This is a genomic window from Streptomyces sp. SAS_270, assembly GCF_052543295.1.
Map to the genome: position 1 here is coordinate 1 of NZ_JBMNDS010000007.1, position 55,826 is coordinate 55,826.

At 70.9% G+C, this 55,826-nt stretch carries 49 protein-coding genes, 3 tRNA genes and 1 pseudogene (1 of these 53 running past the window's edge); 18 read left to right on the forward strand and 35 right to left on the reverse strand.

Annotated elements, in window-relative coordinates; translation table 11 throughout:
• Positions 1–50 precede the first annotated feature (50 nt).
• From ACN6LB_RS06765 to ehuB, 6 genes are all read right to left on the reverse strand, one after another.
• Positions 51–124, reverse strand: a tRNA-Lys gene (locus tag ACN6LB_RS06765).
• Between the two features lie 78 nt (positions 125–202).
• Entirely contained in the window at positions 203–961 is a 759-nt protein-coding gene (locus ACN6LB_RS06770) for an IclR family transcriptional regulator (RefSeq protein ID WP_356142014.1), read from the reverse strand.
• Positions 962–1,164: 203 nt separating this feature from the next.
• A complete protein-coding gene (ehuA, locus tag ACN6LB_RS06775; protein ID WP_356142018.1) occupies positions 1,165–1,956 on the reverse strand; it encodes an ectoine/hydroxyectoine ABC transporter ATP-binding protein EhuA in 792 nt (263 codons plus the stop codon).
• On the reverse strand, positions 1,946–2,596 hold the full coding sequence (gene ehuD / locus ACN6LB_RS06780; protein ID WP_356142020.1) for an ectoine/hydroxyectoine ABC transporter permease subunit EhuD: 651 nt from the start codon (positions 2,594–2,596) through the stop codon (positions 1,946–1,948). The genes ehuA and ehuD overlap by 11 nt, the downstream gene beginning before the upstream one ends.
• Positions 2,593–3,330, reverse strand: a complete 738-nt coding sequence (ehuC, locus tag ACN6LB_RS06785; RefSeq protein ID WP_356142022.1) for an ectoine/hydroxyectoine ABC transporter permease subunit EhuC — start codon at positions 3,328–3,330, stop codon at positions 2,593–2,595. The genes ehuD and ehuC overlap by 4 nt, the downstream gene beginning before the upstream one ends.
• Positions 3,327–4,232 (reverse strand): ectoine/hydroxyectoine ABC transporter substrate-binding protein EhuB, encoded by a 906-nt coding sequence (gene ehuB / locus ACN6LB_RS06790; protein ID WP_356142025.1) that lies wholly within the window; start codon positions 4,230–4,232, stop codon positions 3,327–3,329. The genes ehuC and ehuB overlap by 4 nt, the downstream gene beginning before the upstream one ends.
• A 97-nt stretch (positions 4,233–4,329) precedes the next feature.
• On the opposite strand from ehuB, the gene ACN6LB_RS06795 reads away from it, so the two are divergent.
• Positions 4,330–4,824 (forward strand): DUF3830 family protein, encoded by a 495-nt coding sequence (locus ACN6LB_RS06795; protein WP_445024980.1) that lies wholly within the window; start codon positions 4,330–4,332, stop codon positions 4,822–4,824.
• On the opposite strand, the gene ACN6LB_RS06800 is transcribed toward ACN6LB_RS06795, so the two are convergent.
• Positions 4,805–6,226, reverse strand: a complete 1,422-nt coding sequence (locus tag ACN6LB_RS06800; protein WP_445024981.1) for an amidase — start codon at positions 6,224–6,226, stop codon at positions 4,805–4,807. The genes ACN6LB_RS06795 and ACN6LB_RS06800 overlap by 20 nt on opposite strands.
• A 53-nt stretch (positions 6,227–6,279) precedes the next feature.
• A complete protein-coding gene (locus tag ACN6LB_RS06805) occupies positions 6,280–7,227 on the reverse strand; it encodes a D-2-hydroxyacid dehydrogenase (protein ID WP_445024982.1) in 948 nt (315 codons plus the stop codon).
• A 229-nt stretch (positions 7,228–7,456) separates the two neighbouring features.
• Here ACN6LB_RS06805 and ACN6LB_RS06810 point away from each other — a divergent pair, with 229 nt between their 5' ends.
• The 3 genes from ACN6LB_RS06810 to ACN6LB_RS06820 all read left to right on the forward strand — a co-directional run bounded on the left by ACN6LB_RS06810 (position 7,457) and on the right by ACN6LB_RS06820 (position 10,267).
• The gene (locus ACN6LB_RS06810; RefSeq protein WP_356142033.1) at positions 7,457–8,245 is read left to right on the forward strand and encodes a maleate cis-trans isomerase family protein; all 789 of its coding nucleotides are present in this window, start codon (positions 7,457–7,459) and stop codon (positions 8,243–8,245) included.
• Entirely contained in the window at positions 8,242–8,973 is a 732-nt protein-coding gene (locus ACN6LB_RS06815; RefSeq protein ID WP_445024983.1) for a maleate cis-trans isomerase family protein, read from the forward strand. The genes ACN6LB_RS06810 and ACN6LB_RS06815 overlap by 4 nt, the downstream gene beginning before the upstream one ends.
• Before the next feature lie 190 nt (positions 8,974–9,163).
• Complete coding sequence (locus tag ACN6LB_RS06820) at positions 9,164–10,267, forward strand: LLM class flavin-dependent oxidoreductase (RefSeq protein WP_445024984.1); 1,104 nt, start codon at positions 9,164–9,166, stop codon at positions 10,265–10,267.
• On the opposite strand, the gene ACN6LB_RS06825 is transcribed toward ACN6LB_RS06820, so the two are convergent.
• Positions 10,258–12,258, reverse strand: coding sequence for an EAL domain-containing protein (locus ACN6LB_RS06825; RefSeq protein WP_445024985.1), 2,001 nt, complete (start codon positions 12,256–12,258; stop codon positions 10,258–10,260). The genes ACN6LB_RS06820 and ACN6LB_RS06825 overlap by 10 nt on opposite strands.
• Positions 12,259–12,613: 355 nt before the next feature.
• Here ACN6LB_RS06825 and ACN6LB_RS06830 point away from each other — a divergent pair, with 355 nt between their 5' ends.
• Positions 12,614–13,963: a M6 family metalloprotease domain-containing protein gene (locus ACN6LB_RS06830; protein WP_445024986.1), complete on the forward strand. Its 1,350-nt coding sequence runs from the start codon at positions 12,614–12,616 to the stop codon at positions 13,961–13,963.
• An 80-nt stretch (positions 13,964–14,043) separates the two neighbouring features.
• On the opposite strand, the gene ACN6LB_RS06835 is transcribed toward ACN6LB_RS06830, so the two are convergent.
• From ACN6LB_RS06835 to ACN6LB_RS06865, 7 genes are all read right to left on the reverse strand, one after another.
• Positions 14,044–14,117: transfer RNA gene (locus tag ACN6LB_RS06835), tRNA-Lys, on the reverse strand.
• Positions 14,108–14,782, reverse strand: a complete 675-nt coding sequence (locus ACN6LB_RS06840) for a bifunctional DNA primase/polymerase (RefSeq protein WP_445024987.1) — start codon at positions 14,780–14,782, stop codon at positions 14,108–14,110. Before ACN6LB_RS06840 ends, ACN6LB_RS06835 begins: the two co-directional genes overlap by 10 nt.
• Before the next feature lie 780 nt (positions 14,783–15,562).
• The gene (locus tag ACN6LB_RS06845; RefSeq protein ID WP_445024988.1) at positions 15,563–15,952 is read right to left on the reverse strand and encodes a hypothetical protein; all 390 of its coding nucleotides are present in this window, start codon (positions 15,950–15,952) and stop codon (positions 15,563–15,565) included.
• A gap of 108 nt (positions 15,953–16,060) precedes the next feature.
• Positions 16,061–17,398, reverse strand: a complete 1,338-nt coding sequence (locus tag ACN6LB_RS06850; protein ID WP_445025100.1) for an AAA domain-containing protein — start codon at positions 17,396–17,398, stop codon at positions 16,061–16,063.
• An 11-nt stretch (positions 17,399–17,409) separates the two neighbouring features.
• Positions 17,410–19,032, reverse strand: a complete 1,623-nt coding sequence (locus tag ACN6LB_RS06855; RefSeq protein ID WP_445024989.1) for a hypothetical protein — start codon at positions 19,030–19,032, stop codon at positions 17,410–17,412.
• Positions 19,023–20,273 (reverse strand): hypothetical protein, encoded by a 1,251-nt coding sequence (locus tag ACN6LB_RS06860; protein ID WP_445024990.1) that lies wholly within the window; start codon positions 20,271–20,273, stop codon positions 19,023–19,025. The genes ACN6LB_RS06855 and ACN6LB_RS06860 overlap by 10 nt, the downstream gene beginning before the upstream one ends.
• A complete protein-coding gene (locus ACN6LB_RS06865; RefSeq protein WP_356142051.1) occupies positions 20,224–21,177 on the reverse strand; it encodes a phosphatase PAP2 family protein in 954 nt (317 codons plus the stop codon). Before ACN6LB_RS06865 ends, ACN6LB_RS06860 begins: the two co-directional genes overlap by 50 nt.
• A 192-nt stretch (positions 21,178–21,369) precedes the next feature.
• Between ACN6LB_RS06865 and ACN6LB_RS06870 the strand changes: the two genes are divergently transcribed.
• The gene (locus ACN6LB_RS06870; protein ID WP_445024991.1) at positions 21,370–21,966 is read left to right on the forward strand and encodes a histidine phosphatase family protein; all 597 of its coding nucleotides are present in this window, start codon (positions 21,370–21,372) and stop codon (positions 21,964–21,966) included.
• A gap of 22 nt (positions 21,967–21,988) precedes the next feature.
• Here the strand turns inward: ACN6LB_RS06870 and ACN6LB_RS06875 are convergent, their stop codons facing one another.
• Positions 21,989–23,437 (reverse strand): hypothetical protein, encoded by a 1,449-nt coding sequence (locus tag ACN6LB_RS06875; RefSeq protein ID WP_445024992.1) that lies wholly within the window; start codon positions 23,435–23,437, stop codon positions 21,989–21,991.
• A 307-nt stretch (positions 23,438–23,744) separates the two neighbouring features.
• Here ACN6LB_RS06875 and ACN6LB_RS06880 point away from each other — a divergent pair, with 307 nt between their 5' ends.
• Together ACN6LB_RS06880 and ACN6LB_RS06885 are read left to right on the forward strand one after the other, a co-directional pair.
• Positions 23,745–24,230: a hypothetical protein gene (locus ACN6LB_RS06880; protein WP_445024993.1), complete on the forward strand. Its 486-nt coding sequence runs from the start codon at positions 23,745–23,747 to the stop codon at positions 24,228–24,230.
• Between the two features lie 87 nt (positions 24,231–24,317).
• Complete coding sequence (locus ACN6LB_RS06885; RefSeq protein ID WP_356142057.1) at positions 24,318–25,184, forward strand: spermidine synthase; 867 nt, start codon at positions 24,318–24,320, stop codon at positions 25,182–25,184.
• Between the two features lie 46 nt (positions 25,185–25,230).
• On the opposite strand, the gene ACN6LB_RS06890 is transcribed toward ACN6LB_RS06885, so the two are convergent.
• The gene (locus tag ACN6LB_RS06890) at positions 25,231–25,767 is read right to left on the reverse strand and encodes a hypothetical protein (RefSeq protein ID WP_445024994.1); all 537 of its coding nucleotides are present in this window, start codon (positions 25,765–25,767) and stop codon (positions 25,231–25,233) included.
• A gap of 143 nt (positions 25,768–25,910) precedes the next feature.
• Here ACN6LB_RS06890 and ACN6LB_RS06895 point away from each other — a divergent pair, with 143 nt between their 5' ends.
• The 4 genes from ACN6LB_RS06895 to ACN6LB_RS06910 all read left to right on the forward strand — a co-directional run bounded on the left by ACN6LB_RS06895 (position 25,911) and on the right by ACN6LB_RS06910 (position 30,657).
• Entirely contained in the window at positions 25,911–26,615 is a 705-nt protein-coding gene (locus ACN6LB_RS06895) for a response regulator transcription factor (RefSeq protein ID WP_445024995.1), read from the forward strand.
• Positions 26,612–27,991, forward strand: coding sequence for a sensor histidine kinase (locus tag ACN6LB_RS06900; RefSeq protein WP_356142063.1), 1,380 nt, complete (start codon positions 26,612–26,614; stop codon positions 27,989–27,991). Before ACN6LB_RS06895 ends, ACN6LB_RS06900 begins: the two co-directional genes overlap by 4 nt.
• 258 nt (positions 27,992–28,249) lie before the next feature.
• A complete protein-coding gene (locus tag ACN6LB_RS06905; RefSeq protein ID WP_445024996.1) occupies positions 28,250–29,707 on the forward strand; it encodes a glycoside hydrolase family 18 protein in 1,458 nt (485 codons plus the stop codon).
• 158 nt (positions 29,708–29,865) lie between these two features.
• Positions 29,866–30,657 carry a dienelactone hydrolase family protein gene (locus tag ACN6LB_RS06910; RefSeq protein ID WP_445024997.1) on the forward strand — a complete coding sequence of 264 codons (792 nt, stop codon included), beginning with the start codon at positions 29,866–29,868 and terminating at the stop codon, positions 30,655–30,657.
• A gap of 135 nt (positions 30,658–30,792) precedes the next feature.
• On the opposite strand, the gene ACN6LB_RS06915 is transcribed toward ACN6LB_RS06910, so the two are convergent.
• From ACN6LB_RS06915 to ACN6LB_RS06930, 4 genes and pseudogenes are all read right to left on the reverse strand, one after another.
• Positions 30,793–32,232 carry a GH1 family beta-glucosidase gene (locus ACN6LB_RS06915; protein WP_445024998.1) on the reverse strand — a complete coding sequence of 480 codons (1,440 nt, stop codon included), beginning with the start codon at positions 32,230–32,232 and terminating at the stop codon, positions 30,793–30,795.
• 111 nt (positions 32,233–32,343) lie between these two features.
• The gene (locus ACN6LB_RS06920; RefSeq protein ID WP_445024999.1) at positions 32,344–33,261 is read right to left on the reverse strand and encodes a carbohydrate ABC transporter permease; all 918 of its coding nucleotides are present in this window, start codon (positions 33,259–33,261) and stop codon (positions 32,344–32,346) included.
• Positions 33,258–34,249, reverse strand: a pseudogene (locus tag ACN6LB_RS06925) (carbohydrate ABC transporter permease). The gene ACN6LB_RS06920 and the pseudogene ACN6LB_RS06925 overlap by 4 nt, the downstream one beginning before the upstream one ends.
• Positions 34,246–35,577 carry an ABC transporter substrate-binding protein gene (locus ACN6LB_RS06930; RefSeq protein ID WP_445025000.1) on the reverse strand — a complete coding sequence of 444 codons (1,332 nt, stop codon included), beginning with the start codon at positions 35,575–35,577 and terminating at the stop codon, positions 34,246–34,248. The pseudogene ACN6LB_RS06925 and the gene ACN6LB_RS06930 overlap by 4 nt, the downstream one beginning before the upstream one ends.
• Before the next feature lie 324 nt (positions 35,578–35,901).
• Here ACN6LB_RS06930 and ACN6LB_RS06935 point away from each other — a divergent pair, with 324 nt between their 5' ends.
• Positions 35,902–36,957 (forward strand): LacI family DNA-binding transcriptional regulator, encoded by a 1,056-nt coding sequence (locus ACN6LB_RS06935; RefSeq protein WP_356149368.1) that lies wholly within the window; start codon positions 35,902–35,904, stop codon positions 36,955–36,957.
• 192 nt (positions 36,958–37,149) lie between these two features.
• Entirely contained in the window at positions 37,150–37,989 is an 840-nt protein-coding gene (locus tag ACN6LB_RS06940) for a serine/threonine protein kinase (protein WP_445025001.1), read from the forward strand.
• Positions 37,990–38,247: 258 nt separating this feature from the next.
• Here ACN6LB_RS06940 and ACN6LB_RS06945 read toward each other — a convergent pair whose 3' ends face one another.
• From ACN6LB_RS06945 to ACN6LB_RS06965, 5 genes are all read right to left on the reverse strand, one after another.
• Positions 38,248–38,754 (reverse strand): GNAT family N-acetyltransferase, encoded by a 507-nt coding sequence (locus ACN6LB_RS06945; RefSeq protein WP_445025002.1) that lies wholly within the window; start codon positions 38,752–38,754, stop codon positions 38,248–38,250.
• Between the two features lie 79 nt (positions 38,755–38,833).
• Positions 38,834–38,906, reverse strand: a tRNA-His gene (locus ACN6LB_RS06950).
• Positions 38,907–39,015: 109 nt separating this feature from the next.
• Entirely contained in the window at positions 39,016–39,618 is a 603-nt protein-coding gene (gene orn / locus ACN6LB_RS06955; RefSeq protein ID WP_356141213.1) for an oligoribonuclease, read from the reverse strand.
• A gap of 142 nt (positions 39,619–39,760) precedes the next feature.
• A complete protein-coding gene (locus ACN6LB_RS06960) occupies positions 39,761–41,032 on the reverse strand; it encodes a helix-turn-helix domain-containing protein (protein ID WP_445025003.1) in 1,272 nt (423 codons plus the stop codon).
• A gap of 377 nt (positions 41,033–41,409) precedes the next feature.
• Positions 41,410–41,820, reverse strand: a complete 411-nt coding sequence (locus tag ACN6LB_RS06965) for a hypothetical protein (RefSeq protein WP_445025004.1) — start codon at positions 41,818–41,820, stop codon at positions 41,410–41,412.
• A gap of 318 nt (positions 41,821–42,138) precedes the next feature.
• Here ACN6LB_RS06965 and ACN6LB_RS06970 point away from each other — a divergent pair, with 318 nt between their 5' ends.
• Together ACN6LB_RS06970 and ACN6LB_RS06975 are read left to right on the forward strand one after the other, a co-directional pair.
• Positions 42,139–42,666, forward strand: a complete 528-nt coding sequence (locus ACN6LB_RS06970) for a universal stress protein (RefSeq protein WP_356141207.1) — start codon at positions 42,139–42,141, stop codon at positions 42,664–42,666.
• A gap of 202 nt (positions 42,667–42,868) precedes the next feature.
• On the forward strand, positions 42,869–43,432 hold the full coding sequence (locus ACN6LB_RS06975) for a GPR1/FUN34/YaaH family transporter (RefSeq protein ID WP_356141205.1): 564 nt from the start codon (positions 42,869–42,871) through the stop codon (positions 43,430–43,432).
• A 125-nt stretch (positions 43,433–43,557) separates the two neighbouring features.
• Here the strand turns inward: ACN6LB_RS06975 and glmS are convergent, their stop codons facing one another.
• Positions 43,558–45,375: a glutamine--fructose-6-phosphate transaminase (isomerizing) gene (gene glmS, locus ACN6LB_RS06980; protein ID WP_445025005.1), complete on the reverse strand. Its 1,818-nt coding sequence runs from the start codon at positions 45,373–45,375 to the stop codon at positions 43,558–43,560.
• A gap of 13 nt (positions 45,376–45,388) precedes the next feature.
• Positions 45,389–45,646 carry a hypothetical protein gene (locus tag ACN6LB_RS06985; RefSeq protein ID WP_356141201.1) on the reverse strand — a complete coding sequence of 86 codons (258 nt, stop codon included), beginning with the start codon at positions 45,644–45,646 and terminating at the stop codon, positions 45,389–45,391.
• A gap of 164 nt (positions 45,647–45,810) precedes the next feature.
• Here ACN6LB_RS06985 and ACN6LB_RS06990 point away from each other — a divergent pair, with 164 nt between their 5' ends.
• Positions 45,811–47,379, forward strand: coding sequence for a fibronectin type III domain-containing protein (locus tag ACN6LB_RS06990; RefSeq protein ID WP_445025101.1), 1,569 nt, complete (start codon positions 45,811–45,813; stop codon positions 47,377–47,379).
• 55 nt (positions 47,380–47,434) lie between these two features.
• On the opposite strand, the gene ACN6LB_RS06995 is transcribed toward ACN6LB_RS06990, so the two are convergent.
• On the reverse strand, positions 47,435–48,343 hold the full coding sequence (locus tag ACN6LB_RS06995; RefSeq protein ID WP_445025006.1) for a DUF4429 domain-containing protein: 909 nt from the start codon (positions 48,341–48,343) through the stop codon (positions 47,435–47,437).
• Between the two features lie 94 nt (positions 48,344–48,437).
• On the opposite strand from ACN6LB_RS06995, the gene ACN6LB_RS07000 reads away from it, so the two are divergent.
• Positions 48,438–50,027 (forward strand): family 20 glycosylhydrolase, encoded by a 1,590-nt coding sequence (locus ACN6LB_RS07000; protein ID WP_445025007.1) that lies wholly within the window; start codon positions 48,438–48,440, stop codon positions 50,025–50,027.
• 65 nt (positions 50,028–50,092) lie between these two features.
• On the opposite strand, the gene ACN6LB_RS07005 is transcribed toward ACN6LB_RS07000, so the two are convergent.
• The 5 genes from ACN6LB_RS07005 to ACN6LB_RS07025 form a co-directional block, all read right to left on the reverse strand.
• Positions 50,093–51,865 carry an IucA/IucC family protein gene (locus ACN6LB_RS07005; RefSeq protein WP_445025008.1) on the reverse strand — a complete coding sequence of 591 codons (1,773 nt, stop codon included), beginning with the start codon at positions 51,863–51,865 and terminating at the stop codon, positions 50,093–50,095.
• Positions 51,862–52,410: a GNAT family N-acetyltransferase gene (locus ACN6LB_RS07010; RefSeq protein WP_445025009.1), complete on the reverse strand. Its 549-nt coding sequence runs from the start codon at positions 52,408–52,410 to the stop codon at positions 51,862–51,864. Before ACN6LB_RS07010 ends, ACN6LB_RS07005 begins: the two co-directional genes overlap by 4 nt.
• A complete protein-coding gene (locus ACN6LB_RS07015) occupies positions 52,407–53,681 on the reverse strand; it encodes a lysine N(6)-hydroxylase/L-ornithine N(5)-oxygenase family protein (RefSeq protein WP_445025010.1) in 1,275 nt (424 codons plus the stop codon). The genes ACN6LB_RS07010 and ACN6LB_RS07015 overlap by 4 nt, the downstream gene beginning before the upstream one ends.
• Complete coding sequence (gene desA / locus ACN6LB_RS07020; protein WP_445025011.1) at positions 53,665–55,107, reverse strand: lysine decarboxylase DesA; 1,443 nt, start codon at positions 55,105–55,107, stop codon at positions 53,665–53,667. Before desA ends, ACN6LB_RS07015 begins: the two co-directional genes overlap by 17 nt.
• Before the next feature lie 139 nt (positions 55,108–55,246).
• Positions 55,247–55,826, reverse strand: the 3' portion of a protein-coding gene (locus ACN6LB_RS07025; RefSeq protein WP_445025012.1) for a siderophore-interacting protein. It continues 287 nt past the right edge of the window; 580 of the gene's 867 nt are visible here — the last part of the coding sequence; its start codon lies beyond the right edge, outside the window — the gene reads right to left on this strand; the stop codon is at positions 55,247–55,249.

Consider the following 55,826-nt stretch of genomic DNA (forward strand, 5'->3'; position numbering starts at 1 on the left):
ATCTGAGGCATGTTCGCGCTTTCTGCGAACATGCCTCGCTATCGCTAGCGTGCGCCGCCAGGGACTCGAACCCCGGACCCGCTGATTAAGAGTCAGCTGCTCTAACCAACTGAGCTAGCGGCGCATGACTCTCGCCTTCCGCTTTCGCGGTCGGCGACAAAGAAAATACTACCTGGTCCGGAGGGGTGCTCCGGACCAGGTTCTAGATCGCCAGCGACAGCAGTACCGGCGCGGCCTCCCGGTTCAGGGTGTCCGCCGCTCGGCGGAGGCGGTGGGCGTGTTCCACCGGCAGGGACAGGGCGAGGCAGCCGACGGCGGAGCCGGCTGTGATCGGGACGGCCGCGCAGACCGTGCCGATCGCGTACTCCTGGAGATCGAGCACCGGCACCGTGGGCGGCTGGGCGTCGAGCCGGGACAGGAGCTGGCGCTCGTTGGTGATGGTGCGCGAGGTGAGGCGGGCCATCTTGTGCCGGGAGAGGTGATCGCGGCGGGCGTTGAGGTCGAGCTGGCCGAGCAGGCTCTTGCCGAGCGCGCTGGCGTGGGCGGCGGAGCGGAAGTCGACCCATTCGTGGACGGCCGGCGTCGCGGGTCCGGTGGCGCACTGGGTGATGTGCACCTCGCCGTCGATGTAGCGGCTGAGGTAGATGGCGGCGCCGACCGAGTCGCGCAGCCGGTCGATGGTCTGCTGGAGTTTGTCGCGCAGGGCCTGGTCGCGGCCGTGCGTCGAGGTCAGTCGCTTGAGTGCGGTGCCGCTGACGTACGCACCGTCGGTGATCTGCTCGACGTAACCCTCTCGCCGCAGCATCCGCAGGAGCGTGGTCAGCCGCTCCGTGCCGAGGCCGGTGTGGCGGGCGAGCTCGATGTCGGTGATGCCGGTTGAGTGCCGCGCCACCGTTTCCAGGACGCGCAGGGCATCCTGGGCCGAGTGGTAGGGCGCGGTCGGCTCGTGCTTGAGCGCCACGGTTCCCCCTGCGCTATGTGGCCGGGCTTTACAGATACATGCAGCCGGACAGCTGGGCTTCGTCCACGATAACCGCCAAGACGGTTGCTGTGAGGGGTTGTTGGCGAGAAAGATGGCGCGTTCCGGCTCTCTCAGCAGGAACGCGCCACCATGGCATATGCCAGCGTCATGACCCAGTGCTTCGGGCCGTCATCGCGCTGTCGTCAGGTCAGCACCGCGCTCAGGAACTCACGGGTCCGGTCGTGCTCCGGTTCGCCGAAGATCTTCTCCGGCGGACCGGATTCGATGACATGGCCGGCGTCGAACATCAGGACCTGGTCCGAGATGTCCCGGGCGAAGCCCATCTCGTGCGTCACGCAGAGCATGGTGATGTCGGTGGTGCGGGCGATGTCACGGAGTACGTCGAGGACGCCCGCGACCAGCTCCGGGTCGAGTGCCGACGTCACCTCGTCCAGGAGCAGCACCTGCGGCCGCATCGCCAGCGCCCGCGCTATCGCGACTCGCTGCTGCTGCCCGCCGGACAGCTGGGTCGGATAGGCATCGCACTTGTCCGCGAGCCCCACGAGGTCGAGCAGCTCGCGGGCCCGCTGCTCGGCCTCGTCCTTGGACAGGCCGAGGACGGTGACCGGCGCCTCGGTGATGTTGCGCAGCACCTTCATGTTCGGGAACAGGTTGAACTGCTGGAAGACCATCCCGATCTTCTTGCGGACCTCCCGGATCTGCTTCTCCGGGGCGGGGAAGAGCTGGTCCCCGGCGACCGTGATCGTTCCCTCCTCGGGCTTGGCCAGCGTCATCAGCAGCCGCAGGATCGTCGTCTTCCCGGAGCCGGAGGGGCCGATCAGGGTGACGTGCTTACCGGACTCGACGGAGAAGTCGAGCCCGTCGAGGACGGTGTTGCCCCCGAAGCGCTTGGTGACCTTGTCGAAGCGGATCAGCTCGCTGCCGTCCACCTTCGGGTTGGCAAGGTCCTTCACGGGATTGGTGTCAGCGGACAAGACGTCGCTCCAGGGCTCGCATGAGGAGGGAAGCCGGATAGGCGATGAGGATGAAGGCCACGCCGATGACGGTGAGCGGTTCCGTGAACTGGAAGTGCTGCTGCGAGTACAGCCGTGCCTCGCCGAGCATGTCCAGGACGGTGATCACCATGAGCAGGGGCGTGTCCTTGAGCATCGAGATGACGTAGTTGCCGAGTGCGGGCACCACCCGGCGGATCGCCTGCGGGAGGATCACCGCCGTCCAGGTGCGCCGCAGCGGCAGGTTGAGCGCCGTGGCCGCTTCCCACTGGCCGGCGGGCACGCCCTCGATACCGGCCCGGTAGACCTGCATCGTGTACGTCGAGTAGTGCAGTCCGATCGCGACGACCCCGGTGGTCAGCGCGGAGAACGTGAAGTTCCACTCGGGCAGCACGTAGAAGAGGAAGAACAACTGCACCAGCAGGGGCGTGTTCCGGATGAACTCCGTGACCACCCCGACCGGCCAGCGCACCCAGCGCGTGGGCACCCGCATCAGCAGCGCCCACACCAGCCCGAGGGCGAAGGAGATCACCGAGCCGAGGGCCAGCGCCTGCAGGGTGACCAGCAGTCCGTCCCAGAAGTGCGGCATGAAATCGCCGACCGCGCTCCAGTCCCACTTCATCGGACACCTCCTACTCCGGTGCCGCCGCCGGCGGAGGCGTCCGCCATCTCACGGCGCAGCGCGAGCTTGGACCGGTCGCCCTCCGGCTGCTTGCCGACCCCGGCCTTCAGCCGTTTCTCCAGACCGCGCATGACCCGGGTGAGCAGGAAGGCGATCACGAAGTAGATCAGCAGGACGTACGTGTAGATCTCCGCGCTCTGCTGCAACGCGAGCCGCACCAGGTTGGCGCTGAACGCCAGATCGCCCATGCCCATGACGGAGACCAGGGCGGTGCCCTTGAGCAGCTCGATCAGCAGGTTCGAGAAGGAGGGGATCATCTCCGGCACCGCCTGCGGCAGCAGGACCAGCCGCATCCGCTGCCAGGGCGTGAAGCTGAGCGCGATACCGCCCTCGCGCTGGGCGGGGTCGACGGCGTTCAGCGCGCCGCGCACCACTTCGGAGCCGTACGCCCCGTAGGTGAGGCCGAGTGCGAGGGTGCCCGCCCACATCGGGACGAGCTGCCAGCCGAAGGCCGGGGGCAGCACGAAGTACACCCAGAAGATCATGATCAGCGCGGAGGTGCCGCGGAACACCTCGGTGTAGAAGCCCGCGAGGAAGCGGACGATCCACAGTCGCGAGGTGCGCGCGATCCCCACCGCGAAGGAGACGGCACCGGCCAGCAGCGCGCTGAAGATCAGCAGCTGGACGGTGACCCAGATCCCCTTCAGTACGAGTTCCCAGAGTCCCGAGGTCATCCGCCGCACAGCTCCTTCGCGGTCAGATCGGTCATCTCCGCCTTGGTGAAGCCGAAGGGCCGGAGGATGCGGAACAGCTCGCCGCTCTTCTTCAGCTTCCGCAACTCCACGTTGAAGGCGTCCCGCAGCGTCGTCTCGGTCGGCCGGAACGCGAACGCGCCCCCGTCGACATGCTTCTTCCCGTCGACGAGCGGCGCGAAGGCCGCGGTCGACTCGGTCTTGGAGGACTTCTTGACGACCGCACGGGTGGTCAGCGCCGTACCGGCGAAGACGTCGACGCGTCCGGCCTCCACGGCGTTCAGCCCGGCCACCTGGTCCGGGACGATCAGGATGTCGCTCTCCTTGTACCCGGCATCGACCGCGTACTGGATTTCCGCGTATCCCGTGCCGGTGGCGAACTTCGCCTTCTTCTCCACGACGTCGCGGTAGTTGTGCAGGCCCTTCGGGTTGCCCTTGCGGACGATGAAGGCGTCCAGCATCTGGTAGTCCGGATCGGCGAATATGACCTGCTTGCAGCGGTCCGCATTGACGTACATACCGGCGGCCACGACGTCGAACTGCTGTGAATTGAGCCCAGGAATGAGCGAGCCGAACTCGGTCGGCACGGGCTGGACCTTGTCCACCCCGAGCCGTTTGAAGACAGCCCTCGCGAGTTCCGGCGCCTCACCGGTCAGTTCGCCGTTCTTGTCGATGTACCCGAAGGGGATCTCGCCTGCGATACCGAGCCGTACGACACCCTGTGCCTTCAGCCGGTCGAGCAGATCACCGCCCTCCACGCCGGACGCCGAGGCCACCCGGCTGCAGCCGGCCGCCCCCAGCGCGCCGAGCGCCGCCACCCCCGCGAGCAGCGACCGGCGGGTGGTTCCGGGTTTCTCTGTGCGATTGCCATGTGGTGGAGCCATGGGCGCGCGGCTACCCGGGACCATCCGAGTTATGCAGACCGGTTTCAGCCCCGGATGAACCGGGGGCGCTCTTGACCGGCGCGGGACCATGGAACGCATGGCTGATCGCTACATCGAAGTCTCGCTGGTCAAGCGGGGAATCCACTGCACGGCGAAGCTGCTCGACGACCGGGCGCCGATCACCTGCGCCGCGGTCTGGAATGCCCTGCCGCTCGGCAGCGACGTCTACCACGCGAAGTACGCACGCAATGAGATCTACGCCCTTTTCCCGCCTTTCGTGAAATCGGAGCCACCGCTGGAAAATCCGACAGTTACCCCGATCCCGGGAGATCTCTGTTATTTCTCCTTCGCGGGTGCCGAGCTGGGGACGAAGGCGTACGGCTACGACGCCGAGGTGCGCCCCGGCAGCACCGTCGTCGACCTCGCGCTCTTCTACGAACGCAACAACCTGCTGCTCAACGGCGACGTGGGCTGGGTGCCGGGGATCGTCTGGGGCCAGGTGGTCGACGGCCTCGACGCGATGGCCGAGGCCTGCAACGACCTGTGGCGGTCGGGAGCGCTGGGGGAGACGCTCAGCTTCCGGCGGGCGTAGGCGCGGGAGGGACCGTCCCCGTTCCGGCGGCTCCCGCTTCGAAGAGCGCGTGCGCCGCGCGCAGCACGAGGTCGTCGCGGTGCCGGGCGGCCACGATCTGCAGCCCCACCGGCAGCCCGTCCCCGTCCACCCCGACCGGCACGGTCGCCGCGGGCTGCTGGGTCATGTTGAAGGGGTACGTGAACGGCGTCCAGCCCGTCCAGCGCCGGTGGCCGGAGCCCGCCGGGACCTCCGCACCCGCCTCGAACGCGGTGAGTGGCAGCGTCGGCGTGACCAGCAGGTCGTGCGAGGAGTGGAAGCGGCCCATCCGCCGCCCCAACTCCATGCGGACGTCCACCGCCGCGAGGTAGTCCAGCGCGCTGAACCGGGCGCCGAGGCCGCAGATCTCCCGCAGGCCCGGATCGAGCAGCTCCCGCTGGTGCGGTCCGAGACGCTGGGTCACACGGGCCGCCCCGCTGAACCAGAGCACATGGAATGCCTCGACCGGATCGGTCAGGTCGGGGTCGACCTCCGTGACGTGCGCGCCGAGCCCTGCGAGCCGCTCCACCGCCCGCCGCACCGCCGCCGCGACGGCCGGGCGGACCGCGACCTGACCGCCGAGCGAGGGCGAGTACGCGACCCGCAGCCCCTGCACCCCGCCGTCCAGCGCGTCCGTGAACGACCCGCCGACCGGCCCGAGCCCCGACCAGTCGCGCGCGTCGGCCCCGCTGATCACGTCCAGCATCAGCGCCGCGTCGGCCGCGTCCCGCGTCATCGGGCCCACGTGCGAGAGCGTCCCGAACGCGCTCGCCGGATACAGCGGCACCCTCCCGTACGTCGGCTTCAGCGCGAAGATCCCGCAGAAGGCGGCCGGGATGCGCACACTGCCCCCGCCGTCCGTGCCCAGGGAAAGCGGGCCCGCGCCCAGCGCCACCGCCGCGGCGCTGCCACCGCTGGAGCCGCCCGCCGTGCGCGTGACGTCGTACGGATTGCGGGTCACGCCCGACTGCGGTGAGTCCGTGACGCCCTTCCAGCCGAACTCGGGTGTCGTCGTCTTGCCCAGGAAGACGGCGCCGTGCTCGCGCAGCCGGGCCACGGACGGGGCGTCCTCGTCCCAACTGCCCTGCGGATCAATGGTTTCGGAGCCGCGCAGGGTCGGGGCGCCGCGCAGCAGCAGGATGTCCTTCACCGTGACGGGGACCCCGTCCAGCAGGCCCGCCGGCTCGCCGCGCCGCCAGCGGTCCGCCGACTCGGCCGCCCCCGCGAGGGCTTCGTCCGCGAACAGCCGCACGAAGGCGTTCACGGCGGGCTGGACCTCCTGCGCCCGCCGCAGGGCCGCGCGGGTCGCGTCCACGGGGCTGAATTCGCCCTTGCGGTAGCCGTCGACCAGTTGTACCGCGGTGAGCTCGGTGAGTTCCGTCATCCGCCCTCCAGCCATGGGGAGTTCGCTGCGACTTCGGTGTTCCGGCGCGTGCTTCAATGCCCGGGTACGTACCCGCGCTGCTTGTCGACCACGTTCGGCAGCGGCAGGCCCGCCGCCCAGCGCTCGTACAACTCCACGAACTGCATGCCGAGTTCGTCGCGCCAGCCGACCGTGTCCCCGCTCATGTGCGGCGACACGATCAGCCCCGGCACCTCCCACAACGGGCTCTCGGGGCCCAGCGGTTCACGGTCGAAGACATCCAGGGCCGCCCCCGCGATCCACCGCTTCGACAGCGCCTCCACGAGTGCGTCCTGCACGACGAGCTGCCCGCGTCCGACGTTGACGAAGCGCGCCGAGGGCTGCATCATCCCGAAGCGCCGCGCGTCGAACATGCCGTACGTGTCCGGCGTGAGCGGTGCCGCCGACACCACCCAGTCGGCGCGGGCCATCAGCCGGTCGAGGTCGGCCGGACCGTGGATACCGGTGCGCGGGGTGCGCCCCACCAGCGCGGTCGTGATCCCCAGGGCCTTCAGGTTCTTCTGGATCGCCCGCCCGATCGGCCCCGAGCCCACCACGCAGGCGCGCGTGCCGGAGACCCGCTGCGACTCGCGGTGGCGCCACACGTGGCTGCGCTGCAGCTCCCATGTGCTCGGCAGATCCTTGGCCATCGCGAGGACCAGGGCGGCGACGTACTCGGCGATCGGCTGGTCGAAGATGCCCCGCGCGTTGGTCACCACCGTGTCGGACGCCGCCATTTCGGGACACATCAGATGGTCCACGCCCGCGCTCGCCGTGTGCACCCAGCGCGGCCGCGGTCCCTCGCCCGGCCAGGCCCGGCGCACGGCGTGCGAGGCGAAGTCCCACACGAGCAGCACGTCGGCGCCCGGCAGCCGCGCGGCCAGCGTCGACTCGTCGGCGTGCTCGATCCGTACCCGCCCGGTGAGCCGGCCCAGGCGGGGCGGCGGCTCGGCGTCCAGGACGAGCAGGGTCGTGTCGGACATGTCCGGGAAACTGTTTCGCAATGCGGGTCCGCTTTTCTGGGTTCTCCGGGCTTGTTCACCGGAGGGTGTTCTCCGGGGGTGTAGGCGGCGCTCCTTCGTGCGCGAAGGTGGTCGGAACCGTCTGAGATGCGCGGATTGACCACGCTCGCACCCGAACCTACCTTCGTCAACACGGGCCCGCATCGGGTCCGTTGCTCACCCGTTTCCCGTCGTGAGGCCGGTGGCTGACATGGACGTCTCCTTTCTCGGCGGACCGGCCGCGCAACGCGCTGTCGGAGTCGTCGCCCCTTTCGACTTCGCCCTCGACCGCGAACTGTGGCGCTGGACCCCGGACGACGTGTCGCTGCACCTCACGCGCACCCCGTTCGTGCCCGTCGAGGTCAGTCTCGACCTGGCCCGGCTGGTCTCCGAGCACGAGACGCTGGGGGACGCGGTGCGCGCGCTGACCGCCGTCGGGCCCGAGGTCGTCGCGTACGCGTGCACCTCGGGCAGTTTCGTCGGCGGGGTCGCGGGCGAGCGGGCGATGTGCGAGGCGATGACCCGGGCCGGCGCCGTCCCCTCGGTCACCACCTCCGGGGCGCTGCTCGAAGCGCTGGACGAGCTGGGCGCCCGCCGGATCGCGCTGGTCACGCCGTACACGGTCTCGGTCACCCAGTCCCTGGAGGAGTACCTCGCCGAGGCGGGCGTCACCGTCACCGGCCGCACCTCGCTGGGCCTGACCCGGCACATCTGGAAGGTCCCCTACCGCGATGTGGTCGACATGGCACGCCAGGCGGTGTCCGAGGTCCCCGGTCCGGCGGACGCCCTCTTCATCAGCTGCACCAACCTTCCGACGTACGACGTCATCCCCCAGCTGGAGGCGGAACTGCGCATCCCGGTTCTCTCGGCCAACCAGGTGACGATGTGGGCCGCCTTGCGCCATCTGGGTACCCGAGCCGTGGGGCCGTATCAGCGGCTCGTCGATCGGGCCGCCCGGCAGGGGCCCGTACTGCCGGAAGAACAGGAAGGTTGGGCATGACCGCACTCGGATTCCTCTACCCCGGACACTCGGGCGAGGACGACTACCCGCGCATGGAGCAGCTGCTGGGCAGCGACATCCGGCTGGCCGTGGTGCACACGGACATCGGCGAGGACGCCCACCGCGTGGACGCGCTGCTGGAGATGGGAGCGGAGGACCGCCTCGCCGCGGGCGTCGAGGAACTGCGGCTCTCCGGCGCCGAGGCAGTGGTGTGGGCGTGCACCAGCGGCAGCTTCGTCCACGGCTGGAACGGCGCCCACGACCAGGTCCGCGCGCTCGCCCGCAGGGCGGGCCTGCCCGCCTCCTCCACGTCCTTCGCCTTCGCCCACGCGGTACGGGAGATCGGCGCGGGGCGTGTCGCGGTCGGCGCGACCTATCCGGAGGACGTGGCCGCGCTCTTCGCCACGTTTCTGAAGGACGCCGGTACGGAGGTGGTGGCCGTGCGCGGGGCCGGGATCGTGACGGCGGCGGAGGTCGGCACGTGGGGCGAGGCCGAGGTGCTCGCCCTCGCCCGGGAGGCCGACCGGCCCGACGCGGACGTGGTCCTCCTCCCCGACACCGCCCTCCACACCGCCTCCCACCTCCCCCTCCTCGAATCCACCCTCGGCAAACCCGTCCTCACCGCCAACCAGGTGACGGTCTGGGAAGCCCTCCGCCTGACCGACCGCCGCGTGAACGCCCCGGAACTGGGGTCACTCTTCACGAAGGAGCCGCTCGTGCAGGTGTGAGGGGGACGCGCTCGTCCTCAAACGCCGGACGGGCTGTATCCAGCCCCTCCGGCGTTCGAGGAGCGGGGGTTCGGGGGCGGAGCCCCCGAGTACGGGGCGGAGGGGGCGAAAGAAGGCCGGGAATAACCGGGGACAGTCCCCTGTTAGTACGCCGCGGACAGCGCGACGTACACCATCAGGAGGAACCCCCGTGGCGGCAGTGGACGAAACGGACGACATCCGAGGCACGGCACAGGGCACCGCCCCGGTACCCCTCTCCGTACTGGACCTCGTCACGGTGGGCGCAGGCCGCACCGCGACCGACGCCCTCGCCACCAGCGTGAAGATCTCCCGCCTCGCGGAATCCCGCGGCTTCCACCGCTACTGGGTGGCCGAACACCACTCCATGCCGGGCGTGGCGTCCTCGTCGCCCGCCGTGATCCTCGCCCACCTGGCCGCCCACACCACCCGCATCCGGCTCGGCTCGGGCGGCGTCATGCTCCCCAACCATGCCCCGCTCGTCATCGCGGAACAGTTCGGCACGCTGGAGGCCATGGCTCCGGGCCGGGTGGACCTCGGCCTCGGCCGGGCCCCCGGCACGGACGGCGCCACGGCCGCGGCCCTCCGCCGCACGGAACGCCTCAACGAAGGCGCGGACGACTTCCCCGAGCAGCTCGCGGAACTGACCCGCTTCCTGGACGACGACTTCCCCTCCGGCCACCCCTACGCCCGCATCCACGCGGTCCCCGGCCCGATCCAGTCCACGTCCCCCGGTGGCGTCCAGTCCCCGCACCGCCCCCCGATCTGGCTCCTCGGCTCCTCCGGTTTCAGCGCCCGTCTGGCCGGCATGCTCGGCCTCCCGTTCGCCTTCGCGCACCACTTCTCGGCGCAGAACACCATCCCGGCGCTGGACCTCTACCGCGAGTCCTTCCGCCCCTCGGCCGTGCTCGCCGCTCCCTACGCCCTGATCGGCGTCTCCGCCCTCGCCACGGACGACGAGAAGGAGGCCCGCCGCCAGGTGCTGGCCGCCGCCCTCAACATGGTCCGCCTGCGCACCGGCCGCCCGGGTCTGGTCCCCACCCCGGAGGAGGCGGAGGCGTACGAATTCAGCCCGATGGAGCGGGAGTTCGTCGACTCCTGGAACACCAATGTCATCCACGGCACCCCCGACGAGGTCCGCTCCGGCCTCGACGACCTGCAAAAGCGCACCGGAGCCGACGAGTTGATGATCACGGGCAACGCCCACAGCGGCGACGTACGCCTGCGCTCCTACGAACTCATCGCGGACGCCTACGGGTTGCCCGGTCAGGCCTGACCGGGGGCCTCGGCCTGCAGTAGTGCGGAGATACGATCCGGCGCCACCGGCCGCGAGTACAGCCAGCCCTGGCCGGTGTCGCAGCCGATGCCGCGCAGCCGGGTGGCCTGCGAGGCGGTCTCCACGCATTCGGCGGTGACGGTCAGGCCCAGACGGTGGGCGAGCTGGATGAGGGCCTCGACGATGACCTCGTCCGCGGGGTTGGGATTGCCGGACGCGCCGTCGTGCTTCCCGGTGGTCTCGTACTGGAAGCCGCGGACGAAGGAGCCGTCCAGTTTCAGGACCGACACCGGAAGGCGGCTGAGGTAGGCCAGGTTCGAGTAGCCGGTGCCGAAGTCGTCGATGGCGATGCCGACGCCCATGTCGCTGAGGGCCTGAAGGGCCTGCAGCGGTCGGCCCGCCGAGCCCATCACGGCCGACTCGGTGAGCTCCAACTGCAGGAGCCCCGGGGCGAGTCCGGTCTCCGCGAGGGTCTCCGCGACGTCCGCGACCAGGTCGGAGTCCCACACCTGGCGCACCGCCACGTTGACGCTCACGAAGATCGGCGCGGCGTCCGGGTGGTCCAACTGCCAGCGGCGTGCCTGCCGGCAGGCGGTGGCCAGCACCCAGCGGCCGAGCTGCACGATCGAGCCGTCCTCCTCGGCCAGTCCGATGAACCGATTCGGCGTGAGCATCCCGAACTGCGGGTGGTTCCAGCGCACCAGGGCCTCGACTCCGCGGACGCCACCGTCCGCCATGCCCACCAACGGCTGGTACTCCAGCGTGAATTCACCGCGGTCGATCGCCGCGCGGAGTGTGGAGGCCAGGGCCTGGCGGGTCATGCGGTGGGCGTTGCGCTCCGGGTCGAAGAGGGTCCAGCGGCCCTTGCCGTCGGCCTTCGCCCAGTACAGCGTCGTGTCCGCGGCCTGCATCAGGCCCGTCGCGGTGGTCCCGGCGGCGCGGCGCTCGACGACTCCGATCGACGCGGACAGGGAGAGCCGCTGCCCCGAGAGGTCGAAGGGGACCTGCAGGGACTTGAGGACGGACTCCGCGAGGTCCGCCAACTGGTCGGTGCCGGTGGAGTCCTCGACAAGGAGCGCGAACTCGTCCCCGCCGAGTCTGGCGACCAGCGGGGTGGCCGCTCTGGCGTATCCCGCCTCGTCGGCACAGCGCGTCAGGCGTTCGGCGACGGCCGCGAGCAGCCGGTCGCCGATGCGATGGCCGAGCGTGTCGTTGACCGCCTTGAACCCGTCCAGGTCCAGATAGCAGAGCCCGATCCGGCCGGTGCCGCCCTCCTCGTACGCCTCCGCCTCCAGCGCGGCCGAAAGTCGCTCGAAGAACAGCGTCCGGTTGGGCAGCCGGGTCACCGGATCGTGCATCTGCAAGTGCCGCAGTCGCGCCTGGAGTTCACGCCGGGCACTGATGTCGGCGACCGACAGCAGCACCCCCTGCTCCTCGGGGGGCAGCGGCGCGATCGTCACCTGTACCCAGAGCGAGTGCCCGTCGGGGTGCTTGAGGCGGCGTGTGCAGCGCAGCCTTGCCTGGCGGCCGCGCAGCACCTCGCGGTACGCGTGCCAGGTACGGGCGTCCGTCGCCAGGTCGACCAGGTCGGCGGCGATCCGCCCGGTGAGACCGTCGGATCCGGTGCCGAGCAGTGAGCCCAGCGCCTCGTTCGCCGTGACGACCAGGCCCTCGCGGTCGACGAACGCCATCGCGAGAGGGGCCGCGGCGAACGCGGCCCGGAAGGTGCGGGGCGGCACCTCAGCAGGGTGCGCCGCATCCGTGGGCGGTGCTGCGCCCGTACCCGGTGACGTGCCCGTGAGGGGTGAGGTACCCGTCAGAGGCGTGGGGTCCATCAGGGGCGTTGCGTCCGTACGGGGCGTTGTACCCGTACGGGGTGGTGCGTCGCTACGAGGTGGTGTGTCGCAAGGAGATGCATCGATGTGACGCTCTGTGACGGCCGGCCGGACGAGGTCTGCCGCGGGCGCCGGCCCTTCGGACGTTCCGCTCACCGCTCGCTCCCGCAGTGCACTCGTTCTTCGTATGGGTCTCGTTGCGGCGGTCGGCCAGTGATGGACGGCCGCACAAGCCGTGTCCGTGCAGGAAAGTGTGCCGATCATAGAGGCTGGTCTCGGGGCCTTCCAGCCACTGTCCAGTGTCCCGGAACAACCACCCCTTCTGACAGATCGTTTCTGCCTGGATCTGGACCGGATCCTTCCCCCGCCGACCGCATGTGACGTTCCGTGAGTGTTCGGGGTGTCGGCCTCGGGTACCCCCTCACTCTTCTGGTGCAGATAAACAGGGCGAAGTGTCACAATCCCGCCCAGGCTGGGTGCGGTATCCCGAAATCCGCATCCGGAGGTCGACGTGCCGCGTCCGCTCCCCCTGAAGGGGCTCACCCGTGAGGCCCTACGGGCCCTCGCCCGTGACGGGGCGCCCCGCTGGCGCAGTACCGCGGCGGTGTTCACCTCGATGACAGCACTGGCCGCGACCTCCCTCGTGACAGGCCCGGCGCTCGCCGAACCCCGAGCGGCCCCGTGCGCGCTGAAGCGGACCGAGGCCCACCACTCGGAGGGCCTCGACACCTGGAACGCCGCCTATCCGCGCCCCACCCGCGCTCTCGACGCGGTGATGGTCTTCCTGTCCTTCCCGGACTCCGAGCCGCGCACCACCCCCGCCGAGCTGACCGCCGATTACTTCCCGTCGACCAGCCGCTTCTTCGAACGCGCCTCCTACGGCAAGTTCACCCTGCGCCCGCACCCGCAGCGTGACTGGATCCGGATGCCGCACTCCTCCACGTCGTACGCCATACAGCGCGACTGGAACGCCGCGCGCCGCTCCGCGTACCTGCGCGACGCGCTCGCCGCGTCCGATCGGCAGGTCGACTTCTCGCGCTACGACATCGTCTACTTCGTCGCCGATCCGGACGCGCCGGGTGTCGACTCGGACGCGACGAAGGTCGTCAATCTCGACACCCCGCTGCGGGCCGACGGCAGGGACATCCGCCGGGTCGTCACGGTCTTCGAGAAGCATCCGCCGGACCGTCTCGTCCTCGCTCACGAGACGGGCCACGTCTTCGACCTCCCCGACCTCTATCACCGGCCCGTCGACGGCAAGGGCGACTGGGACACGTACGTCGGCGACTGGGATCTCATGGGCAGCCAGTTCGGGCTCGCCCCCGACCTCTTTGCCTGGCACAAGTGGAAGCTGGGCTGGCTGGAACCGCGCCAGGTGATGTGCGTGCGGGGCCCGCGCAGTACACGGCTGACTCTGGAGCCGCTCGGCGCGGGGCCGGCCGCGGCCGCGGTGGCGTCCGCCGGGGTGCCGCGGGCGGCGGGGTCGCCGCCGCTGGGCTCGGGGGCCCCGGCCTTCGGCTCCGGGCGCGGCACCAAGCTGGCGGTCGTGCCCACCGGTTCCGACAGCGCGCTCGCCTTCGAGGCGCGCGGCTCGGCGGGCAACGACGACTCGGCGTGCACACAGGGCGTCCTCGTCTACCGCGTCCGTGGCGGGGCCGCGTCCGGCGGCGGCCCGATCGAGGTCGTGGACGCCCACCCGCGCACCGAGGCCTGCTGGGAGGACTCGGTCTACCCGCCCCTCGCGGACGCCCCCGTGGCACTCGGCGAGAGCTTCACGGTGCCGGGCGAGAACGTCCGCGTCGAGGTGCAGGACCGGACGGCTTCGGGGGCCTGGACGGTGGAGATCACGCCGTCTGCGTAAGGACCGCGGGGGCACCGCACCCCGCACGCGCCGGGTACGCAAGAAGCCCCTCGCTCTCGCGAGGGGCTTCTCACCGTCTGTGCGCCGCCAGGGACTCGAACCCCGGACCCGCTGATTAAGAGTCAGCTGCTCTAACCAACTGAGCTAGCGGCGCCTGCTGACGTCGTAGACCTTAGCATCCTGATCGGACTCAGGAAAAATCGATATCCGCACGGCGGCGGAGGCGGTGGCGCGCGCCGCCCGTACGGCCGCCCAGAGCAGGATTTCGGGGCCGGGGAGCCAGGGGTGGCGGGTGTCGGGGGCGACGAGCCAGCGGGAGTCGAGGCGGGCGGAGCCCAGGTCGGGGCCGCTGTCGCCCGGGTTCGGCGCGGGGACGGTCACGGCGTCGCCCGTGCCGTGGCAGAGCAGCGGCGGGACCGCGCTGCCGCGGCCGTGACCCCCGGTGTCGCGGGTGCCCCACTCCTCCCACTCCAGGAGCGAGGGGAGCCGCTGGGCGGTGCCGGAGGCGGCGAACAGCAGCATCCGGCCCCGGTACGCCGCGACCGGGCCCGAGCCCGGGCCCTCGTCCCACAGGCGGTCGAGCATCCGCCGGCCGAACATCGCGGGGGCGCTGACTACGTCGAAGGCGGTACCGCAGGGCAGGACGACCGGAGCGCCGGGCCGGTCCTCCCAGAGGGCGAGCGTGCTGCGCGGATACGTTCCTGCCGAGGCGAGCCAGGCGGCGCCCTCCGAGGTGACACCGCAGACGTCGAACCGGTCGGGCAACGGGCGGCCGGGTCCGTGGGGGGAGCTGCTTGCCGGGTTCCGTGTGCTGCTCATGCCACCAACATTTACTGGTGGTGAGCACCCCGTTCCCGAGAGTTGCCGGAATCCGGGACAGGAGGGAGCGGGGAGGAGTATCTTGCCCGACTGGCATATGCCAAAAAGCCTTGCTGAGGCTGCGGGTGCCACCTTCGCGAGGGCTCGCCGGCCGGGTCCGGCGGGGGTGTGTTCCGGTGTCGGTGCCCTGCGTCGGTGCCCCGCGCGTGCGCGTGGCGTGCGGGCGTACGACGTGGGTCGGCGTTCGTGCGTAGGTGACCCGCATGTGCGCGTGCCGTGGGTCGGCGTTTCGTGCGTGCGGGTGCCGTGCGTGCGTATCTTGCGCGCCCACTTCCTGTGCGCCCGCGTCCTGTGCGGGCGCATTCCGTGGGCGGGCGTTTCGTGGGTCGGCGTTTCGTGGGTCGGTGTTCCGTGCGTCCGCTTCCCGTGCGGGGGTATCCCGCGGGTCGGCTTTCGTGCGTGCGTGCGTGCGTGCGCGTGCCGTGCAGGCGTATTCCGTAGGTCGGCGTGCCGTGGGTCGGTGTTCCGTGCGCCCGCTTCCCGTGCGGGCGCATCCCGCGGGTCGGCTTTCGTGCGTGCGCGTGCCGTGCAGGCGTATTCCGTAGGTCGGCGTGCCGTAGGTCGGCGTGCCGTGGGTCGCTGTTCCGCGCGCCCGCTTCCCGTGCGGGCGCATCCCCTGAGTCGGCGTTCGCGTGTCCGCACCCCGTGCGCTGCCATCCCGCGCGGTTCCGCCGGGCGGGTCTCCGTGCCGGGTGCCGTCGTCTCCGGCGTGTCGGCGCCTCAGACGTGGTCGCCCACCCCGTGTCCGTGTCCGTGTCCGCGCCCGTTGCCGTCGACGCCTCGCAGCAGGTCCCGGCCGAATTCGATCATCTTCTTCGCGTAGTCCTCGGTCCACTCGGCCCGCTCGGCGATGTCGGCCGGCTTCAGCCGGTCGAACCGCCGCGGGTCGGCGAGCTGCGCGGCGGCGATCGCCTGGAACTCGACGGCCCGGTCGGCCGCGGCGCGGAACGCCTGCGTCAGCTCCGTGGCCCGGGCCAGCAGGGCGCGAGGGTCGTCTATCGACTCCAGGTCGAAAAAGTGCTCCGGGTCGGAGGCCGCCTCCGCGGGCTCGAAGAGCAGGGGCGCGGGGCGTAGCCGCGGTTCGTTCCGACGCGGCGTGGGCTCCGCCATGTCTTCTCCTCCTCGTACGTAGTCAGGCCCTCTCCGCGGGCCACCGTCCATTGTCCCCCGCCCGCGCAAGTGGGCCCCGCGGCTCCCGATGGGGCGGGGGAGCGGCGGTCACGGGCGCCAGGGCACCCGGTGTTCCGCCAGATGTGACAGCACCGCGTGGTTGGCCTCCCAGCCGTCCGGGAACTTCACGGTGACGCCCAGTTGCACGGGTTCCGTGGACGGGTGGTCGTCCAGGAGGGACGTGACCCCCTCGCGGCAGACCACGATGCAGGCGTGCCGGTGCCGGGAGGCGAGGACGCACAGGCGGCCCGTCTCCAGGTGGAAGGCGGTGGCGTCGGGGCGGCCCGAGAGCGGGTGGAGGATGACGGTCACGTCGAACTCCCGGCCCTGGAGCCGGTTGGCCGTGTCGACGGTGACGCCGGACACGCCGAGCTCTGTCAGGGCCGAGCGGACGGCGGCCGCCTGGTCCCGGTGCGCCGTGCCGACGGCGATCCGGTCGGCCGTCAGCGGCACCGGATCGGCCGACCGCTCCGACGTCGCCGCGCCGCCGCGGTCCAGCAGCCGCCGTACGACCTGCGCGAGGGCCCGTACCGCCTCGGGGTCCGTACGAGGCGTGTGCCGGGCCGGGAGCTCCAGCAGGCCCCAACCCGCGTGCGCCGCCTCGTCGATGACCCGGTCGGCTCCCGAACCGTCCGACGCGACGGCGAAGTCCAGACGACGGTCGCCGTGGCCCGTGCCGCTGCGGAAGGGCGTGTACGGGTAGAACGCGTCCGAGACCAGCGGCGCGGCCGAGGCGGGCAGCCGCCAGGACACCGGCAGCCGGTGCTGCGGGAGTTCGGGGTTGTGGGCCAGCAGCGTGGTCACGGCGGACGCCGACGGGTCGTACGACAGACCCGCCCACTGCTCCGCTCCCACGATCGCGAACGGGTCCAACTGCCCCGGGTCGCCCACGAACAGCGCCCGCTCGAAGAGCCCCGCGACGGCGAGCAGTGCGTCCGATCGCATCTGGTACGCCTCGTCGACGATCGCGTGCCGCCACGGCTCGACGCCCTTGACGTGCGCCCACTTCGCGGCCGTCGAGATCACGACGTCCAGCCCCGCCAGATCGGCCGCCTTGGTCGACTTGCGTACGTTCGGCAGGTCGTCGAGCGCCTTGTCGTACGGGTCGGGATCACTGCTGTGCAGCCGGCCCACCGGCAGCTCGGCATCCTTCTCGGCGAGCCGCAGCACCAGATCGTCGACCTGGGCGTTGGTCTGCGCGATCACCATCAACGGCCGCCCCGCGGACGCGAGTTCGAGGGCCGCGCGCACGACGAGCGTCGACTTCCCGGCGCCGGGCGGCGAGTCGACCACGACACCGCGGGCATTGCCGTGCAGGGTGTCGCGCAGGATCGCGTCGGTGGCCCGGGCGGCCTCGGCACCCGGGTCGAAGACGCCGGTTCCCACGGCGGAGCCGGTCACAGTACGTCCTCCTCGGTCACCGGGTCCGGCTGCGGTACGGCGTCGGGCTCGCCCGGCGGCCCGCCGTGCGTCCACGGTGTCTCCTCCGGGTCGGGCAGCTTCGCCCCGCCACGCTGTTCGTGCTCGAAGAGCGTGAAGCAGAGGAGGTCGCCCTTCTCGGGCACGGACCCGGCGTCGGGTTCCTTGCCGCGGCCCATCTTGTCGACGATGCGCAGCACGACGGCACCCGCCCCGTCATCACCTTCGCCCCGGTCGCCGTACTGCTCGTATCCGACGAACTCGGCGGCCTGCGGCTTGCCGCCCAGCGAGCGGTAGACCTTCGCGCGCTCCCCGAGGTGCGGGCGGTCGTCCGTGCGTACGGTGACCAGCGGGCGAGGGCTGGGCCGCTTGCCCTCGCTGTACGTCATGACCACGTCCGTGACCTCGCCCGCGAACGCCTCCCCGGCGAGCCGCCGGCCGGCCATGACCAGCGCGTCGTCGAGGGCCTCCTGGGCTTCCACCCGGGCCTGCTCGCGCTCGCGCGTGGCGAGCTTGTTCGCCGCGGTGACCGCGTCGTCGCGGCGCGGCTGCGGCGGCTCCCCGGCGGTGATCCGGTCGCGGTGGCCGGTGAACGACCAGCGGTCGCGGGTCCACCGGTCGGTCGCGTGCGCGCCCTCGGGCAGGGCCCGCACCAGGTCCAGGCCGCGCCACACGGCGTCCCAGGTGGGCCGGGTGACGCTCTCGACGAGGGCGCGGATGTCCCGCTCGGCGGTGGTGAGTTCACCGAGGCGGTCGTCCGCCTCGATGCCGTCCTCGGCGGCCGCGAGGGCGGTCCGCGCGCGGTCGTAGCGGTCGATGGCGGGTGCGAGGAGCTTGTTGTCGAAGGCCGGGTCGGTGGCGGGCCCGGCGGGCGGGCACACCAGCTGCCCCCGGGCGTCCCGCGCCAGCTCCGCCCTGAGCGCCGCCTGCGCGCCCGACTCGCCCTCGGGCGGGTCGATCCAGGCGAGCAGCGCCCCGAGGTGCTGGTCCTCCAGGCTGGACTGGCCGGTCGCCCAGTGCCGGGACAGGACGTCGGTCAGGGCGAGCAGCAGCGCGGACCCGGGCACCCGCGCCCGCTCCCCGAAGTGCGTGAGCCAGCGCCCGAGCAGCGGCACCCGGGGCGGCGCCGGATGGGGCGCCTCCGGGTCCTGCTCAGCGGTGCGCCGGAAGCGCATGGAGCGCCCCAGGAGCCGTACGAGATCGATGCCCGCCCGGCCCGGGACGATCAACTGCGGAGCGTCCGCGCACAGTTCGACCTCGACCTTGACGCGCTTGCCGGTCTCCGGGTCGGTCTCGCTGCGCTCGGCGGCCTCTACCCGGTCCGCGTAGGAGTCGACGTACGGCAGGACCACGTCCGCCAGTTCGGCCAGGAACGCGAACCTCAGGTCGCGGTCCCTGGGCTGCGGGACGACCAGCAGCCGGGGCGCGTCGCGGTCCGTCCCGACGAGCGCCCCGAGCGGGGCCCCGGCCTCTCCGGCGGTGGTCAGCGGCACGAGGACGAGCGGCCGCTCGGACAGATGCCGGTGCCGCACGGTGGCGACGGGCCGCGCCCGCCCGCTCTCGACGGCCTCCAGCCGGGCGAGCGTGGTGATCAGCGACACCGGGTGACCTCCTGGCCCATGGGCGCCGGGAGCCCGTCCTGAACCTCGCGGGCCTCACGGTCCCGCAGGGCCTCCGCCCGCAGCTCCGCCGCTCTGCGCAGTGCCGCGACCGCCGGGTCGGAGGGGTCCCCGGTCTCTCCGTGGGCCGCCGCCAGGACGTCCCCGACCGTGGTCAGGCCGCCCAGCTCGGCGCGCAGCGAGCGGCCCAGGGAGGTCACCGCGCCGTCGGCGCGGGAACGCTCGCGGCAGTGGAAGGCCAGCTCGCAGGCGGCCAGGCACTCGGGGGCGTACGTCGCCGGGACCGACTCGACCGCGGCCGTCAGCTCGGCGGCCGGGAGGTCGGGGGCGAAGCACGTACCGGCCGGGAGGGCGTCGGCGATGTCCTCGACGCGGGTCAGGCGGGCGAGCTGGCGGCGGGTCACCGAGCGCTGCTTGCGGATGTCGACGGCGGACGCGGTCGGCAGGTTGGAGAAGTCCTTGGGACAGACCAGCAGGATGCGGTGGCGCACCACGGGCACGGGGGCACCACCCTGGGCGCTCCGCCCCTGAGACGCCTCAGCCTCAGCCTCAGCTGATGCCGGGGTCGCCGGCGTCGCGCCGAGGCGGCCGGCGACCTCCTCCAGCGCCAGTACGTACACCGCGGACTGGCGGGCGGCCGCGCCCACCTTGGCCGGGTCCGCCGAGCCGTCCAGCATCGGGAAGGACTTGATCTCCACGACCGTCCAGCTGCCGTCGGGGTGCACGACCACCGCGTCCGGCTCCAGGAACGCGGGGGAGCCCGCGACGTCCAGGGCGAGCATGGGGTGGTCGAGCAGGGTCCAGCCGCCGACCGCGGTGGCCTCGCGCAGGGCGAGCGCCGTACGGGCCGCACGCCCCTCGGGGCCTACGGCGGTGAGGTCGGGGACGGTTCCGGAGACGGGTGGCTCGGCGCCGGGGTCCAGCCGTTCGTGCACGAGTCGCAGCAGCTCCGCGCCTCCGTCGGCCTTCACCCTGGCCTCGAACGCGTTGCCCCGCATGAAGGCGAACTGGGACTGTCCGAACCCCGAAGGCGAGCCGAGGGCGCCCGCGAGCACCGTCTTGTCCACGCCCGCGCCGTCGAGGAGGGCGCGGCGGTCGCAGCCTGGGTTCGCGGCGAGCGCGGCGAGGGCCCGCGCGTCCAGTGCCTTGGGCGGGACGGAGGGCCCTCGCAGCTCAGCGAGCCGGTGCCGCAGCGCCGTCCCCCGCGTCCGCGGGAGAGGCACCCGGCTCGGCTCCCGAACCGCTTCGGGACTCGCGCTGTCGGGGGAATCGCTCACCCGGGGAAGTCTGGCATCCACCACTGACAATTGAGGAACCTGCGCCGCGCGAGGCGTCCGGGACCGGAGTGAACCAGCCGCCCAGCCGCCCCCGTACGAGGTCCGCGCCCCGCATCACGAACGGCGTCAGCAGCAGACCGATCCCCATCACCGCGGCGCCCGCCACGGCGTCGAGGAAGTAGTGGTTGGCCGTGCCCATCACGACGATCGTGGTGAACAGCGGATACACGACACCCGCGACCTTGGCAGCCGGTGTACGGCCGTGGCGCCACAGCATCACTCCGCACCACAGCGCCCAGCCCACGTGCAGGCTCGGCATCGCCGCGTACTGGTTGGTCATGCCGCCCATGCCGCGCGGCGCGCTCGCCTCGCCGCCCCACCAGCCGTAGTCGCTGTACTGGGCCATCGTGTCCACGAAGCCGTGCCCCGTGGAGAGCAGCCGGGGCGGGCAGGTCGGCAGCAGGGTGAAGCCGATCAGGCCGATGAACGTGGAGGTCATCAGCCAGGTGCGGGCAGCTCTGTAGCGCACGGCGCGGGAGCGGAAGAGCCAGATCAGGATCGCGGGCGTGACCAGGTAGTGCAGCGACGCGTACCAGAAGTCGGCGGGTACGCCGAGCCAGGCCTCGCGGGTGAACAGCCGGTTCAGCGGGTGTTCGGCGTTGAGGTACAGGGCCTTCTCGATGCGCAGGATCGACAGACCGTGGTCGACGGCGCTCGTCTCATTGCCGCGGGCAAGCAGACGGCCCGCCGAGTACGAGGCGTAGACCAGCAGGATCAGCGGCAGTTCGGTCCACCACCGGAGCCGGGCACGCGGTGGCGCCTCAGTGCGCGCTGTATCGGTCTGCGGCATCCGATCGCCTCCCCATCTGTCTGTTGTCAGGCGGCCCGGAGCCCGCTGCTGTCATTTTACGGCGTAGGAGAATGCCCTCGTGGGGGGCCCTCGGTCGTCAAAGACGCTGAGATCGCCCCATGGGTTGCCCCGTGCAAGCGTGCGCGATGATGGAGGGATCCGCCGCTGATTTCTCCCGGAAGGGCCCTCTCCATGGCACCGCGCATCCTGCTGGCCCGGCACGGACAGACGGAATGGTCCCTGCTCGGGAAGCACACCGGCAGGACGGACATCCCGCTCCTCGAAGAGGGCCGACGCGGCGCCAAACTACTGGGTGAACGCCTGCACCGCGCTCCCTTCGACGGACTCGCCGGAGTCGAGGTGCTCACCAGCCCCCTGGCACGCGCGCGTGAGACGTGCGAGCTCGCCGGGTTCGGCGAGCGGGCGGCCACCTGGGACGCTCTCATGGAGTGGGACTACGGCGCCTACGAGGGCATGACCCCGGACGAGATCCAGGCGATCCGCCCGGGCTGGTTGATCTGGCGCGACGGCGTGCCCGACGGCGAGAGGCTGGAGCAGCTCTCCGCGCGCGCGGACGAGGTCGTCGACCGGGCCCGGTCCGAGGACCGTGACGTGCTGGTCTTCGCCCACGGCCACATCCTGCGCGCCATCGGCGCCCGCTGGCTGGGCCTCCCCGTGGACTTCGCCGCCCGCATCCGCCTCAACCCCACCTCTCTGTCGGTTCTCGGATGGGCCTATGGCGATCCTGCAGTGGAGACGTGGAACGACATCGGTCACCTGCAGGCCTAGGGGGCTTCCCCCGCACGCGCCCTCAAGCAGTGCGCGGCAGTGAAGCGTGCCGTTCCAGGAACGCCGACACCCCCGAGGCCCTGCGGTGCGGGAGCAGCACGCGCGCGGTGCCTGCCAGCATCGTCTGGATGCGGGAGGACTGGACCTCGTCGAGGAGGTCCAGGACGCGCAGGCCCGCCGTGGCGGCCTCGTCGGGGCGGCCGCCGCGCGCGAGGTCGTCGGCGAGTTCGGCGGTGTAGAGGGCGATGTTGCGGGTGAAGTGCGGGTCCTGGAGGTCAGCGGCGCGACGGGCGTGCCGGGCCGCGCGGGGCCAGTCGCCCAGCGTCGACCAGCACTGGGCCTCCAGCCCCTCCAGTTCGGCCTCTCCGTAGAACGTCATCCACTCGGGGTCGGTGTCCGAGGGGCCGCGTTCGTAGAGGGCCTGGGCGCGGGCGAGTGCCTGTTCGACCCCCGCGCGGTCGGCGAGCCCCGCCCAGCCGCCGGCCTCGCGCAGCGCGAGCAGCGACATCAGGCGAGGGGAGCCCACGCCGCGTGCCGCCCGCTGCGCCGCCTGTGCCGCGCGCACCGCCTCGCGCGGGCGCCCCGCGTCGCGTGCGAGGAAGGCCGTGTTGCAGAAGGCGTGTGCTTCCAGGCCCGGGTCGCCGGACATCCGGGCGGTCGCGAGGGCTTCCGCGTAGTGCGAGCGCGCGTCGTCGAAGCGGCCGGAGTCATGCGCCAGCCACCCCACGGAGATGGCCAGTTCGCCCGCCCCGGTGTACAGCCGGTCGGCGGTCGTCTGCCGGGTGGCCCCCGCGTCGAGCAGTTCGTACGCCGTCCGCAGGGGAGCCGAGGCCCGCCGGTAGAGGCCGTCGGCGCCGTGCCGGTCGTCGAGCAGCCTGATCTTGCGTACGGCCTCTTCGAGGGCGCCCGCCTCGGACACGCCCGCCCGCCGGCCGGGCCGGGGCACGGCATGGGCGACACTGCCGTGGGCGACCCCGAAGGGGCCGAGCGAGGCGGCCGCCACGGTGGCGGTGCCTCCGGTCATGAATGCGCGACGCTGCACGTCGCTCTCCTCGTCGTCCTGGTGCGTGTCGTACGGGTCCTGCGTGTCATACGTCTCGTGCGCCCCCTCCGTCTCAGGTGAGGCGTGCATCGGGCTCGTGGTGTGCGAGGGGAGCGCCTCGTCCGTTTCGCGCGCCCCCCGGCCGCGCACCGACGAGCGGGGTGCGAACCCCAGGTCGGCGAGCGTGCGGCCGGGGAACAGGTGCAGGAACACCCGCTCGTACGCGTAGTTGGGACAGCGGATCTCCCCCGCCTCGACCCGCCCCACGTAGCGCGCGTCGCAGCTGACCCGCTCGCCGATCTCGCGCGCCGCCCGCCGTACCAGCGCGGCGAACTCGGCCGGCGAGCGTTGTGCGCGCAGCCGCCGGAAGGCGAGATTCGGCCGCGCGGGCCGGGGGGACTGGGACGAGGTCACCGTTGACGACGTCATGGCCGGGCCCTCTCTCGCGAACCGTCGAACCATGCCGGATGCAAGGTGAGTTGCTGCCGTCAACGCCCTGTGATGCCTTGCGCTGCACTGCTGTTGCCCTGCTTCCGGCGGGGCAAGAACGTACCTGCTGTGACGACGCCACCACGCTGGGTTTGGCTACAAACCGGATATCTCATCCTGGATCTGCCATGAACTGCCATTCTTTACGGCGGAGTTTCGCCGTAGCCGTTGACGCTCTGGCGCGTTGAACCCGATGGACCGGGAGCCACCCGAACTCCCGAGCCGCTCGCGCAGGAGGAGGGGTTCCGTGGTGGAGGCCGGGATGGAGAGCAGGCAGAGCACCGATCCTTGTACGTCGCTGTCGATCGCACCTTGTACGGCGTTGACGACGGCACAGCACTGGCCGGCGGCGGAGTGCGGCGCCGCACCGCAGTCGGCCTCGGAGTGCGACCTGGTGACCGTTCCGGCGCGGCAGGGGCTGGAGGCGGTCGACATCCTGCGCCGCGGCGCGGGCGACTCGGTCGGCCCCGTCCTCCACGACGACAGCTGCGACACGCTCGGCTTCCTGGTGCCGCCGGGCACCGCCGACGCCTGGGACGTGCCCGGCAGCACCTGTACGCAGACCAACGGGCGCGGCATCAGTCTCGCGAGCCTTGCCCCCGAGCCCCCGGTCGAGGGCTCGGACTGGCTGCTGCCACCGGGCGACGCCGACCTGGCGACCGACCCGGCCGTTCTGCGTGCGGCCCTCGGCGAGGCGGCCCGCCTCATCGAGGCCGCCGACAACTGCCGCTGAGCCCGCTACGGACGGCCGCCGAGCCCGCGGCGGCCGCCGCGTCCACCTGCTCTCGCCGCCCTGCTCGTACCCCCTGATAATGGCGGGATGGCAAGGGCGAGGAACGCGAAGCGGGCGCAGGCGGCGGAGGCCGTCGTCGAGGCGGTCGACGGGGGGCTCGCCGAGCTCATACCCGACCGGGACCGGGCGCGCGCCTGGACCCTGCTGATCGACGGCGCCCCGCAGTCGCACGTGGACCTCGACGACCCCGCGTACCTCTCCTTCGAGTACCAGCGCCGCCTCGGCCATGTCATCGACCTCGTCGCCCCGCCCGGCCGGCCCGTGCACGTCCTGCACCTCGGCGGCGGCGCCCTCACCCTCGCGCGCTACACCGCCGCGACCCGCCCCCGCTCCACGCAGCAGGTCGTCGAGCGCGACGCCGCCCTCGTCCAACTCGTCCGCCGCGAGCTGCCGTTGGACCCGAACGCCCGCATCCGGGTGCGCTCCATGGACGCCCGCGAGGGCCTCGCGAAGGTGCCTGACGGCTGGGCGGACCTGGTGATCGCGGACGTGTTCAGCGGGGCCCGGACACCCGCGCACCTCACGTCGACGGAGTTCCTCGACGACGTCCGCAGAGCCGTCGGACCCGGCGGTCTCTACGCCGCCAACCTCGCCGACGGGCCGCCGCTGGCACACCTGCGCGGCCAGGTCGCCACCGTCGCGAGCGTCTTCCCCGAACTGGCCCTGATCGCCGACCCGACGGTGCTGCGCGGTAAGCGCTTCGGCAACGCGGTCCTCGTCGGCTCCGACCGGCCGCTGCCGCTGGCCGAGCTGACCCGCCGCGCGGCCTCCGACCCGCACCCCGGGCGCGTCGAGCACGGCAAGGCGCTCGCCGACTTCACGGGCGGGGCGACGCCGGTGACGGACGCCGCGGCCGTGGCGTCACCGGCGCCGCCGCCGTCGGTGTTCCGCTGAACCGGATCCACGCACCACGTCCCGGCACACCCGGCAATCGGCGCTTCTAGTACGTTTCGACGTCCACCTTCGGCGCGGTGTCGTGCCAGGTGCAGAACACCGACACCCGGTCCGAGCCGGAGGCGAACTCGACGCGGATCCATGTCTCCGTCTTCCACACCTGCATCGACCAGCCCGCGGCGGGCGTCGCCGACACCAGCGTCGCGGAGGTCTTGCCCAGGTCGAAGACCGCCCGGCCGCCCTTGGAGTCGTAGCTCTTGACCTGCCCGGACGTGGACGGGTCCGAGCCGGCGGACCGCGAGGGCGACGACGACGGCGACGAAGAGGGCCGCGTGGTGCTCGGTTTCCCGCTCCCGGCCTTGGGGGACGGCCGCCGCGAGCTCTTCGACGGCGACGGGCGGCTGGTCGAGGAGACCTGCGGCCGGGCTTCCTGCGTGGTGGTGTCGCCCGCCGTGATGGGCAGGGCGCGCGGCGGGTCGTACGCGGTCCCCGCCATCACCGTGTGGACACCCCACCACGACAGCGTGACCGCCGCGCCCGTGGCGAGCGACCAAGCCAGAACGTGTACGAGACCTCTGCGCATCGCGGGCCATACTGCCCCACGCGCCCCACTGATGTCCCCCCGATGCCCCATGGACGTCGCAGGGGCGGGGCGTCGCCGGGATGCTGCCGGGGTTGTCCACAGGCGCCGGACCACGATCCCCCGGATGGCGTACGGTGCCGCCCATGGCTCGTGTGCTCGTGGTCGAGGACGACCAGTTCGTACGCTCAGCCCTCATCCGGCATCTGGCCGACGCCTCGCACACGGTGCGCAGTGTCGGTACGGCCCTCGAGGCGCTGCGCGAGGTCGCGCATTTCTCCTTCGACGTCGTCATCCTGGACCTCGGCCTGCCCGATCTGGACGGGTCCGAGGCCCTGAAGATGCTGCGCGGGATCACCGACGTGCCCGTGATCGTCGCCACGGCACGGGACGACGAGACGGAGATCGTCCGGCTGCTCAACGACGGAGCGGACGACTACCTGACCAAGCCGTTCTCGTTCGAGCACCTGTCGGCGAGGATGGCGGCCGTGCTGCGGCGAGCCCGGGCGGCCGTCGGAGAAACGCCCCCGTCCCCGGTCATCCGCGTCGGCGGCCTGGCGATCGACCCGCTGCGCCGCGAGGCCGAGTTGGACGGCGTACGGCTGGACCTCACGCGCCGCGAGTTCGACCTGCTCGCCTTCCTGGCCGGACGGCCCGGCGTCGTCGTACCGCGCAGGGAACTGCTCGCCGAGGTGTGGCAGCAGTCCTACGGTGACGACCAGACCATCGACGTCCATCTGTCGTGGCTGCGGCGGAAGCTGGGGGAGACGGCGGCGCGGCCGCGCTATCTGCACACCCTGCGGGGCGTCGGCGTGAAGCTGGAGCCACCGGGAGCGGAGTCGCTGCTGTGAGGTGGGCGCTGGTCAAGGTGTGTGTGGCGGTGACCACGATGGTCGTCGTCGCGTTCGCGGTCCCGCTGGGCCTGGTGATCAAGGAGATGGCGCGCGACCGGGCGTTCTCCAACGCCGAGCGGCAGGCGGCCGCCGTCGCGCCCGCGCTCTCCATCACCACCGACCGGGACCAGCTGGAGCGCGTCGTCGCCTCCGCGGGCTCGGACGACGGGATGGCCGTCCACATACCGGCGGCCGACGGCAAGGCGGCCGTCGACATCGGCCCGCAGCGGGCCGCCGGCAAGGACATCACCACGACCCGGAAGCTGGGCCGCGCCTCGACGACCGAGGTGCCCGGCGGCTCCACCCTGCTCCAGCCCACCGCGCTGAGCTCCGGCAAGATAGCGGTGGTCGAGGTGTACGTGCCGGAGTCCGAGGTCAGCAACGGCGTGGGTACGGCCTGGGCGGTCCTCGCCGCCGTCGGCGTCGCCCTCGTCATCGGCTCGGTCGCGGTCGCCGACCGGCTCGGCGTACGGATGGTGCAGCCCGCGCAGCGGCTGGTCGAGGGTGCGCACGAACTGGGGGAGGGGAAGCTGGGCTCACGGGTGCCCGAGGACGGGCCGATCGAACTGCGGCTGGCGGCGGTCGCGTTCAACTCGATGGCCGACCAGGTCGTCGAACTGCTCGCCAATGAGCGGGAGTTGGCCGCCGACCTCTCGCACCGGCTGCGGACACCGCTGACCGTGCTGCGGCTGAACGCGGCCTCCCTCGGCGACGGGCCCGCCGCCGAGCAGACCCGGGCCGCCGTCGCCCAGCTGGAGCGCGAGGTCGACACGATCATCCGCACGGCCCGCGAGGCCAAGCCGCAGACCGCCGCCAAGGGGGTCGGCGCCGGATGCGACGCCGCCGAGGTGGTCCGCGAGCGCATGGACTTCTGGTCGGCGCTCGCCGAGGACGAGGGCCGCAAGGTACGGGTCGCGGGCGTCGACCGTCCGGTGCGGATACCCGTGGCCCGGGCCGACCTGGCAGCCGCCCTCGACGCCCTCCTCGGCAACGTCTTCCGGCACACCCCGGAGGGCACGGCCTTCGCGGTCGACGTGCACAACGGTGAGGACGCGGTGATCGTCCTGGTGTCCGACGCGGGCCCCGGGATCCTGGACCCGGAGGCGGCGATGGCGCGCGGCCGCGGGTCGGGGAGCGACGGCTCGACGGGCCTCGGCCTGGACATCGTGCGACGGCTCGCGGAGGCGACGGGCGGGGACGTGCGGATCGGGTCGTCGGTGCTGGGCGGGACCGAGGTCCGGATATGGATCCAGCTGGACGGGCGGGCTCCGGTCCGACGGGGGCACCGAGGGGCGGCCGTACGACGCCGCAGGCGCGGCACGGCCGTGCGCTGACCACTCGCGCGGCGAGGTAGGGCGAGGCGCGGCGCAGCGGAGCGGGGCGGTTGCGCGTCGGCGGCCGGCGGGACAGGGCCAAATTGGTCTCTACCTTTAACCGTCCCCGATCCCTTCCTTAAGCGCACCCTAAGATCCTCAAGTCCCGTCCGGATCAAGCGGTTTGTCCGATTCCGGATCGCTAGCGTGCTGCCGCACCCACCCCCGGAGCCCCCCACGCCCCAGGGGCACCCCGTGAACAGCGAAGGCAGGCACGCGATGAGCAGTACGCACCGGCGCAAGGTCAGCGGCAGGAACAAGGCGATAGGTGGCGTGGTCGCCGCGGCCGTCGTGGGCGGCGGTGCCCTCCTGTTCACGGGGACGGCGCATGCGGCCGGGGTCGGCGCCGTGTACACCAAGACCAGTGACTGGTCGACGGGTTACACCGCGCAGTACGTCGTAACGAACGACAGCGGCCAGGCGAAGAGCGCCTGGACCCTTGAGTTCGACCTGCCGTCCGGAGCCAAGCTGAGCTCGCTGTGGAACGGCGAGTCGAGCGTGAGCGGGCAGCACGTCACCGTGAAACCCCCGTCCTGGGACAAGGACGGCCTGGCGGCCGGTGAGTCCGTCACCGTCGGGTTCGTCGTGAACGGCAGCGCGAACCCGACGGGCTGTCTCATCGACAGCGCCAAGTGCTCCGCGGACGACGGCGCCACACCGGAGCCGAGCGGCCGCCCGACCCAATCGGCGACACCCACCTCGAAACCCACCCCCACGGCCACCGCCTCGCAGAGCACGAGCCCGAGCCCCTCGGCGTCGGAGAGCAGCGGCAGCGGCACCACCACCAGCGCCGGCTTCGCGCCGTACGTCGACACCTCCCTCTACCCCGCCTTCGACCTGCTCGCCTCGGCCACGGCCACCGGCGTGAAGGACTACAACCTGGCCTTCATCACGGACGGCGGGAGCTGCACGCCCAAGTGGGGCGGTGTGAGCGACCTGGGCAGCGACGGGGTGGCCGCCCAGATCGGCGACCTGCGCGCCAAGGGCGGCGACGTCCGCGTCTCCTTCGGCGGCGCCTCCGGCTCGGAGCTGGCGACCACCTGCTCCTCGGCCGACGCCCTCGCCACGGCGTACGGCAAGGTCGTGGACGCGTACAAGCTCACCAAGGTCGACTTCGACATCGAGGGCGGCGCGCTGCCGAACACCGCCGCCAACACCCGCCGCGCGCAGGCCATCGCCAAGCTGCAGCAGCAACACCCGTCCCTGGACGTCTCGTTCACCCTCCCCGTGATGCCCGAGGGCCTCACCCAGGACGGCGTGAACCTCCTGTCCAACGCCAAGTCGAACGGTGTGAGGACCAACACCGTCAACATCATGGCGATGGACTACGGCCCCGCGTACAGCGGTGACATGGGCACCTACGCCGAGCAGGCGGCCACCGCGACGCAAGCCCAGGTCAAGAGCGTGTTCGGGCTCTCCGACAGCGCGGCCTGGAAGGCGGTCGCGCTCACCCCGATGATCGGCGTCAACGACGTGTCGGCGGAGATCTTCAAGGTCGACGACGCCACCCAGCTCGTGAGCTTCGCCAAGTCGAAGGGCCTCGGCTGGCTGTCGATGTGGTCGGCGGCCCGTGACAAGCAGTGCGCGGGCGGTGCGAAGCCCTCCGCGGACGCCACGTGCAGCTCGATCGTCCAGGACGCGAACGCCTTCACGAAGGCCTTCGGCGCCTACAAGTAAGCCAGGCGCCTCACCACGGGGGAACGCGCCCCGGCCGGGACTCCCCCCACTCGGCCGGGGCGCCGTGCATACGGTTCGAGCAGAGGTACGGAAACGGGTGGAGCGGGCCCGGCCATGCGGAGATAGTGGCTCTGCCCACAACCATCAAGGGGGATGTCATGGTTCATGAAGTCGTAGCCGAAGAGCTCGGGATAGAGGTCGCGGCAGAGGTCGGAGCGCGGCTGGAGGGCGCTCCGCCCATGACCGCATATCTCGCTCGCCCGGCGGGGGACGGCGCGTACCCGGCCGTGCTGGTCGGGGCCGAGTTGTGGGGGCTGACCGAGGACGTCCGGGAGATCGTCCGGCAGGTCGCGGCGCTCGGATACGTGGCGATCGTCCCGGACGTCTACCACCGGTTCGGTGCGGGGACCGCCGCGGGGCTCGCCGAGAGCGATGAGAACCGCACGCGCGCCTTCGAGCTGGTCGGGCGGCTGACGCGGGACGAGGTCGAGGCAGACCTGCGGGCCTGTGCCGCGTATGTGCGGGAGCACGCGGGGGCGAGCGGGAGGACCGGGGCGCTGGGCTTCAGCCTCGGCGGGCACATCACGTACTTCGCGGCGAGTCGGCTCGACCTCGACGCGGTGGCGATCTACTACCCCGGCTGGCTGCCCGTCGCGGGCACCGCGCTGAGCCGACCGCGGCCGCTGCTGGAGGAGACCGGCCGGATCGCCGAGCGCGATGTGCGCGTGCTCATGTTCTTCGCCGAACTCGACCACGTCATCGACGCCGAGCAGCGCGAGCAGATCGAGGAGGCACTCACGGCGGACGGGATACGGCACGAACTCGTCGTCTACCCGGGCGCCCGGCACGCCTTCTTCGTCCCCGGACGCGAGCCCTACGACAAGGCCGCCGCCGACGACTCCTGGGCACGCGTGCGCGAGCTGTTCGCCGCCGAACTCGGCAGCCGGTAGCCCGAAGCCGGTCGTCAGCCACGTCGGGACACGTCGGGACACGTCGCCACGGCTGTGGGGGGGGGGGGGGGGGCGCGGCACCCCCCTCAGGTGCCGCGCCCCGTCCCCGCCCCCCGTTCCCCCGGGATGGTGGACTCAGTCGGCGGTCGGCAGCGCCGGAAGGGAACCCGTGCGGGCGGCCCCGCCGTACCAGCGGGCGCTCGACTTCGGGGTGCGGGCCAGGGTCGCGTAGTCGACGTACACCGCGCCGAAGCGCTTCTCGTAGCCGTACGCCCACTCGAAGTTGTCCATGAGGGACCACAGGTAGTAGCCGCGGACGTCGGCGCCGTCGGTGATGGCCCCGCGGATCGCCGAGAGGTGGCCGTGCAGGTAGGCGATGCGCTCGGGGTCGTGGACGTTGCCCTCCGGGTCGGGCTTGTCGTCGTAGGCGGCGCCGTTCTCGGTGATGTAGAGCGGCAGGCCCGGAGCCTCCCGCGAGTAGCGCATGATCAGGTCGTGCAGGCCCGTCGGGTCGATCGTCCAGCCCATCTCGGTGCGCTCGCCCGGGGTCTGGTGGAAGGCGACGTCCTCCGCGCCCGGCCAGGGGGAGTGGTCGGAGGCGCCGTGGCCGTCCGCGCGCGGGCCGGAGGCGGCGTTCTCGGCGGCCGAAACCAGCGTGGGCGTGTAGTAGTTGAGGCCCAGCGCGTCCAACGGCTGGTTGATCAGGGTGAGATCGCCGTCGAGGACGTACGACCAGTCGGTGAGCGACGCCGTCGCCGCGAGCAGCGTCTCCGGGTACGCGCCGTGCAGCATCGGACCGTGGAAGACACCGTTGGCCAGGTCGTCGATGCGCTGCGCGGCCGACAGGTCCGCCGGGTCCTGCGAAAGTGGCCTGACCACTGATGAGTTGAGGCTCACCGCGATCGTGTTGCGGGCCGGCATCGCGCTCCGCAGCGCCGAAGTGCCCAGCCCGTGCGCCAGGTTCAGGTGGTGCGCGGCCCGCAGCGACGCCACCGGGTCCGTACGGCCAGGAGCGTGCACCCCCGAGCCGTAGCCCAGGAAGGCGCTGCACCAGGGCTCGTTGAGGGTGATCCACTGCTCGACCCGGTCGCCCAGTGCCTCGCCCACGATCTGCGCGTACTCGGCGAAGCGCAGCGCCGTTTCGCGCTCGGGCCAGCCGCCTGCATCCTCCAGCTCCTGGGGAAGGTCCCAGTGGTAGAGGGTGATCGCCGGCTTGATGCCATGGGCGAGGAGCTCGTCGACCAGCCGGCGGTAGAAGTCCAGGCCGCGCTGGACGGCGGGACCGCGGCCGGTCGGCTGCACCCTCGACCAGGAGACCGAGAAGCGGTACGCCGTCAGGCCCAGCTCCGCCATCAGCGCCACGTCGTCGCGGTAGCGGTGGTAGTGGTCGACAGCGATGTCACCGTGCTCGCCGCCCGCGGTCTTGCCCGGCGTATGGCTGAAGGTGTCCCAGATCGAGGGGGTGCGGCCGTCCTCCCGCACCGCCCCCTCGATCTGGTACGCGGAGGTAGCGGCGCCCCAGAGGAAGGCGGAAGGAAAGGTCACAGGGGTGGTGGGGGTTACGGGATCAGGCATGGAAGCGCTCCCATGAGGGGTCGTGGAGACCGACGATTGGAGGGGGGAAGGGAGGGAAGGGAGGGGCCGAGGCGGCGGTGACCCGGCCCCGTCGGGCGAAGGCGCGGGCGATCAGCCCTTGATCGCGCCCTGCATGATCCCGCCCACGATCTGCTTGCCGAACAGGAGGAAGGCGATGAGCAGCGGCAGCGTGCCGAGCAACGCGCCGGCCATGATCACCGCCTGGTCGGGCACATAGCCGGTACCGAGCGAGTTGAGGGCGACCTGCACGGTGGGGTTCTGCTGGTTGAGCGCGATGATCGGCCACAGGAAGTCGTTCCAGGCCATCACGAACGTCAGCAGTCCCAGCACCGCCATCGCCGGCCGTGCCGCCGGGAAGACGACATGCCACACGACGCGCAGACTGCTCGCGCCGTCCACCCGCGCCGCCTCGATCAGCTCGGTGGGCAGCGCCTGGACCAGGTACTGCCGCATGAAGAACGTGCCGAAAGCGCTCACCAGGGTCGGCAGGATGACCGTCTGCAACTGGTTGGACCAGCCCAGATCGCTCATCCACAGATACAGCGGTACGACGGCCAGCTGCGGCGGGATCATCATCGTCCCGATGGTCAGCAGCAGCAGGGTGCTGGAGAACTTGAACCGCAGCTTGGCGAAGGCGAACCCGGCGAGCGTGGAGAACAGGACCGTACCGACGGTGATGGTGCTCGCGACGAGCGTGCTGTTGACCATCGCGGTGCCGAGGCCGCCCTGCTCCCACGCGGCCTGCAGGTTCTTGAACAGGTTCCCGCCGAGCCACAGCGGCGGCGGCGTCTGGGCGAGCCGCTGGTCGGTCCGCGAGGCCGCGATCACGGTCCACAGCAGCGGCGCCAGCGAGACGACGGCGAAGACGGACAGGACGACATAGGTGAGCGGACCCGCGTGCAGCTGCTTGCCCGCGCCGAGCACCCGGCGGCGTCCGGGGGTGCCCCGGTCACCCTTACCCTTCGCCTTCCCTTCCGACTGAGGGAGCGTCAGTTCACTTGTGGTCATTGGGATTTCCTCAGCCGTCGGGTGATCAGCAGGTTGATCGCGGCGACGATCAGCAGGATCAGGAACATCGTCCAAGCGATCGCGGACGCCTTGCCGAGGTTGCCGATGGTCCAGCCCTGGTCGTACATGTACAGACCCAGCGTCTGGTACTGGTGCTCGGAGCCGCCCTTGGATCCGCCGAACAGGAGCGGCTCGCCGAACAGCTGTGTCGCACCGATCGTGGAGACGACCACCGTGAACAGGATCGTCGGCCGCAGCATCGGGATCGTGACATGGCGGAACTGCTGCCAGCGGCCCGCGCCGTCCAGCGCGGCCGATTCGTACAGATCGGCGGGGATCGCCTGCATCGCCGCGAGGTAGATCAGCGCGTTGTAGCCGGTCCACCGCCAGATCACGATCGAGGAGACGGCGAACTGCCCGCCCCAGTCGGACTCGCGCCAGTTGACCGGATCGACCCCGACGAAGTGCAGCAGCCAGTTGATCATGCCGCCGTCCCAGGAGTACAGCAGCACGAACACCAGGGTCGCCGCCGCCACCGAGGTGGCGTACGGGGTGAGCATCACGACCCGCCACACGATCGAGCCGCGCAGCTTGTAGTTGAGCAGGTGGGCGATCCCGATCGCCATGATCAGCTGCGGCACGGTCGAGATCACGCCGATGGTGAAGGTGTTCTTCAGCGCGTTCCAGAAGAAGTCCGAGGACAGCAGGTTCTTGTAGTTGTCCAGGCCGGCCCAGGTCTGGTGGTCAAGACCGGAGAGCTGCACGTTGTGCAGCGAGTACCAGGCCGTGTACAGCAGCGGGATGAGCCCGAAGGCGCCGAAGAAGATGAAGAACGGGGCGATGAACGCGTACGGCGACGCCTTCATGTCCCAGCGGTACAGCCGGCTGCGCCAGGAGTCGGGGCCAGAGGGCGGTGGTGTACCGCGACCGTGAGCGCGGCGTCGGCGCTCGACGCGGGGTGCGCGAGAGCCTGCTTGGAGCCTGTCACTGGCCGAGCACGTCCTTGATTTCGTTCTTTGCCGCGTCCCAGCCCTGGTCGGGCGTCTTGCCCTTCTGCTCGACCTGGAGGATGCCGACGTCCGTGATGGCCGTGCCGATCGGCTGGTCCTTCGTGCCGAAGATCTGCGTCGGGATGGTCTTCGCCGAGTCGGAGAAGATCTGCGCGATCGGGGCGCCCGAGAAGTATGCCGTGGTGTCGGGCAGCGGCTTCAGGGCCGCGTACGCCGACGGGGTCGACGGGAAGCTCGCCTGCTTGGCGAAGACCTTCGCCTGCTGCTCAGGGGCCGTCAGCCACTTCGCCAGCGCGATGGCCTCCTTCTGGTGCTTGCCCGCCGTCGGCACGCCGATGAACGAACCGCCCCAGTTGGCCGCGGTCGGCGCCGCCGCCACGTCCCAGTTGCCCTTGCCGGAGGCGCCGGACTTCTGCTCGATGTAGCCGATCATCCACGCGGGGCAGGCCACCGTCGCGAAGCTGGCGTTGGAGAGGGCCTTGTTCCACGGGTCCTCGAACTGCTTCAGCTTCGCCGACATGGTGCTGGTCGCCACCTCCATCGCGGCGTTCCAGGCGTTCTTCACGCCCGTGGACTTGTCCCAGATGACGTTGCCGTCCTTGTCGTAGTAGCGCTGGCTCTCGCCACCCAGCGCCGCGTTGTAGACCGAGGAGGCGGAGTCGACGTACTTGGTGCCCTTGGGCGCCTTCTTCATGTAGTCCTTGCCGACGTTAACGAACTTGGACCAGTCGCCCTTCCACTGCGCGGCGAGCTTGGTGCGGTCCGTCTCGAGGCCGGCCTTCTTGAACAGGTCCTTGCGGTAGCAGATCGCCATCGGGCCGACGTCGGTGCCGAGGCCGATCAGCTTGCCGTCCTTGGTGGTGGCCTGTGCGTTCTTCCAGTCCAGCCACTGGGACTTGTCGACCTCCTTGCCGAGGTCGACGAACTTGTCGGCCTGCGTCTGCACGGCCTCCGTGACGTTGCCGACCTCGATCGCCTGGATGTCGTCGGTGCCGGCACCGGCCTGCAGACGGGTCAGGGTCTTGGGCCAGTACACGTCGGTCTTGGTGGTGACGTTCTCCTTGATGGAGATGTTCGGGTGCAGTTTCATGTAGTCGTCGTAGAGCCCGGCCTGCTTGTAGCCGAAGACCCCGAAGGTGCCGATGGTCAGCGTGGTCTTGCCACCGCCACCGCCACCGCCCCCACCGCCGGAGTTCGAATTGCCGTCGTCCGAGTCCTTGGAACAGCCGGCCAGCAGCCCCGTACTCAACGCGGCGACGGCCGCGAGGGCCACCAACCGGTGGGATCGGCGGGTACTCGTGCGCATTGCGTCCTCCTGTTGCCTGACGTGCCGACCCCCCGGCCAACTGCACTGTTGGGCCCGTTATTCTCGCTGCGGCTCGGGCGGGGAACGTGCGGGATGTGTATGTGTCAGGTACCGTGGGAGCGCTCCCACAGGTGATGTGTTGAAGAGTCGTCGGTTTGTTCGGGGGTGTCAAGGGTGGAAGCGGCGAGATATGCCTTCGGTTATCGGCCTGTTAGCTAAAGAGCCCGGCGGACGTCCACGGCTCGCTCCGAGGCTTCGCCGAGGGATCACGACTGTTAGATTCCAGGCCGACGCGGTGTGACGCGGCGTGACAGGAGGCGGACCATGGCAGGCCACGGAGCGCGGGGCCGGAGCGGCGGGCGGCCGACGCTTGAGGAGGTCGCCGCGCGGGCCGGAGTGGGCCGCGGCACGGTGTCGCGGGTGATCAACGGGTCCCCGCGGGTCAGTGACGCGACCCGCGCGGCGGTCGAGGCGGCGGTCGCCGAACTCGGCTACGTGCCCAACACGGCGGCCCGCGCGCTCGCCGCCAACCGCACGGACGCGATCGCGCTCGTCGTGCCCGAGCCGGAGACCCGCTTCTTCGCGGAGCCGTACTTCTCGGACATGCTCAAGGGCGTCGGCTCCGCGTTGTCGGAGACCGAGATGCAGCTGCTGCTGATCTTCGCGGGCAGCGACCGCGAGCGGCGCCGGCTGGCCCAGTACCTCGCCGCGCACCGGGTGGACGGCGTCCTCCTGGTCTCCGTCCACGCCGACGACCCGCTGCCCGACCTGCTCTCCCAGCTGGAGATCCCGGCCGTGATCAGCGGTCGCCGCTCGGTGGAGGAGACGCTTCCGTCGGTCGACTCCGACAACTACGGCGGCGGCCGCGTCGCCGTGGAACATCTGATCGAACGGGGCTGCCGGACCATAGCCCACATCGCCGGACGCCTCGACGTCTTCGGCGCCCAGCGCCGCGTCGACGGCTACCGCGAGGCGCTGCAGGACGCCGGCCGCGAGGTCGACGAGGGCCTGATCGTCCCCGGTGACTTCACCGAGGAGGGCGGCCGCCGCGGGATGACACAGCTGCTGGCCCACTGCCCGACGCTGGACGCGGTCTTCGCCGGCTCCGACGTGATGGCGGCGGGCGCCCGCCAGGTCCTGCGCGAGGCGGGCCGCCGTATCCCCGACGACGTGGCGCTCGTCGGCTACGACGACTCCGCCATCGCCCGTCACATGGACCCCCCGCTGACCAGCGTCCGCCAGCCCATCGAGCACATGGGCCACGCGATGATCGACCTCCTCCTGGACGAGATCGCGGACCGCCGCCCGGCGGCGTCCCGGGGCCTGGAGCGCCGCCAACTCGTCCTGCCCTCGGAACTGATCCTGCGGGCTTCTTCCTGACGGACCTGACGGGCCGTACCGATCGGGCGGACCTGATGGACCTGACCCGATCGGGCGGACCCTGAAGGAAGCCCGCCACCCGGCGCGGCCCGGTCGCCGGGCGCCCGGAATCCGGTCTCCGCGCCCGTCCCGCCTGCGACATCTCTCCATATGAGCGACACGGGTGCGCCCCCGTCGGGCAGGCTTTGGGGCATGGTCCTACACCCCTTGCTGGGAGTCGACGAAGTATCCGCCGTGGAGCCTCACTTGGGGCGGGTGGGCGAGGTGTTCAGGGTGTTCCGCGAGCAGGACTCGGGGTGCGTGTCGTACGGGGTGCGGCTGCTGGACGGGGCGCGCTGGTTCGTGAAGGAGGCGGTCACCGGCCGGGCGCGCCGTTCGCTGGAGCGCGGCTGGGCGTTCCACCGGGCCGTACGGCACACGGCGATCGTCCCGCAGGTGCACCGGATCGCCGTACAGCAGGGCGGTTCGGCGGTGGTGATGCCCTGGCGGGAGGGCGAAGTGCTGTACCACGCCACCGCGGGGGGACACCGCGACCGTACGAGCCCGGGCAGCCCCATGGCCCGCTTCCGCGCCCTGCCGCCCGCCCGCGTCCTGGGCGCCTTCGACCGCGTCCTGGACGCCCATCTCGCGGTGGAGGCCGCCGGGCACGTCGCCGTCGACTTCTACGACGGCGCACTGCTGTACGACTTCACGGCGGACGTGATGCATCTGGTGGACCTCGACGAGTACCGCCCGGGCCCCTTCCTCGTGGAGGACGAACGGCTGCCGGGCTCCCGTCGGTTCATGGCGCCGGAGGAGTTCGTGCGCGGGGCGTTCATCGACATCCGTACGACGGTCTTCACCCTGGGCCGCACCGCCCGGCTGCTCCTCGACGCGGGCGACGAGGAACGTGCCTGGCGCGGCACCCCGCAACAACTGGCGGTGGTCGAGCGCGCCACCTTCCCCAACCCCGACGACCGCTACCGAACGGCCCGCGACTTCGCCGCCGCGTGGCGGGAGGCCGCCGATCCGCCCCGGGAGGCGGGGCGTTAGGCGTGCTGTCCGGGGAGGCTGGTGACGTGGTCTTGGGTGGCGGGGGATGTGGCCGTGCTTCGCCGTCCTGCTCCTCGGCGCCGAACGGCCCGCGACTTCGCCGCCGCCTGGCGGGGGGCGGGGCGTCAGGCGTGCTGTCCCGGAAGGCCGGTGACGCGGTCGTGGGTGGCGGGAGGCCGCGAGGGGGCGTCGATGCGGCCGTACGGCCGGGGTCCCGAAGGGGCGCCTCGGGCACGGCGGCCCGTACGGACGTCTCCGTCAGGGGCGCGGTTCGCGCCGCCACCGCACCTCACCGTCCTGCTCCTCGTCCGTCGGTGTCAGCCCGGCCGCCGTGGCGACGGCCGCCGACGCGCGGTGTTCGCGGTGGACATGGGCGACGACGGACCCTGCGCCCTGCCGCTCCAGCCATCCGACCAGCCCCACGGCGGCCTCGGACGCGAACCCGCGCCCCTGCCAGCCGGTGCCCACCACCCAGGCGATCTCCGCGACGCCCCCGGCGACCGTCGCCTGCACCGTCCCCACCAGGGCCCCGCCCTCGTGCAGGCGCAGCACCCAGTTGCACCAGGCGACGGCGGGGTCGGGGCAGCCGGCGACCAGCCGCTCGTAGCGTGCCCGCAGTGCTTCGGGGGAGTGCGGAGCGCCTCCGATGAACTCGTGCAGCGCCGGGTCGCCGAGCACCCCGGCCATCTCCTCGGCGTGCTCGACGCGGAGGGGGAGGACATCGAGGCGGGCGGTGCGGAAGGACTGGGCGCTGATCACGGTCATGACAGAGGACGGTAGAGGACCGTGAGGGGAACACGACCGAGGCCCGGTCCGCTTGCGCGGACCGGGCCTCGGTCTTCAGGGTGAGTGACGGGACTTGAACCCGCGGCATCCTGGACCACAACCAGGTGCTCTACCAGCTGAGCTACACCCACCATGTCCGGTCTTTGTTTTTCTCCGACCGGCCGAGAAAAAGTGTACAGGGTCCGAAGGGGTGCTCGCGCCCGCCTTTTTCACGGGGCCCGGCGGGGCCCCGTGAAGCGCTTATTCCGCAGGCAGGACGTGCTTGGCCGCGATGGTGCGGGCGGTGTCGGAGTCGGGGCCGGGCTGCGGGACGAAGATCGCCTCGCGGTAGTAGCGGAGTTCGGCGATCGACTCGCGGATGTCGGCGAGGGCGCGGTGGTTGCCGTTCTTGTCGGGGCTGTTGAAGTACGCCCGCGGGTACCAGCGGCGGGCCAGCTCCTTGACGGAGGAGACGTCCACGATGCGGTAGTGGAGGTAGTCCTCCAGCGTCGGCATGTCCCGCAGGAGGAAACCCCGGTCCGTGCCCACCGAGTTTCCGCACAGCGGGGCCTTGCCGGGCTCCTTGACGTGCTCCCGGACGTACGCCAGGACCTGGGCCTCGGCGTCGGCGAGCGTCGTGCCTTCGGGCAGCTCGGAGAGGAGACCGGAGGACGTGTGCATCGTGCGCACCACGTCCGGCATCGTCTCCAGGGCCCGGTCGGGCGGGCGGATCACGATGTCCACCCCCTCGCCGAGCACGTTCAGCTCCGAGTCGGTGACGAGTGCGGCCACCTCGATGAGCGCGTCGTCGGACAGCGAGAGCCCGGTCATCTCGCAGTCGATCCACACCATGCGATCGTTCATGTGTCTCACCCTACGGCCCCTCCAGGCGCGCAGGACCCGCCCGTGCGTCCGGGCGAGCACCCCGGCAGGGCGGACCGGGCCGGGCGGGGGGCCGAAGCCCACCCGCCCCACCCGTCGTCCTGCGCCTCCGTGGCTACGGCGGCTACGGCGCGCTGCGCTGCCCCGGCAGGCTCGGCCGGCCCGCCGCGTACAGGTGCTCCGAACGCTCCGAACGGTCTCCGCGCTCCGCGCCGGACCGGCCCGGGTCCGTCGACACGGAGGTGGACGGGCCCATCGCGCTCGCCGCCGCCGTGCGGCGGGTCTGCATCGGGACCGGGCCGGGGCCCTCGTGCGTGAGCACCGGTGGTGGCCCGGAGGCCCCCGCGGCGCCGTCCGCGTCCGACGGCTTGTCCGACTGCGGCCTGCGGGCGCGGTACGCCGCCCGGTACGCGGCCGGCGACGAGCCGAGCTGGCGGCGGAAGTGGCCGCGCAGGGCCACCGGGGAGCGGAAGCCGCAGCGGCCCGCCACCTCGTCCACCGAGTAGTCGGACGTCTCAAGGAGCCGCTGCGCTTGAAGCACCCTTTGCGTGATCAGCCACTGCAGGGGAGCGCTCCCGGTGAGCGACCGGAACCGGCGGTCGAACGTCCGACGGCTCATGTACGCACGCGCGGCGAGCGTCTCCACGTCGAACTGCTCGTGGAGGTGCTCCAGCGCCCAGGCGACGACCTCCGCGAGCGGGTCGGCGCCGATCTCCTCCGGTAAAGACCTGTCGAGGTAGCGCTCCTGGCCGCCACTGCGGCGCGGGGGGACCACCAGCCTGCGGGCCAGTGCGCCCGCCGCCTCGTTTCCGTGGTCCGTGCGCACGATGTGCAGGCACAGATCGATTCCGGCCGCCGTGCCCGCCGAGGTGAGGACGTCACCGTCGTCGACGAACAGTTCGCGCGGATCGACGTGCACCGACGGATAGCGCTTGGCCAGCGTCGGTGCGTACATCCAGTGTGTGGTCGCGGGTCGGCCGTCCAGCAGGCCCGCCGCGGCGAGGACGAAGGCGCCGGTGCACAGCCCGACTATGCGGGCGCCCTCCTCGTGTGCGCGGCGCAGCGCGTCGAGCGCTTCCTCCGGTGGCGGCGAGGTGATCGACCGCCAGGCGGGCACGACCACCGTGCCTGCCCGCGAGATCGCCTCCAGGCCATGTGGCGCGGTGAGTTCGAGGCCCCCTGTGGTCCGCAGCGGGCCTTCCTCGCCTGCGGACACCAGCAGTCGGTAGCGCGGCACGCCGGCGTCCTGGCGGTCAATCCCGAACACCGACAGTGGTATGGAACTCTCGAAGATGGGGCCGCCGCTGAACAGCAGCACCGCGACGATCTCCTTGCGGCGTCGCCCGGAAAGTTTCCGGGCCGCGGCTTCCGGCGCGGCAGTGGAGTCGTGGCTCATACTGCTAAGCCCCCCTCGGTGGTCGCGGCTCCTCGGTTGTGTCGCTCCTGCACGTTTCCCCTCGGTCCTGCACGAGTCCCCCGCCGTAAGACAGCATGATCGAATCTACTGTGTCCCGTGGTGCCGGCGTGACCAGTTCGCCACACGGCACATTGTCGACATGGCAACTTGGCGTGAAGCATTCGATCACGAAGCGTTGCACTCGTGGGCCGTGCAGGGAAGTGCGCCTCGTGTCAGTGGCCAATCCACATAGGGTGTGCGCGCCCGCCGAGGTCCTTACAGTGCAGGTCGAACGCGGGTTGCGGGGTCGTTCGACCAAGAGATGCACGGTAGGCCGAAGTTGGCTGAAAAGAGTCGGGGGCGTGCGCGCAAACCGGTCAGTCGACCGGCTTGTTTCCCCCAGAATGACGCCCGCCTCTGTGGGCTCCCGCGCCACTCCTGCCGTGCCGTCCGCGATGGGGGGAGTGCTCCTCGGCCAGCAGCTGCGCCGCGCCCCGCTCGGACTGTCGCAGCAGTACCCGGCAGGCTCCGGTCACGGCCGCCAGGCCCAGTGCCGTACCGGCCGCCCCGGCGAGCGAGGTGCCGTACCAGACGAGGACCACCGGGACCAGGACGCAGCTGAAGGCCGCCCAGCGCACCACGTCGCTCGCCGTGTCCGGCGCGGCGGGCGCCGTCGGATGCCCGGGGGGCCCGGGGTTGCCGGGGTTGCCGGGGTGTCCTCCGCCGGAGTGCGGTCCGCGGGAGTGGTGGGTCTCGGGTCGGTGGGTCACGGTCTCGGGTCCGGGCATGGTGGGCTCCCTGGTGCTCCTCACGGCGATGGCTCATCCCCTTCAACGCGTGTTCGACCGGCCGGTCACTGCCCGGTGGCCCCGCACCGCAAGGGATCCCGGGTGAAGCCTGCGCAAACCACCTGTACGGGGCAGCAACCATTGCGTTACGGGCGCCTCTCATGCATGCTCCGGGGAACGCCGCACAAGGCGCGCGGGATCTGGGCAGAGGAGGCGTGCCGCCGTACCCTTGGGGGTATGGGGTTGGGAAGATGATTCCCGGACACTGCTCTGCCGCACCTTGCCGTCCCACCAGAGGATCCAAACGCCGAGATACCCATGGCCGGTCACGAATTCCACGATCCCGCGAACCGCAAGCGCCCGCTCGCCGATCACACGGCGCCCGAGGCCCTGCCGGCGGAAGAACTCCGCCAGTCCTGCGATCCCGCCTTCAAGCACGGCGTCGTCGTCGGTTTCGACGGTTCGACGTCCAGTGAGCGTGCCCTCGCGTACGCGATCGGCATGGCCCATCGCTCCGGCTCGGGCCTGATCATCGTGCACGTCGCCAACCGGCTGCCCACCACGGTGTGGGCGGGCTGCGAGCCCCCGGTCTTCGTCGACGTACCCGACCATCGCACCGAGGTGCTCGGCCTCGAACTCGCCTGCGCGGAGTATCTCGCCGAGGTGCCGTGGATTCTCGTCGAGCGCGGCGGGGACATCTGCCACGAACTCGAAGAGGTGGGGCGGGAGTACGAGGCGGACGCGATCGTCGTGGGCTCCACGCACGGCATCGTCGGACGCATCTTCGGCTCGGTCGCCGGGCGGCTCGCCAAGCGCGCCAAGCGCCCGGTGATCGTCATCCCCTGACCCGCGCCTGCGTCGACCGACGCGCGCGGGCATCCGGCGTTGTCATTCCGTAACCCCCCGTTGTCCCAGGTGAGATGAGCCGTGGGCAGGGGCAACTCCCTTTGGCGCAGCATAAATCTACTCGCGCGTAGGGAGTGTTTGTGCGCTTGTGAAGGGCATATAGGGATCACGCACAAGCGCACAAGCACGAAGGGAGCCCGCCGTGGACAATGACGTCTCCGCGGGAAGCACCACCACGATCGTCGGCCGACTCGCGCTCGGAATCACCCTGTTGGCCTTCGGCCTCGGGTACACCGACATGATCGACGGCGTGACGGCGGCGGACGCCGTATCACTGGCCCACTACGTAGGCGGCGTCGCACTGTTCGTCGCCGGCCTGCTCGCCTTCCGCGACCGCGACACGGCCACCGGTACGGCCTTCTCGGCGCTCGGCGCCCTGTGGTTCACCTGGGCGGTCTCCGCCGGAAACCAGATCTCCGACAACGCGGCGGGACTCTTCCTGCTGCTGTTCGCCCTCGTGGCGCTCTCGCTCACGCTCGCCGGCGGCGACCTGCTCGGCCAGGGCACCTACGGTCTGCTCTTCGTCTCGCTGCTGCTCCTCGCCATCGGGCGCTTCGCGGACAACGACGGCCTGGCGAAGGTCGGCGGCTGGTTCGCCGTGGCGGCCGGCGCGGTGGCCTGGTACGCGGCGACGGCGGCCCTGGCCCACTGGCCCACGGCCCTTCCGCGACGCGCCGCCGGCCGGGGGGTGACGGCCACCGGCTGAGGCAGGCGCGGGCCGAGGTAATGGGCGACCCCGGCCCTGAAAAGAACGATCCCCTGCGCGCGGGTGGCACACGCAGGGGATCGTTCACGTGCGGGTGAGGGCAACTGCTCCCCGTACGGCCGGACTTACTCCACTGTCACCGACTTCGCGAGGTTGCGGGGCTTGTCGATGTCCCGGCCCAGGGCCAACGCCGTGTGGTAGGCGAGGAGTTGGAGCGGGATGCCCATGAGGATCGGGTCGAGCTCGTCCTCGTTCTTCGGGACGACGATGGTCTGGTCGGCCTTCTCCTGCTCCTGGTGCGCGACGGCGAGGATCCGGCCGCTGCGGGCCTTGATCTCCTCCAGGGCCGCGCGGTTCTTCTCCAGCAGGTCGTCGTCCGGGACGATGGCGACGGTCGGCAGGGCGGGCTCGATGAGGGCCAGCGGGCCGTGCTTCAGCTCGGAGGCCGGGTAGGCCTCGGCGTGGATGTACGAGACCTCCTTCAGCTTCAGGGAGGCCTCACGGGCCACCGGGTAGCCCCGGACGCGGCCGATGAAGAGCATCGAGCGGGCCTCGGCGTACTGCGCGGCCAGCTTCTTGATCTCCTCCTCCTGCTCCAGGATCTCGGTGATCTGCGCGGGCAGCCGGCGCAGGCCCTCGATGATCCGCTTGCCGTCGCGCACCGACAGGTCGCGGGTGCGGCCCAGGTGCAGCGCGAGCAGCGCGAAGGCGACCGTGGTGTTGGTGAAGCACTTGGTGGAGACGACGCAGACCTCGGGGCCGGCGTGCACGTACATGCCGCCGTCCGCCTCGCGGGCGATCGCCGAGCCGACGACGTTCACCACGCCGAGCACCCGCGCGCCCTTGCGCTTCAGCTCCTGGACGGCCGCGAGGACGTCGTAGGTCTCACCGGACTGGGACACCGCGACGTACAGCGTGTCGGGGTCGACCACGGCGTTGCGGTAGCGGAACTCGGAGGCCGGCTCGGCGTCCGCGGGGATGCGGGCCAGCTCCTCGATCATCTGGGCGCCGATCATGCCCGCGTGGTACGAGGTGCCGCAGCCGAGGATCTTCACGCGGCGGATCTGGCGCGCCTCGCGGGCGTCCAGGTTCAGGCCGCCCAGGTGGACCGTCGAGAACCGGTCGTCGATGCGGCCGCGCAGCACGCGGTCCACGGCGTCGGCCTGCTCGTGGATCTCCTTGTGCATGTACGTGTCGTGGCCGCCCATGTCGTAGGAGGCCGCCTCCCACTCCACGGTGGTCGGCTCGGACGTCGTCCGGGTGCCCTCGGTGGTGTACGTACGGAAGTCGTCGGCCTTGAGGGTGGCCATCTCGCCGTCGTCGAGAGTCACTATCTGCCGCGTGTGGGTGACCAGGGCGGCGATGTCCGAGGCGACGAACATCTCCTTCTCGCCGATGCCCAGGACGACCGGGGAGCCGTTTCGCGCCACCACGATGCGGTCGGGGAAGTCCGCGTGCAGGACCGCGATGCCGTAGGTGCCCTCGATGACGCGCAGCGCCTCGCGGACCTTGTCCTCCAGCTTCTCCTGCTGGGAGCGGGCGATGAGGTGGGTGAGGACCTCGGTGTCCGTCTCGGAGAGGAACTCGATGCCGTCCGCTTCGAGCTTCTTGCGCAGGTCGGAGGCGTTGTCGATGATGCCGTTGTGGACGACGGCGACCTTCTGGTCGGTCGACATGTGAGGGTGCGCGTTCACGTCGGACGGGGCGCCGTGGGTGGCCCAGCGGGTGTGGGCGATGCCGGTGGTGCCCTTGAAGCGCGCGGGGACCTTGGCCTCCAGGTCGCGGACCCGGCCCTTGGCCTTGACCATCTTCAGACCGGCCGACTTCGGGGTCGTGACGACGATGCCCGCGGAGTCGTAGCCGCGGTACTCCAGCCGCTGCAGTCCTTCGAGCAGCAGCGGCGCCACGTCACGCCTGCCGATGTATCCGACGATTCCGCACATATAGATGTATTCCTCAGCCGTAGACCATGCGGCGCAGCTGCCTGAGCGTGAGCTCCGGCGGCGCGACCGCGCGATATTTCAGGTCCGCCTCGATCCGTTCGAAGATCGTCGCGTTCACCAGGCCCTGGCCCTGGAGCTCGCGATGGCGGCGACGGACGTACTCCTCGGTCGTCTCGTCGAAGTAGGCGAGCACGTCCTGGATCACCCGCAGCGCCTCGCCCCGATTGAGGGCCGTGGACCGCGTCAGATGATCAACCAGTTCGTCGTGCACCCGTTGATCCTGGGGTACCGAAGCCTGATTCGCAAGAAACCTGCCCGATATCGGGCAGGTGACTGTTGAATCTCTTATGGGGGCCTGTTTGACAGCTGTCCATCCTGTGTCTTGCGCCGTGTCGTCTGCGCGGAGGAACTTTTCCAGCCATGGACATACCTCGTATGGGAGTACCGGACGAGCTCGCCGAGCGCATGGGCATGGCCGAGCAGCACGAGTACCTGCGGTCGAGATTCTCGCGACGCAACATGATCAGAGGCGGCGCCGTCACGGTGGGCGCCGTCGTCGGCGGCACCTTCGTACCGGGCGCCACCGCACAGGCCGCCGTTCCGACGCAGCGCACGGCCGCGAGCCCCGAGAAGGTCGACGGCGCGCTCGTCGCCCCCTTCGGCCGCCACCTCGCCTACGGCAACGACCCGCGCACGGAGATGACGGTCTCCTGGCAGGTCCCGGTCGCCGTCAAGAAGCCGTACATCCGCATCGGCGCCCACCCCTGGGACCTCTCCCGCAAGATCGAGGCCGAGGTCCGCACCCTCTACACCCCGGCCGGCGTCGGTGCGAGCGGCGACCACACGCAGTACTACCTGCACGCCGAGCTCACCCACCTGCGCCCCGGCAGGACGTACTACTACGGCGTCGGCCACCAGGGCTTCGACCCGGCCGAGGCGCACCTGCTGGGCACCCTGGGCACCTTCACCACCGCCCCCGCCCACAAGGCGCCGTTCACCTTCACGGCCTTCGGCGACCAGGGCGTCAGCTACCACGCCCTGGCCAACGACAGCCTGATCCTGGGCCAGAACCCCAGCTTCCACCTGCACGCCGGCGACATCGCCTACGGCGACCCGGCCGGCCAGGGCAAGAGCACCGACACCGGCTTCGACTCGCGCACCTGGGACCAGTTCCTGTACCAGACCGAGTCGGTCGCCAAGCAGATCCCGTGGATGGTCTCGTACGGCAACCACGACATGGAGGCCTGGTACTCGCCCAACGGCTACGGCGGCGAGGAAGCCCGCTGGAACCTCCCGGACAACGGCCCGGACGCGAAGAACCTGCCGGGCGTCTACTCCTTCGTCTACGGCAACACGGCGATCATCTCGCTGGACCCCAACGACATCTCCTTCGAGATCCCGGCCAACCTCGGTATCTCCGGCGGCACCCAGACCACGTGGTTCGAGGGCCAGCTGAAGAAGTTCCGGGCCGCGAAGGACATCGACTTCGTCATCGTGTTCTTCCACCACTGCGCGTACTGCACCTCCACCGCGCACGCCTCGGAGGGGGGCGTGCGCCAGGAGTGGGTGCCGCTGTTCGACAAGTACCAGGTCGACCTGGTCATCAACGGCCACAACCACCAGTACGAGCGCACCGACGTCATCAAGGGCAACGCGGTCACCAAGAAGCTCCCGATCGGCGGCACCGCCTACCCCGAGACCGAGGGCGTCGTGTACGTGACGGCCGGTGCGGCGGGCCGCAGTCTGTACGCCTTCACCGCCCCGGACTCCTACGAGGGACACGAGAACGAGGTCGACTCCGTGTCCTCGTTCATCTGCCTCAAGGACGGCGCCAAGCAGAACGAGACCGTCACCTGGTCCCGGGTGCGCTACCTCAACTACTCCTTCCTGCGCGTGGACGTCACGCCCGCCTCGAAGGGCCGCTACACCACGCTGAAGGTCCAGGGCATCGCCGAGACCGGTGACCGGATCGACCACTTCACGGTGGCGCGCCGGGCGAAGTGACCGCGGGTGTGCCCCGAAGGCAGGGCACACGGTCTCCACGTCACGCAGGCGGTTCTCACATGCGTTTGAGGACCGCCTGCTTGGCGAGCGTGAACTCCTCGTCCGTCAGGACACCCGAGCTGCGCAGCTCACCGAGCTCGCGCAGCCGGCGCAGCAGCGCGTCGTGGTCGTCCTCGGCGGGCGCGGGCTGCTGTGCGGGCACGAGCGCCTTCTCCCGGCGTACGCCGGCGGGCAGGTCCGGGCGTACGTCGTCCGCGGGCCGCGCCGCCGGATGGGGGAGCCGGGCCTGCACCGCGGCGGCGACCAGCGCCATCAGCGGGTCCTTCTTGAAGCCCCACAGCTCCACGGAGTTGGGGTCGTACTTCGGCGGCGCCTTGGTCTCCGCGCCGCGCACGGTGAAGCGCAGGTACCCGTTCTCCAGGCCGGCCGCGGGATGCCACTCGACGCCGGTGACGTCGGTGAGGGCCAGCGAACGGGCCCCGGCGGCGGCCTTGGCGTCCTCCGTCTTCCAGTTCCACTCCAGCCGCACATGCTCCCCGTCGAAGCTCGCCGTGCCGTCCCCGGCGGAGGCGGCCAGCGGCACGGAGGGGCCGGGCAGCAGATACGCGTCGACGGGATCGGCCGGCACCTGGTCGAGCAGCAGCGCGCCCCGGACCTCGTCCACGAAGTACTCGGCCACGCCGTAGCGTTCGGCCTCGACGGTCAGCTGGTAGGGATCGTGGGGCTCCGCGAGCTTGCCGCCGGTCGCCTGGAGCAGCGGGTCGGCGCCGTCGCGCAGCCGTAGTCTCAGCCGCCCCGACTTCTTGCCCTGCTCGAAGGAGACGCCCGCCAACGCGCCGAGCGGGACGGTCAGTTCACCCAGGGTCTTGCGGAGCAGGCTCACGTTCTTGTCGCGCCCGGGAGTGAGCCGCAGGGCGTCCCCGTCGAAGGCCCACGTTCCGTCCTTCTGGATGATTTCCGCCATGACGGGGATTGTTCCACCCGCGGTACGGGAGAGTGGTCTATACCCATCGGGGCGTCAGTCAGGGAGGCCCCAGGGGTACTTGAAGGGAGCGCATGTGAGACAGCACCACAGAACGCCCCGTCTTCTCGGCACGCTGCTGCTCGTGGCGGCCGCCGGTCTCTCCGTCGTCGGCGCGGCCCCCGCCGCCCCGGCCCGGAGCGCCACCCCGTTCGGGCAGGTCGTCCCGGCCCCCGCCTCGGTCGACGCGGGCGGGTCCCCGTACCGGATCACCGGCGGGACGCACATCCGGGTGGACGGCTCGCCCGAGGCCCGCCGGGTCGGCGAGTACCTCGCGGACATCCTGCGGCCCTCCACCGGCTACCGGATTCCGGTCACCTCGCGCGGCGACGGAGGCATCCGGCTCCGGCTGGGCGGCGGTGCCCTGGGCGCCGAGGGCTACCGCCTCGACAGCGGCAGGTCCGGCGTGACGATCACGGCCCGCGAGAGTGCCGGCCTCTTCCACGGCGTGCAGACCCTGCGGCAGCTGCTGCCGGCCGCGGTCGAGCGGAAGTCGGTGCAGCCCGGCCCCTGGACGGTCGCGGGCGGCACCATCAAGGACAGCCCGCGCTACGGCTACCGGGGCGCGATGCTCGACGTCTCCCGTCACTTCTTCACCGTCGGCCAAGTGAAGCGCTACATCGACGAGTTGGCGCTCTACAAGGTCAACAAGCTGCATCTGCACCTCTCCGACGACCAGGGCTGGCGCATCGCGATCGCCTCCTGGCCGCGGCTGGCCACCCACGGCGGTTCCACGCAGGTCGGCGGCGGACCGGGCGGCTTCTACACGAAGGCCGACTACAAGGAGATCGTCCGGTACGCGGCCTCGCGCTATCTGGAGGTCGTCCCGGAGATCGACATGCCGGGCCACACCAACGCGGCGCTCTCCTCGTACGCACAGCTGAACTGCGACGGGATCGCGCCGCCGCTCTACACCGGCACCGACGTCGGCTTCAGCTCGCTGTGCGTGAACAAGGCGGTCACGTACGACTTCGTGGACGACGTGATCCGCGAACTGGCCGCGATCACCCCGGGCCGCTACCTCCACATCGGAGGGGACGAGGCGCACTCCACGAGCCACGCCGACTACGTGAAGTTCATGGACCGGGTGCAGCCCGTCGTCGCCAAGTACGGCAAGACGGTGATGGGTTGGCACCAGCTGACCGGGGCCACTCCGGTGAAGGGGGCGATCGCGCAGTACTGGGGGCTCGACGACACCAGTGCCGAGGAGAAGGCGCAGGTCGCGAAGGCCGCGCAGAACGGGACGGGGCTCGTGCTGTCGCCCGCGGACCGGCTCTACCTCGACATGAAGTACACCGCGGACACGCCGCTCGGGCAGGACTGGGCCGGGCTGGTGGAGGTGCGGCGGTCCTACGACTGGGATCCCGGCAACTACCTTCCCGGTGCCCCCAGTTCGGCCATCAGGGGTGTCGAGGCGCCGCTGTGGACCGAGACGATCCTGAACTCCGCCCACATCGACTACATGGCGTTCCCGCGGCTGCCGGGCGCCGCCGAACTCGGCTGGTCGCCCGCGTCGACGCATGACTGGGACACCTACAAGGTGCGGCTCGCGGCGCAGGGCCCGCGGTGGGACGCGCTGGGCATCGGCTACTACAGGTCGCCGCAGGTCCCCTGGCCCGCGGGCTAGTCACGGCAACGAACAGGCGGGGCTCAGGAGGACCGTCTCCTGAGCCCCACCCGGTCTCCTGCCCTTCAGAGCCCCGCGATCGGGTTCTTCAGGCTGCCGACGAGCTGGAGCGCGCCGGAGGGGTCGGCGAGGTCCACCATCTGCCTGTTGTTGCGCAGCTGCAGCCGGTTGAGGCAGGACAGCGCGAACTCCGGGGCGAACATGTCGTACTGCCGGAACTTGTCGGCGAGTTCGGGCGTCGACTCCTGGTACGCGTGCACGCACTCGGCGACCGTCCGCCAGAAGTCGTCCTCGCCGAGGATGCCCTCGGTGGCCAGGTTCGCGGCGAGGAAGCGGAAGAAGCAGTCGAAGACGTCCGTGAAGAGGGACAGGAGCTTCTTGTCCTCGGGCACCTCGACGCGGATCCGCTCGACCGCGGGCGGCAGTACCGCGTCCACGTCCATGACGGCGATCTCCTCGGCGATGTCCTTGTAGATCGCGCGCTGTACGGCGCCGTCCTTCAGGACGAGGATGACGTTCTCGCCGTGCGGCATGTAGACCAGGTCGTAGGCGTAGAAGCTGTGCAGCAGCGGGGTGAGGTAGGCGCGCAGATAGCGGCGCAGCCACTGCACCGGCGTCAGCCCCGACCGCTCGATCAGCGCGCCCGCGAACGAGGCACCTTCGTGGTCGACATGGACGAGGGAGGCCATGGTCGCCAGGCTCTCGCCCTCCTGGAGCGAGGGGACCGGGCTCTCGCGCCACAGGGCGGCGAGCATTTTGCGGTACGGAGAGTAGCGGTCGGTGGCGGCCTCGTACTCCAGGTGGCGGTAGCCCACGGCGGCGCGCTCGCGGATGATCGACAGGCCGGTCGACTTCAACACCGGGTCGTTCTCGACCAGTTGGGCCAGCCAGTCGTTGATCGCCGGGGTCGCCTCCATGTACGCGGCGGAAAGTCCGCGCATGAAGCCCATGTTGAGGACGGACAGTGCCGTCTTCACGTAGTGCTTCTCCGGGGCGCTCTTGTTGAAGAAGGTCCGGATCGACTGCTGGGCCAGGTACTCGTCGTCGCCCTCGCCGAGGCAGACGAGATGCCGCTGGGCGACCTCGGCCGCGAAGGTCACGGAGAGTTTGTTCCACCACTGCCAGGGGTGGACGGGTATGAGGAGGTAGTCGTCGGGGTCCAGGCCCTGGTCGCGCAACGTGCCGGCGAAGCGGTTCAGCGTCGCCTCGCCCAGTTCCTCCCGCAGGAACGACTCGTACTCGATGCCCACACCCGCCGTGAAGGCGGCCCGCGAGCGGTGCGCGGCCAGCCACACCAGGCGGAGGGGGCTCGCCGTCTCGGGGGCGTACGAGAGGTACTCGTGCACACCGAAGCCGAGGCGGCCGTTGTTGGCGACGAAGCAGGGGTGGCCCTCGGTCATGCCGGTCTCGATGGCCTGGAAGTCCGATCGGACCAGCTCGCCGACCGGGATCTGCGGCTTGGTGAGCTTGAAGCAGGTGCCCGAGAGGGTGGAGGAGATCTCCTCCAGGTAGACGGGCAGCACCTCGTCGCTCAGGCCGAGCGACTTCTTCAGCTCGATGAGGAAGTCCAGTGCGGCGAGGGGGAGTTCGGCGCCGTCGCGGTGGCGGGTGATCGACTCGGCGTCGACCTGCCAGTGGTCGAGGGAGCGGACGGTCGCGGTGAAGCGGTAGCGGGTGAGCCCGTCGTCGCTGCGTACGACGTACTGGTCGTCCCCGGTCGCCTCCGGCGTGATCAGCCGCTCGTGCGCGAACTCGGCGAGCGCCTTGCGGACGAGAAGACGGTTGGCCCGCTCCCAGCGCTCGGGGGAGAGGTGGGCCACGGCGTCGGCGAGGGTCATGCGGCCACCGCCTTCGCGAACTGCTCCCGCGTGCAGAAGCTCAGCAGGGCCTGCTTCTCCGGCTTGCGGATCTCCCGCTCGGGCACGAACCCGACCGCTTCGTTGAGGGCGTGCACGGCCTTGTTGCCCACGTCGGGCTCGACCACGACACGGGAGGTCGCCGGGTCCTCGAACAGGTGGGCCATCACGGCGGTGATCACGGCCCTGGTGAAACCGTGCACGGGCGTGTCCGTGGGCGCGACCAGGAAGTGCATGCCGACGTCGCCGGGCTCGGGCTCGTAGAGGCCGACCAGTTCGCGGTGCGCCGGATCGTACTTCTCCATCAGGAAGGCCGGTTCGCCCTCGTGCAGTCCCAGGAGCGCGTGGTGGTGCTCGTCGGCCGCGATCTCCATGTACGCGCGCTCGACGTCCTCCAGCCTGGCGTCCTGCATCATCCAGAACGCGGCCTTGGGGTGCGTCACCCAGCCGTGCAGCAGCTCGGCGTCCTTGAAGGGGTCGAGGGGCCGGACCGTGAGGGCGGCTGTCCTGGCGTCGGTGGTGCTCATACGGCGAACTCCTGGAACGCGATGGTCTTCTCGACGGGGTAGTACTCGGTGCCGAGCAGCTCGCGGATGATGTACGCGTTGCGGTACGCGCCCATGCCGAGGTCCGGCGATGTGATCGAGTGGGTGTGCACGCCGGCGTTCTGCAGGAAGATCCCGCGGCCCGTGGTGTCGACGGCGTAGTTGCGGGCCACGTCGAAGTTGCCCCGCGCGTCGTAGCGGAGCCGGTCGCGCACCGGCTTCAGGAACTCCGGCTCGGCGTACTTGTAGCCGGTGGCGAGGATCAGGCCCTCGGAGCGCAGCTCGTAGTCCTTCTCCTGCTCCTCCTGGCGCAGGGCCAGGGTGTACGCGCCGTTCTCGTAGGTCGCGCCGGACAGTGCGGAGTTGGTGAGCAGGCGGGTGGGGACCGGGCCGCCGATGTTCTTCTGGTAGAGCAGGTCGAAGATCGCGTTGATCAGCTCGCCGTCGATGCCCTTGAACAGGCCCTTCTGCTCGGTCTGCAGGCGGTAGCGGGTCCTTTCCGGCAGCGCGTGGAAGTAGTCGATGTACTCCGGGGAGGTCATCTCCAGCGTGAGCTTGGTGTACTCGAGCGGGAAGAAGCGCGGGGAGCGGGTGACCCAGTTCAGCCGGTAGCCGTGGACGTCGATCTCGCTGAGCAGGTCGTAGTAGATCTCGGCGGCCGACTGCCCGCTGCCGACCAGCGTGATCGACTCCTTGGCCTGCAACTCCGCTTTGTGCTGCATGTACCGGGAGTTGTGGATGAAGTCGCCGCCGAGACCCGCGCAGGCCTCGGGGATGTGCGCAGGCGTGCCCGTGCCGAGGACCAGGTGGCGGGCGCGGTAGGTGTCACCGGCCTGCGTCCGTACGACGTACACCCCGTCGTCGTAAGTGACCTCGTGCACCGTGGTGTTGAAGCGGATGCTGCTCAGCTGCGACGCGGCCCAGCGGCAGTAGTCGTCGTACTCGACGCGGAGCGGGTAGAAGTTCTCGCGGATGTAGAACGCGTACAGCCGGCCCGATTCCTTGAGGTAGTTGAGGAAGGAGTACGGGGAGGTCGGGTCGGCGAGGGTCACCAGGTCCGACATGAAGGGGGTCTGGAGGTGGGCGCCCTCCAGGAACATTCCGGAGTGCCACTCGAAGTCGGGCTTGGATTCCAGGAAGACGCCGTCGAGTTCGACGATCGGCTCGGTGAGACAGGCGAGGCCGAGGTTGAAGGGGCCGAGCCCGATCCCGACGAAGTCGTGCACGCGGGTGGGTTCAGGAAGCGCGGTCAAGGGACTCTCCCAGGTACTGCTCGGCGTGGCCGGCGATCAGATCGAGTACGGCGGTGATGTCGTCCGTCGTGGTCTCGGGGTTGAGCAGGGTGAACTTCAGGTAGTGGCGGCCGCCGACCTTGGTGCCCGCGACGACCGCGTCACCGGAGGCGAACAGGGCCTTGCGGGCGTACAGGTTGGCCCGGTCGATCTCCGCGGGGTCGGTGACGGCGGCGGGGATGTAGCGGAAGACGAGGGTGGACAGGGAGGGCTGAACGACGACGTCGTAGCGCGGGTCGGCGGCCAGCAGCCGCCAGCCGTCGGCCGCCAACTCGCAGACCTCGTCGAACAGTTCGCCGATGCCGTCGGCGCCCATCACGCGCAGCGTCATCCACAGCTTGAGGGCGTCGAAGCGGCGGGTGGTCTGCAGGGACTTGTCGACCTGGTTGGGGATGCGCTCCTGGACCATGCGGCGCGGGTTCAGGTACTCGGCGTGGTAGGTCGCGTGCCGCAGCGTGGAGGCGTCCCGTACCAGTACGGCGGACGAACTCACGGGCTGGAAGAAGGACTTGTGGTAGTCGACGGTGACCGAGTCGGCGCGCTCGATGCCGTCGATGCGGTCCCGGTGCTTCAGCGAGGTGAGCAGTCCGCAGCCGTAGGCCGCGTCGACGTGCATCCAGGTGCCGAACTGGGCGCACAGTTCGGCGATTTCGGGCAGGGGGTCGATGGAGCCGAAGTCGGTGGTGCCGGCGGTGGCGACGACGGCCATGGGGATGAGGCCGTCGCGCTTGCAGCGGTCCAGTGCGTGCGCGAGGGCGACGGTCTGCATCCGCTTCTCGTGGTCGACGGGGATCGTGACCACCGAATCGGCGCTCAGGCCGAGGAGTTTGGCGGACTTCTTCACGCTGAAGTGGCTGACCTCGGAGGCGAAGATCCGCAGGTCGGCGAAGGTCTCGGCCTTCGCCTCCTCGCGGGCCAGCAGCAGTGCCTGGAGGTTGGACTGCGAGCCGCCGCTGGTGAACACGCCGTCGGCGGCGGGGCCGAGGCCGATGCGCTCGTTGGTCCAGTCGATGAGCCTGCGCTCGATGAGGGTGCCGCCGGCCGACTGGTCCCAGGTGTCCAGGGAGGAGTTGACGGCGGACAGGACTGCCTCGCCGAGCACCGCCGGGATGACGACCGGGCAGTTGAGGTGGGCGAGGTAGCGCGGGTGGTGGAAGTAGACCGCGTCCCGGAGGTAGACCTCCTCCAGCTCGTCGAGGACCGCCGTGGTGTCGTGCAGCGGCTTGTCGAGGTCGATCCGCTCGATGCGGGGGGCGAGGGCGTCGACCGTGACACCGGTGAACGGACGGTCGGTGGTGGCGAGTTTGGCCGCCACCCGCTCGACTCCTTCGGTCACGGAGCGGCGGTAGTGCTCCGCGGTCGTGTCATTGAGCAGGTGCGAGCGCATGTGGGGGTCCTCCGGTGGGGACAGTCCGAGCGGGACGGGAGAGGGGAGAAGTTCCGCGGCTTCAACTTAGGTAAGCCTAACCTGACTTAATGTCCGCGAAACCCTGCCTCTCCCGTGACGGCCGTCACTCCGGGCGCAGTTACTCCTGCTCGCGCAGCTGCTCCTCCGTCAGCCCCTGCCGCCAGTAGCCCACGAAGGTGACCCGCCTGCGGTCGATCCCGCGCTCGCGCACGAGATGGCGCCGCAGCTCCTTCACGCAGGCCGACTCGCCCGCGATCCAGGCGTACGGCCGCTCGGCGGCGGGGAGAGGGGTGGCTCGCACGGTGTCGAGGGCCATGGGGGACCCCTCGACGTGGTGCTCGTCCCGTACGAGCCAGGTGATCTCGGCGTCGGCCGAGGTCACCAGATCCTGGATGTCCCCGGCGTCGTGGACCTCGAACCACGCCTGGACGCGGAGTCCCTCCGGCAGGGATTCGAGAATCGCCGAGGCGGCGGGCAGGGCGGTCCCGTCGGCCCAGACGACCACCAGATCGGTGTCCTCGGGCGGACGGAAGCGGATCGCGCGGTTGTCGGCGACGGCCGGGCCGAGCAGCAGGACGCGGTCACCGGCGGCGGCCCGGGAGGCCCACCGGGAGGCGGGGCCCGCCGGGGTGCCGGCACCGGGCTCGATGCCGTGCAGCACGAAGTCGATGTCGATCTCCGTGGTGCTGCCCTGGGCG

Coding starts and splice junctions, on each gene's coding strand:
- ehuD (WP_356142020.1), bottom strand. CDS start 2,596: ATGAAGTGGGACTGGAGCGCGGTCGGCGATTTCATGCCGCACTTCTGG.
- ehuC (WP_356142022.1), bottom strand. CDS start 3,330: ATGACCTCGGGACTCTGGGAACTCGTACTGAAGGGGATCTGGGTCACC.
- ehuB (WP_356142025.1), bottom strand. CDS start 4,232: ATGGCTCCACCACATGGCAATCGCACAGAGAAACCCGGAACCACCCGC.
- ACN6LB_RS06795 (WP_445024980.1), top strand. CDS start 4,330: ATGGCTGATCGCTACATCGAAGTCTCGCTGGTCAAGCGGGGAATCCAC.
- ACN6LB_RS06800 (WP_445024981.1), bottom strand. CDS start 6,226: ATGACGGAACTCACCGAGCTCACCGCGGTACAACTGGTCGACGGCTAC.
- ACN6LB_RS06805 (WP_445024982.1), bottom strand. CDS start 7,227: ATGTCCGACACGACCCTGCTCGTCCTGGACGCCGAGCCGCCGCCCCGC.
- ACN6LB_RS06810 (WP_356142033.1), top strand. CDS start 7,457: ATGGACGTCTCCTTTCTCGGCGGACCGGCCGCGCAACGCGCTGTCGGA.
- ACN6LB_RS06815 (WP_445024983.1), top strand. CDS start 8,242: ATGACCGCACTCGGATTCCTCTACCCCGGACACTCGGGCGAGGACGAC.
- ACN6LB_RS06840 (WP_445024987.1), bottom strand. CDS start 14,782: ATGAGCAGCACACGGAACCCGGCAAGCAGCTCCCCCCACGGACCCGGC.
- ACN6LB_RS06845 (WP_445024988.1), bottom strand. CDS start 15,952: ATGGCGGAGCCCACGCCGCGTCGGAACGAACCGCGGCTACGCCCCGCG.
- ACN6LB_RS06865 (WP_356142051.1), bottom strand. CDS start 21,177: ATGCCGCAGACCGATACAGCGCGCACTGAGGCGCCACCGCGTGCCCGG.
- ACN6LB_RS06870 (WP_445024991.1), top strand. CDS start 21,370: ATGGCACCGCGCATCCTGCTGGCCCGGCACGGACAGACGGAATGGTCC.
- ACN6LB_RS06875 (WP_445024992.1), bottom strand. CDS start 23,437: ATGACGTCGTCAACGGTGACCTCGTCCCAGTCCCCCCGGCCCGCGCGG.
- ACN6LB_RS06885 (WP_356142057.1), top strand. CDS start 24,318: ATGGCAAGGGCGAGGAACGCGAAGCGGGCGCAGGCGGCGGAGGCCGTC.
- ACN6LB_RS06890 (WP_445024994.1), bottom strand. CDS start 25,767: ATGCGCAGAGGTCTCGTACACGTTCTGGCTTGGTCGCTCGCCACGGGC.
- ACN6LB_RS06895 (WP_445024995.1), top strand. CDS start 25,911: ATGGCTCGTGTGCTCGTGGTCGAGGACGACCAGTTCGTACGCTCAGCC.
- ACN6LB_RS06905 (WP_445024996.1), top strand. CDS start 28,250: ATGAGCAGTACGCACCGGCGCAAGGTCAGCGGCAGGAACAAGGCGATA.
- ACN6LB_RS06910 (WP_445024997.1), top strand. CDS start 29,866: ATGGTTCATGAAGTCGTAGCCGAAGAGCTCGGGATAGAGGTCGCGGCA.
- ACN6LB_RS06915 (WP_445024998.1), bottom strand. CDS start 32,232: ATGCCTGATCCCGTAACCCCCACCACCCCTGTGACCTTTCCTTCCGCC.
- ACN6LB_RS06920 (WP_445024999.1), bottom strand. CDS start 33,261: ATGACCACAAGTGAACTGACGCTCCCTCAGTCGGAAGGGAAGGCGAAG.
- ACN6LB_RS06930 (WP_445025000.1), bottom strand. CDS start 35,577: ATGCGCACGAGTACCCGCCGATCCCACCGGTTGGTGGCCCTCGCGGCC.
- ACN6LB_RS06935 (WP_356149368.1), top strand. CDS start 35,902: ATGGCAGGCCACGGAGCGCGGGGCCGGAGCGGCGGGCGGCCGACGCTT.
- ACN6LB_RS06940 (WP_445025001.1), top strand. CDS start 37,150: ATGGTCCTACACCCCTTGCTGGGAGTCGACGAAGTATCCGCCGTGGAG.
- ACN6LB_RS06945 (WP_445025002.1), bottom strand. CDS start 38,754: ATGACCGTGATCAGCGCCCAGTCCTTCCGCACCGCCCGCCTCGATGTC.
- orn (WP_356141213.1), bottom strand. CDS start 39,618: ATGAACGATCGCATGGTGTGGATCGACTGCGAGATGACCGGGCTCTCG.
- ACN6LB_RS06960 (WP_445025003.1), bottom strand. CDS start 41,032: ATGAGCCACGACTCCACTGCCGCGCCGGAAGCCGCGGCCCGGAAACTT.
- ACN6LB_RS06965 (WP_445025004.1), bottom strand. CDS start 41,820: ATGCCCGGACCCGAGACCGTGACCCACCGACCCGAGACCCACCACTCC.
- ACN6LB_RS06970 (WP_356141207.1), top strand. CDS start 42,139: ATGGCCGGTCACGAATTCCACGATCCCGCGAACCGCAAGCGCCCGCTC.
- glmS (WP_445025005.1), bottom strand. CDS start 45,375: ATGTGCGGAATCGTCGGATACATCGGCAGGCGTGACGTGGCGCCGCTG.
- ACN6LB_RS06990 (WP_445025101.1), top strand. CDS start 45,811: ATGGGAGTACCGGACGAGCTCGCCGAGCGCATGGGCATGGCCGAGCAG.
- ACN6LB_RS06995 (WP_445025006.1), bottom strand. CDS start 48,343: ATGGCGGAAATCATCCAGAAGGACGGAACGTGGGCCTTCGACGGGGAC.
- ACN6LB_RS07005 (WP_445025008.1), bottom strand. CDS start 51,865: ATGACCCTCGCCGACGCCGTGGCCCACCTCTCCCCCGAGCGCTGGGAG.
- ACN6LB_RS07010 (WP_445025009.1), bottom strand. CDS start 52,410: ATGAGCACCACCGACGCCAGGACAGCCGCCCTCACGGTCCGGCCCCTC.
- desA (WP_445025011.1), bottom strand. CDS start 55,107: ATGCGCTCGCACCTGCTCAATGACACGACCGCGGAGCACTACCGCCGC.